We start from the raw sequence: 44,498 nt of genomic DNA on the forward strand, positions 1-44,498 counted from the left end.
GTCGGGTGGGGCGACGAGCGGGCCGCTGCTGGGCATGAAGTCCGCCAGGTAGGGGGCGCCGGCGAACAGGTCCGGCAGTTCGGGAGTTTCGGCGAGCGAGGCGAAGTCCGACTGCAGCGACTGCTGCGCGCTGCCGGTGGCCTCGCGGACGACGCTGGTGATGGTGCGGGCCAGCTGTTCCGGGGTGGTGCGTTCGAAGGCCTTCGGGGACAGCAGCAGCTGCTCCAGGGTGCCGGTCGCGTCCACCCGCGCGGTGATCACGCCGTCCTCGGAGGTGACCTCGTGGGTCTTGGCCGCCGCCTCGGACTGCTTCTCCTGGATCTCGGCCGTGCGGCGGCGCAGGTCCGCGAGCATGCCGTCGATCTGGCCGCGCAACGCGTCGTTGCTCGCCTGCAGCTGCTGCCGCCGCGCCGCATCGGACTGGTCCGGACTGGACACCGTCGCCTCCCAGGTGTTGTTCGCCGCACAACCGTCGAGATCGCCCCAGCGCAGTGCCGTTGTGCGGGTGGTGGGCCGGGGGTTCTCCGGCCGTTGCCGAGCATGACGTCCGCGATCGGCGATCGGTGCCCCTGGGGGCGGAATTGGCTCCGTTCAGCCCAGCGCGGGCGGCCGAACGGACTAGTGGTGGCTGCGCAGGGCGTGCTCGGTGGTGCCGGCCGGGTACGGGGAGTCGCGCAGCACCTCCGCGGTGGTCAGCTCGCCCCGCTCGTGGGCGGCGCAGAGCGCGGCCAGCCGGGCCAGCTCGTCCCGCTGGGCGCGCACGTCCGCCGCGCCCACGGGTTCCCCGTGGCCGGGGACGACGACCTCGGGGCGCAGCGCGAGCAGCGCGTCGAGCGCGTCCGGCCAGGTCCGCGGATGGGCGTCCTCGAAGTCCGGCGGGGCGCCCTGCTCGACGAGGTCGCCGGCGAAGACCACGGCCGCGTCCGGCACTTCGACCACCAGGTCGTGGTCGGTGTGCGCGGGGCCGAAGTGGTGCAGCCGCACCCGCCGGCCGCCGAGGTCGAGTTCGGTCCGGTCGCCGACCGGCCGGTCCGGCGGGACGACCTCGGTGCGCTCCAAGGCCGCCGCGACCTCCGGGCGTCCCTCGTCCCGGTAATGCGCGCTCCACTCGCGGCGCTGCCGCTCGGCGTGCCCGCGCAGGTAGGTGGCGCAGCGCTCGTGGGCGTGGACCGGGGCGGGCCGGAACGCTGCCGTGCCGAAGCAGTGGTCGAAGTGGCCGTGGGTGAGCACGACCTCGCAGGGCAGCGCCGTCTTCGCCCGCACCGCCGCCGCCAGCTCCGCGCCCTGCCGCTGGTCGCCGCGGGTGTCGACGACCAGCGCGCGTTCGGCACCCAGCACCAGCCCGGTGCCGAGGTCCAGCTCCGCGTACCGCCGGACCCACACCGCCTCCCCGACGGTCACCCACCGCCCGATCACGACGGCACCGCCGTCGCGGGCGGGGCCGAGGTGGCGGGACCGTGCTCGCCCTGGTCGGAGCGGATGGTGCTGATCCGGGTCATGGCGGAACCGTAACCAGGGTGCGGGACGGCGGTGGGGCGTTTGGCACACTGCCTGCGTGCGCGTCTACCTAGGATCCGATCACGCAGGCTTCGACCTCAAGAACCACCTGGTCACGTGGCTGACCGAGCGCGGCCACGAGGTGACCGACGTGGGCCCGGCGGCCTACGACGCCCAGGACGACTACCCGCCGTTCTGCGTCGAGGCGGCTCGCCGCGTCGTCGCCGACGAGGGCAGCCTCGGGCTGGTCATCGGTGGCTCCGGCAACGGCGAGCAGATCGCCGCCAACAAGGTCCCCGGCGCCCGCGCGGCCCTGACCTGGAACGTCGACACCGCGAAGTTGGCCCGCCAGCACAACAACGCGCTGCTCGCCGGCATCGGCGCGCGGATGCACTCCGTCGAGGAGGTCGAGGAGATCGTCGAGGCGTTCCTCGGCACCGAGTTCGAAGGCGGCAGGCACCAGCGCCGCATCGACCTGCTCTCCGACTACGAGCGGACCGGCACCCCGCCGGCGCTGCCCGCGGAGTGAACTGACATGACCGGTGCACGCCCGGCGACCGCGCTGCTGACGCCGCTGGTGGCGTTCGGCGGCGCGGTGCTGGGCGTGCTCGTCCTCTTCTTCGCGCAGCGCGCGTTGAGCCCGTACCTCGCGGGTGGCCCGGGCGCGGTGTGCACCGCGCCGGATTGCGTGCTGGGCGTCGGGTTGTGGCTGCTGCTCGGTGGTTTCCTCGCGGTGTGCCTGGCCTTCGTCGCCGGGACCGCGGTGGCGCTGGCCAAGGGCGCGGCGCCGGGAGCGGTGCGGCGCGGGCTGCTCGTCGCGGCCTGCTGCGTGCTGGCCTACCTGGTCGAATCGATCGTGCTGTGGGTGCTGTTCTGAGCGCGGCGCCGACCCGGAAGGCCCGTGATGCCTGAGGGGCACACGCTGCACCGGCTCGCCGGGCTGCACGATTCCCGCTTCGGCGGTCACCTGGTCCGGGTGTCGAGCCCGCAGGGCCGGTTCGCGGGCGGGGCCGCGCGGGTGGACGGGGCGCGGTTCGAACGCGCCGAGGCGCACGGCAAGCACCTGTTCCACTTCTACGGCCCGGAAGTCGTGCACGTGCACCTCGGGTTGTACGGCGGGTTCACCGAATTCCCGCTGCCACCGCAGGAACCGCGCGGGCAGGTGCGGATGCGGATCGTCGGGCCCGGCCGCGGCACCGACCTGCGCGGCCCGACGGCCTGCGAGCTGATCACCCTCGACGAGGTGGCCGCGCTGCGCGACCGGCTCGGACCGGACCCGCTGCGCGCCGACGCCGAACCGGAGCGCGCGTGGGCGCGGATCTCGCGGTCCCGGAGTTCCATCGCGGCCCTGCTGCTGGACCAGGCGGTGCTGGCCGGTGCGGGCAACGTGTACCGCGCGGAAGTGCTGTTCCGGCACGGCATCCCGCCGTACACGCCGGGTCGCGAGCTGGGCGAGCGGGCGTGGAAGTCGATCTGGACCGACCTGGTCGAGCTGATGGCCGACGGGGTGCGCGTCGGCCGCATCGACACGGTGCGCCCGGAGCACGAGCCGGCCGCGATGGGGCGGGAACCGCGCCAGGACCGGCACGGGGGAGAGGTCTACGTGTACCGCCGGGCGGGGGCGCCGTGCCTGGTCTGCGGGACGCCGATCGCCACCGCGGGCCTGTCCGGCCGCAACCTGTACTGGTGCCCGGTCTGCCAGTCGACGCCGGTGGAATCCGCGCGGTGACCGGCCCGGCCGCCTGAGCGCGACGGCCCCGCACCCGTCAGAAGCCGAAGTCGCCCAGGTCGAAGTCGAAGTCCCCGAAGTCCCCGCCGGGATCGTCGCCGCCGAAGTCTCCCGGGTCCCCGCCGTCGCCGAGCGCGCCCGGGTCCCCGAGGTCCCCGCCGCCGACGTCACCGGCCGCGGCGGCCTCCGGCACGCCGGCCATGCCGCTGAACATGGCGCTCATCAGCAGGAACGAACCGGCGCCCCAGGCCCCGGCGACGAGCGCGGGCTTCCACCACGGCTCGCTGTACCAGCCTTCGGGCACCGGGCGGCCCGCGACGCGCCCGCCGGGGTAGTAGTGCGGGGTGGCGTCGCCGGGCGTGGGGGAGGCCACCTGCTGCCTGCCGTCGACCTCGACCTCGCGGTGTTCGGTGACCTTCCCGGCGCCGTGGCTGAGATCGGGCAGCTCGGGACCGGGGTCGAGTTCCATCGCGGTGCGCGCTGCGCGCACGTAGTAGAGGCCTTCCATCGCGGTCTGCGTGGTGAGCCTGCACTGCTCGGCGGAGGACGCCTGGTCGAGCTGGGAGACGGCGGCGTTGTGCCGTTCGGCGGCGTCGGCCATGGCCTGCTTCGAGGCGTCGTCGGTGCCGTCGATGTTGAGGACCTGCCCGCCCAGCCGCTCCACCCAGCGCCGCGCCTCGGCGCGGGAGTCGTCGAGTTCCCGCTGCTGGTGGGCGAGGTTCTGCCTGCGGGACCACCACACCGCACCGATGATCACGATCGCGGCGACGACGATCAGGATGAGTGCGCCCATGGTCCCTCCGAGCCGTTCCAGGGCGGACCTGCCGCCGCGTCCACACTTTCGACGGTACCCGTTCGGAGGAAGTGCCGGAGCGATCGCGCAACCCTGCGCGACCGGCCGTTCGCACCCGGCGCCGGACGCACCCCCGGCGTTCGACCCGCGCAGCAGGCCGTTTCTCGTCAGCGGCGAAGCCGATGAGCCGCCGACCACCAGAGCAAGAGGAGCACCCGCCACCGGAGCACCGAGCAGCAGAAGGGGGAGAAGAAGTCAGCCCAGCGGGACCTGCGCAATGGTCTCCCACTCGGAGCAGGAGTGGTCGCGGTTGAGCCGCACCAGCGACACCGCGGAGCTCTTGGCGGTGGTCGGGTCGACGTCGGTGCCGCCGAGGGTGGCGACCGCGAAGATCGCGGGCCCTTCGGTGGTGGAGAACGCGAGGCTGATGTGCCGGTCGACCTCTTCGGGTTCGGCGGGCAGCTGCTCGGTGCCGAGCACGTCCGCGGTCGCGGCCCGCAGCCGTTCCCGCAGGTCCCACAGCGAGGTCTGCGGTTCCGCTGGCAGCGACAGCGACTCGGGCAGCACCACGGCCCGGTGGAAGGCCAGCGCCAGCGGGTTGAACCCGGCGAGGCGTTCGGCGGCGGCGGCGACGAGCTCGTCGGTCCGCTCCGGCGGGACTTCGTCGGTGAACCCGACCTCCTGCACGAGGATGTGCATCCATTCGAGCGGGACGAGGTCGAACCCGGGCAGGTCGCGCAGCGCGTACTGGTACTGGTTCACCAGGTTGCGCAGTCCGGGCTGGTCGGCGAACGGCAACAGCCAGGCGTAGCTGGTGCGGCCGGAGTGCCATCCGGGTCGCCAGCGGGCGTGGTTGCGGACCTGGTCGGCGTGCGGCAATTCGGTCACCCTTCAAATAGTGCACCGGCGGGGGCCGCTGTGGGGCGACCTTGAGCTATCTCACGGTCGAGGTGTCGGCGTGGTCGCCGCCGTGCTTCCCGGGCCGCGCACGGGGTTTCCGCACGTGGTCGAGGGTGGCGGCGGCGTCGGAGTCGCGGACCCGCAGCGACAGCAGCAGCCCGGCGATGCCGAAGCCGATGGAGGCGAGGAACGCGCCCCGGTAGGCGGCCATCTGCACCTGCTGCGCGGCCCCGGCGACGCCCATGTCCGCGGTGGACGCGTAGGCGGTGCTCAGCGCCACGAAGATGGTCGCGCACACGGCGGTGCCGAGCGCGGTCGCGACCTGCCTGCTGGCGTTGAACAGCGAACTGGCGTGCCCCATCGCGGGCCCGCTGATGCGGGCGAACGCGGCGGTCTGCAACGGCGTCATCAGCAGCCCCATGCCGAGGCCGAGCCACATGAGCAGCACCACCAGGAACCACACCGGCGTGCCGGTGTCGAGCAGCTGCAGCGCGAACCCGACGGAGATGAGCACGCCGAACCCCACCAGCAGCAGCCTGCGCGGGCCGACGCGCCCGTAGACGCGGCTGACGACCTGGGTGGCGACGAGCATGCTCAGCGCCTGCGGCATCAGCACCAGCCCGGATTCGAGCGGGGTGTAGCCGCGCAGGTTCTGCAGGAACAGCGGCAGCAGGAACAGCGTCCCGAAGATCGCCCCGGTGGAGCAGATGAGCAGCGCGTTCCCGGTGCCGAACAGCCGGTCGCCGAGCAGCCGCAGGTCCAGCATCGGCTCGGGCGTGCGCAGTTCGCGCACGACGAGCCCGCCGATGAGCAGCACCGCGGCCAGCAGCACGCCCCACACGGAGGGCCGGCCCCAGCCGAGCTGGGCGCCCTGGTCGAGCGCGACGAGCAGCGTGGCCAGCCCGGCCCCGGCGAGCACGAACCCGGGCAGGTCGAAGCGGCCCGGCCGGTCGCGCTGCTCCTCCTTGAGGAACAGCACGGTGAACAGCAGCGCCACGGCCCCGACGGGCACGTTGATGAAGAAGATCCACCGCCAGCTGGCGTACTGCACGAGCACGCCGCCGAGCAGCGGCCCGAGGGTCGGCGCGATGGTGATCGGGATGGACAGCACCGCGGAGGCCTTGGCGCGCTCGTTGGCGGGGAACGCGCGGAACAGCATGGCCTGCCCGACGGGCACGAGCATGCCGCCGCCGACGCCTTGCAGGATCCGCGCGCCGATGAGCATCCACATCTCGGTGGCCAGCCCGCACAGCACGGACGCGAGGGTGAACAGCACGATGGCGAGCTCGAAGGTGCGCTTGCTGCCGAACCGGTCGGCGATCCAGCCGGAGGAGGGCACGAACACGGCGAGGCTGATCATGTAGCCGGTCAGCACCCACTGCAGGGCCCCTTCGCCCACGTGGAACTCCCGCCCGAGCGTCGCGAGCGCGACGTTGAGGACGGTCATGTCCAGGATCTGCATGATCAGGCCGAGGACGAACGTGATCCCGACCAGCCACTTGTACTCAAGACGTCGCACTGATGTCCCCGGCTCCCCTCTTGCGGTGGCGTGGCGCGCACCCTCCCCAGCATGAGGCACCCCACCGACGGGGGACCACGGGTTTTCGGCCTCACCACGTCCCGGCCGTGCGGGGGATCGAGGTTCCGAGCTGTTCTAATACGGTGTGCTATAAAAGCAATACACCGTATTGGAAAAGTGTCGTCGGGCATCGGGGACCGGAGCGGCCCGCGCCGCGCACCGCGAAAACGACCGCCGGACCGGCCCGTCCCGCGGGCCCGAGCACGGACACCGCACCGATGCGCGACCGTCCCGCGCCCGGCGTCGCCGTTCGCGCGCCGCGGGAGCGCCGACCGAGAGGCCCCAGCATGAGTTCACCCCTGCCCCCGCGGCCCGACCGCGCACCGCGGACCCTCGCGGCAGCCGGACCGCCGCACCCGCCGGCCGAGTTCGACGGCACGCCTCGCCCCTTCGGCACGCACCTGCGGATGAGCTGGTGGAAACCGCTCGTGGTCGTGATCGGGCTCCCGCTCTCGATGTTGCTGTTGCAGATCGCCCTGTTCCGGGGCGTGGCGATGATCGAAGGCGACCAGGCGCCGGACGTCCTGACGCCGCTGCGCCTGCTGGCGGTGAACCTGAGCATGGGGATCACCGGGTTGCTGGCGATCCCCGTCGCCGCCCGGTTCGCCGGGGTGCCCTGGCGCCGCGTGCTCAGCTTCCCGCGGCGCTTCGACCGGGGCCGCCTGCTCCGGTACCTCGGTGGCGCGCTCGTCCTCGTCGCGGGGGCCGACGCCGCTCTCGCGGTCCTGGCGCCGGAGGCGACCACGTGGACCACGTTCGGCATCACCGGTACGACCGTGACGCTGCTCCTGGTGGTGGTGCTGACCATCCCGGTGCAGTCGCTGGCCGAGGAACTCATGTTCCGCGGCGCGATCATGCCCGCGCTCGCGTCCTGGGTCCGCCCGGTCGCGCCCGCGCTGGTGTTCGGCGTGCTGGCGTCCAGCCCCGTGTTCGCCCTGTCCCACTTCGCCTTCGACCCGTGGCAGCTCGCCTACTACACGTTCCTGGGGGTCTGCTTCGCCGCGATGGCGGTGATCAGCCGCGGGCTGGAGGCGTCGATCGCGTTGCACATCGCCAACAACGCGCTCACCTCGATCCTGAACGTCCTGTTCGCCGGGGGCGGAGCCCTGGTCCTCGATCGATCGGCCGTGCCCGGCGGGCCGCACCTGCTGATCCCGGTGCCGTTCTTCCTGGCGGCGCTGGCGTTCGTCTGGTGGCGCGAACGCCGCGGGCCGGTCGCGGGGGCCGCCGCGCGGTGACCGGACGCCTCGCGCGGTGCGGGTGGGGGCCGTGCTCCTCCTGCCCCGGGGGCCGCGCCGTCCGTCACCGACCCGGCGAGACCGGGCGCAGCCGGCCGACCGGTTCGCCGACGGACGTCGACGCGAGGACGTCCGCCGGCGAGCGGTCTCCGGCCACCCGCGGGCTCCGGGGTCAGCGCCCGGTGGGCCGGTGGAGGTAGCGGCCGCCGGGTTCGCCGCGGACCTCGCCCCCGTCGAAGATCCGCCTCCCGCGCAGGAACGTGGTCTCGACGGTCGCGCCGATCTCCATGCCGCGGAACGGCGTGTACTCCTGGGTGGACTCGGAATCGCCGGGGTCGACGACGAACGACCGGTCCGGGTCGACGAGGGCGATGTCGGCGTCGAACCCGGGGGCGATGTCGCCCTTGGTGGGCAGACCGAGGCGCCGGGCCGGATTGGTGGACAGCAGTTCGGCGACCGAGGACATCGGCAGCCCGCGCTTGCGGCCTTCGCCGACGAGGCCGGGCAGCAGGTATTCGGTGCCGCCGAACCCGGACTTCGCGGCGAACACGTCGGCGGGGTCCTCGCCGAACTTCTTCTCCTCCTTGCAGCAGGCGTGGTCGGACACGACCCAGCTGACGTCGCCCGCCAGCAGGTGCTCCCAGAGCGCTTCGACGTCGGCGCGGGGCCGCAGCGGCGGGTTGACCTTGCCGCCGACGCCGTCGGCGGTGCTGACGTCGGCGAGCAGGTGGCCGATGGTGACCTCGCGGCGGAAGTCGACGTGCGGGAAGGCCTTCGCCATCACCATCGCCGCCTCCATCGCCTTCGCCGACGACAGGTGCAGCAGGTTGATGGTGGGCAGGCCCGTCTCGTGCGCGAGGTAGGAGGCGATGGTGACGGCCAGGCCCTCGGAGTGCGGCGGCCGGGACGCGCTGTAGGCCTCCAGCCCGGAGAGCTCGCCTTCCTCCTCCACGAGCCGGGTGTAGGCGGTCATGATCTCCGCGGTCTCGCAGTGCAGGGACAGCGAGATCTGGTCGGCGATGTCCGGGTTCGCCTCGCGGGCGGCCTGGATGCCGCGCATGACGAACTCGAAGTGCGCGATGTCGTAGCGCTCGCCCTCGGGGATCATCAGGAAGTCGCTCTGGTCGGTGGAGCGCCCGTGCAGCCCGTGGCTGCCGTAGAACATGAAGATCTTGAACGAGGTGACGCCGTGCTCCCGGACCAGCGCCGGGATCTCGTCGATGTGCGCGGACTGCATCGGGGCGAGGTGGAAGGCGTAGTCCACGTACGAGCGACCCTCGGCGGCGGCGAGAACCTCGGGGAACACCTCGGAGTACGGGCCACCGCGGTTCAGGTAGTACTGCCCGGTCCGCATGTAGGTGAGCGAGGTGGTCACCCCGCCCTGCGCGCAGGCGCGGCTCTCGGTGGCGGTGTCCGCGGACAGCGGGTTGTAGATGCCCCAGTGCTGGTGGGCGTCGACGACGCCGGGGAAGGCGAGCAGCCCGCGGCCCTCGTGGACCTCGGTGCCCGCCGGCACCGCCAGGTCCGGGCCGACCTCGGCGACGACGCCGTCGGCGATCGCGATGTCGGCGCGGAACGGTTCGCCGCCGCCGGGGCGGACGACTCGGACGTCGCGGACGATCAGGTCGGGTCGGGTCATCGGGCACCTTCCGAGGGGTTGCGGGTGGACCGGGCGAGGTGCCCGGCGGCGAGGTAGGCGAGTCCCAGCGCGGGCAGCAGTCCGTTGCCCGCCAGGTATCCGGCCGCGCCGCGACCGGAGATCCCGGCGGCGGCGCCACCGGAGGCGTACAGCCCGGGGACGGGTTCCCCGGCGGTGTCCAGGACGCGGGCGTGCTCGTCGACGAGCAGCCCGCCCTGGGTGTGGAACAGCGCGGGGACGATCTCGACGGCGTGGTACGGCGGGTGCAGCGCGGTGGTCGCGGCGCGGCCGAACCGGTCGGCGCGGGTCCCGGCGGCCACGTCCGCGAGGTCGGTGAGCTCCCGTTCCAGCGCCGCGGCGGGTACCCCGATCAGCTCGGCGAGCCCCGCCGGATCGTCGGCGCGCCGCACGGCGCCCGCGGCGAGCACGTCCCGGTAGTCGCCGAAGGCGCGGCACAGCCCGTCGATCCGCTCGTCGAAGACCAGCCAGCCGCGGCCGCCGGGCCGCCCGGCGAGCACCGCGGCGTACTCGGAGTAGCCGGTCGTCTCGTCGCCGAACCGGGTGCCGCCGGAGTCGACGACGGCGCCGCCGTGCATCACGGCGGTCCAGGTCACCAGGGTCCGGGCGGCCGCGGACAGCGCGGCGTGGCCCTGGTAGGCGTCGAGGAAACCGGTGGCGGCGCCGAGTTCCCCGCCGATCCGCAGCGCATCGCCGCGGGAGTGCTCGCCGCCGTGGTAGTGCGCGTCCGCGATCTCCGGCAGGTGGGCCGCGACGAGCTCGCGGTCGGCGCCGTAGCCGTTGGTGGCCAGCAGCACCGCGCGGGCGGTGATCTCCTCGCGCTGCCCGGCCGGGTTCTCCAGCACGGCGGTCCGGCCCTCCGCCGCCGGTGCGACGCCGACGAGCCGGGCCGGGGCCAGCAGATCGATCCGCTCGCTGCGATCCACCGCGTCGAGCAGGTGCCCGAGCAGCGCCGAGCCGTGCCGCCCGGGAAGGCTGTGCACTCGCGGGACCGCGTGGCCCGGGTAGTCGAAGTCGGTGGGCAGCTCGATCGGCAGGCCCACTTCGTCGGCCAGCCATTCCACGAGTTCGGCGCCCACCTGCGCCAGCGCCGCCGCGATGCGCCGGTCGGCGGTGCCGCCGGTCTTGCGGTCGACGTCGGCGAGGAACAGCTCGGGGGAGTCGGTGATCCCGGCGGCGGCCTGGAAGCGCGATCCGGGCCCCGGGATCATCGCGGTCGACATCGAGGTGTTGTTGCCGCGGCGGAAGTCCGCGTCGGAGTCGACCACCAGCACGTCGAGCCCCAGCTGCGCCCCGCGGATCGCGGCGACCAGACCACCGCCCGCTCCGGCGACCACGAGATCGACATCGATCGTCATCGCTTTCTCCTCACTACCAGCGCCTTCCGGTTGTTTCGCTGAGCGGAACAGAGCCGAAAGCGGCTGGTGTTTCGATAAGAGCACCCTGCCTGGTTCTATGCAAGAACCTGCACGGATTTCTTGACATTGCGAGGTTCGAGCACGCACTGTCGTTCCGGTAAGCGGTACGACGATCGGGGCAATCGGAGGGGACGACGTGGCGGAGATGACCGGGGGCACCGGAGCCACCGAGCGGGTGGCGGACGTGCTGCTGCTGTTCACCGACGGCCCGCCGACGCTCGGCGTCAGCCGGGTGTCCCGCGAGCTCGGCCTCTCGAAGGCCGTGGTGCACCGCATCCTGCAGTCGCTCACCGCCCGGGACCTGATCGCCTACGACCCCGCGAGCCGCGAGTACCGGCTCGGACCGGCCGCGGCGGCGCTGGGCAGCCGCGCGCTGCGCGAATCCGACCTGCGGGCCACGGCGCTGCCGTTCCTCGCCGAACTGCGCGACCGGCTGCACGAGACCGTCACGATCAGCGCGAAGGTGCACGGCGGGCGCGTCTACCTCGACCAGGTCGTCGGCACCCACGAGATCACCATGTCGGTGGAGCTCGGCCGCCGGTTCCCGCTGCACGCCGGATCGTCCGGCAAGTGCATGCTCGCCCACTCCGCGCCGGATGAGGTGGACCGGCTGCTCGCCGGGGAACTCGCCGCGCTGACCCCCGCCACGCCCACCGATCCGGCCGCGCTGCGCGTCGAGCTGGAGCGGATCCGGCAGCTCGGCTACGCCGCCTCCGAAGGTGAGCGGCAGAGCGACGCCGGTTCCGTCGCGGTCCCCGTGTTCGGCCCCGGCGGGCTCGTCGGCGCGGTCTCGGTGTGCGGGCCCCGCTTCCGGGTCACCGACGAGTTCGTGGCCGCCACCGCACCCGAGCTGATCGAGACCGCGGACCGGGTCACCGCCCGGCTCGGCGGCGTCGCCCCGCAGCGCCCCGTCACCAGTGGAGGAACGCGATGACCCACGACCACCCCGCGGGAGCCGGACTCCCGGCGCTGGACGGCCTGAAGGTCCTCGACGCCTCCACCCTGTTCGCCGGGCCGCTGGCCGCGACGCTGCTGGGCGACCACGGCGCCGACGTCATCAAGATCGAGCACCCGCGCGGCGACCCGGCACGAACGCACGGCGCGCAGAAGGACGGCGTCGGGCTCTGGTGGAAGATGCTGGCCCGCAACAAGCGGGCGATCACCCTGGTGCTGTCCACCCCGCGCGGCCGGGAGCTGTTCCTCGACCTCGCGGCCGACGCCGACGTGGTGATCGAGAACTTCCGGCCCGGCACGCTGGAGCGCTGGGGCCTCGGCTGGGAGGAGCTGTCCGCCCGCAACCCGCGGCTCGTGCTGGCGCGGGTGACCGGGTTCGGGCAGACCGGCCCGTACTCGTCGCGGCCCGGCTTCGGCACCCTCGCCGAGGCGATGAGCGGATTCGCCGCCATGACCGGGGAACCGGACGGCCCGCCGACGCTGCCGCCGTTCGGGCTCGCCGACGGCGTCGCCGCGCTCACCACCGCGTTCGGCATCCTCACCGCGCTGCGGGCGCGGGAGAGCACCGGGCGCGGCCAGGTGCTGGACACCGCGATCATCGAGCCGCTGCTGCACCTGCTCGGGCCGGGCCTGATCGCCTACGACCAGCTCGGGGTGCTGCAGCCGCGCACCGGGAACCGCTCGTCGAACAACGCGCCGCGCAACACCTACCGCTGCTCCGACGGCCGCTGGGTCGCGGTCTCCACCAGCGCCCAGTCGATCGCCGAGCGGGTGGTGCGGCTGGTCGGCGCCCCGGAGCTGATCGACGAGCCGTGGTTCGCCAGCGGAGCGGGCCGCGCCGAGCACGTGGAGGAGCTGGACGCGGCCGTCGGGTCCTGGATCGCCGCCCGCGACCGCGACGAGGTCGTCGCCGTCTTCGAGGAGGCGCAGGCCGCGGTCGCCCCGATCTACACCGCGGCGGACGTGCTCGCCGACCCGCACTTCAACGCGCTCGGCAGCATCGTGACGATCGACGACGAGGAGCTGGGCCCGGTCCGCTTCCAGAACACCCCGTTCCGGCTCTCGGACACGCCCGGTTCGGTCCGCACCACCGGCCCGCGGCTCGGCGCGCACACCGCAGAGGTGCTGGGTTCCCTCGGCGTCGACGCCGGTGAGCTGGACCGGCTGCGCGAGCAGGGGGTCGTGTGAGCGCCCTCGGCCGGGCGCGGAGCTGGCTGTACGTGCCCGCGCACCGGGAGGACCTGGTCGACAAGGCCCTCGGCGGGGCGGCCGATGCCGTGGTCCTGGACCTGGAGGACGCGGTCCCGCCCGCGGCGAAGGACCGGGCCCGCACCTGCGCGGCGGCCCGCGCGGGCGAGCGGACCTGGGTGCGGATCAACGGTTCCGGGACCCCGTGGGCCGAGGCCGACGCCGCAGCGCTGGCCGGGTCCGGCGCCGCCGGGCTGCGGGTGCCGAAGGCCGAGGACCCGGCTGCGATCGCCGCGCTGGCCGAGCTGACCGGGCTGCCGTTGCACCTGCTGGTGGAGAGCGCCCGCGGCCTGGAGCGGGCCTTCGAACTCGCCACCTGCCACCCGCTGGTCGCCGGGATCTCCCCCGGGGAGACGGACCTGGCCGCCGACCTGCGGATCCGGGACCGCGCCGAACTCGGCTGGGCGCGGGCCCGCATCGTCACCGCGAACCGGGCGGCCGGGCTGCCCAGCCCGGTCGCCAGCGTGTGGACCGACCTGGCCGACACCGCCGGACTCGCCGCGGACAGCGCCGCCCTGCGCGACGCCGGGTTCTTCGGCCGCTCCGTGATCCACCCCGGCCAGATCGCCCCCGTCCACCAGGCCTTCACCCCCGGCGAGGCCGAGGTGGCGCGGGCGCGGTCCCTGCTCGCCTCGGTCGGCGCCGCGGGTGCGGCCGCCTGGGTGGACGCCGACGGCCGCTTCGTCGATCCGGCCGTCGTCGCCGGTGCCCGCTGGGTCACCGAACTGGCCGATGAGCTGCTGCAGCACCACGAACCGGGCCGTGCCGCGGCCGGGAAGGAGAACCCGTGACCGACGCCCTGCTCGGCGCCGTGCGCGCCGGGACCCGCATCATCGAGCTCGGCCACCCGCTGTACACGGGGATGGCGGGCTCGCCGAACCACCCCGGTTTCCGGATGACCCTGGAGCGCCGCCACGGCGACGCGGTCCGCCCCGACGGCGGCTCGGCGTCCAACGAGGTGATCGTCACCGGCGGGCACACCGGCACCCACGTCGACGCGCTCGCCCACGTCAGCCACGACGGCAAGCTGCACGGCGGCGCCGACGCCGCCGAAGCGCAGCGCGGCGGGAAGCACACCGTGCACGGCGCCGAGACGATCCCGCCGATGGTGACCCGCGGGGTGTTCCTCGACGTGGCCGCCGTGCACGGCGTGGACGTGCTGGAACCCGGCTACGGCATCACCGCCGACGACCTGGCGCGGGCCGCGGAGCGCGCCGGCGCCGAACCCGGCCCGGGCGACGTCGCCGTGGTGCGCAGCGGGTGGGGCCGCCTGTTCGGCGACCCGGTCGCCTACGTCGGCAAGGAGACCGGGGTGCCCGGGATGACCGTGGACGGCGCCGCATGGCTCGTCGAACGCGGCATCGTCGCCACCGGCGGCGACACCACCGCCTACGAGCAGATCCCGGCGGGCGCGGGACACCGCGTGCTGCCGGTGCACCGGGTGCTGCTGGTGGAGCACGGCATCCACATCGTGGAGCACCTGGCGTTGGAGGACGCGGCCGAAGCCGGGCTGGGCGAGTTCCTCGCCGTGTTCGCCCCGCTGCGCATCGTCGGCGGCACCGGCGCCCCGGTGCGGCCGCTGGCGGTGGTGCAGCCGTGACCACTCCCGCGCAGCGGATCGGCGAGGTCGGCGCCCGGCTGGCCGCCGACGGCATCGACGACGCGCTGGCCGACGACGTGGCCGGCCGGATCGTCGACGTGCTCGGCAACTCCCTCGCCGCGGTCCGCGAGGAACCGGCGCGGATCGCCGGGGCGGTCGTCGCCGAGTGGGGCGGGCAGCCCGCGGCGACCGCGATCGGCCTGCCCGGCCGGGTTCCCGCGCCGTCGGCGGCGCTGGTCAACGGGACCTTGGCGCACAGCCTGGACTTCGACGACACCCACCTGCCGTCGGTGCTGCACCCGTCGGCCTCGGTGGTGCCCGCGGCGCTGGCCACCGCGGAGCGCACCGGCGCGGGCGGCCGCGCCCTGCTGGCCGCGGCGGCGATGGGCATCGAGGTCACCTGCCGCCTCGGCATGGCCGGCTACGACGAGGAGCTCGGCAACTCGGTGTTCTTCGAGCACGGGCAGCACGCCACCGCGATCTGCGGCGCGATCGGCGCTGCCGTCGCCGCCGGGATGCTGCAGGGGCTCGACGCGGAGGCGCTGGCGTCCGCGGTCGGCATCGCCGCGAGCATGGGCGCCGGCGTTATCGAGGCGAACCGCACCGGCGGCACCATCAAGCGGGTGCACTGCGGCTGGGCCGCGCATTCGGGGGTCGCCGCCGCCGACCTGGCGCGGCACGGGCTCACCGGCCCGCCCACCGTGATCGAAGGCCGGTTCGGGTTCCTGCGCGCGTTCTGCGGCGAGCGGGTGCACCCGGAACGCGTCACCGACGGGCTCGGCGAGCACTGGGAGACGCCGGGCGTGTTCTTCAAGCCCTACCCGTGCAACCACTTCACGCACGCCGGCATCGACGCCGCGCTGCGGCTGCGGGAGCGGGGCGTGGCGGCCGAGCAGGTCCGCGAGCTGGTGCTCGGGGTGCCCGCCCCGGTGCTGCGCACCATCGCCGAACCGGCCGCGGAGAAGCGCCACCCGCGCTCCGGGTACCACGCCGCGTTCTCCGGCCCGTACACCGTGGCGGCGGCGCTGCTGGGCGGCGGCGGGCTCGGCGTGTTCCACGAGGACTTCACCGACGCCGCCGCGGCCGACCCGCGCCGCCTCGAACTGGCCGGGCGGGTGCGGGTCGTCGCCGACGAGCAGGCCACCGCCGGATTCCCCCGGCAGTTCCCCGCCGTCCTCACCGCCGAGCTCACCGACGGCAGCGCGGTCACCGAGCGGATCACCGAGAACCGCGGCGGCCCCGGTCGCCCGCTGTCCGCCGACGAGCTGGCGGCGAAGTTCACCGGCAACGCGAGCCGGGCCGTGGGGCCGGGCCGGGCGGCGGACGTCGTCGCCGCGGTGTGGGACCTGCGCGCGAACCGCGCGGTCGCCGAGGTGATGGGCGGCGTCCACGCCGCGCTCGCCGCGTCCGACCTGGACGGCTGATCCGCGCACCGAGCACTGGCAGACAACGACGTCTCGTCCGCTCCGTTCGAACGGAACGAACGATTCCCCTCCCGGAATCGAGGAACACGCCATGAGCACACGGTTTCGCTTCGTGACGCTGGGGCTGGTGATCGGCCTCATCGTCATCAACTACATCGATCGCAGCGCGGTCTCCTACGCGGTGGAACCGCTGGAGCAGGCGTTCGGGATCACCACCGCGCAGTACGGGATCATCAGCTCCGTCTTCTCCATCGGCTACATGGTCGCGGCGTTCCTGTCCGGGCCGCTGGTGGACCGGTTCGGGACCCGGCGGGTGCTGCTGTCGGCGATCGCGCTGTTCTCGGTGACCACCGCGCTCATCCCGATCGCCGGTTCGTTCGCCGGGCTGCTGGTCATCCGGTTGCTGCTGGGCATCGGGGAGGCACCGGCGTTCCCGGCGGCGACCCGCACGGTGAGCCGGTGGCTGCCGATCCGCGAACGCGGGGTGGCGCTGGCGCTGTGCGGCGGGGTCGCGGTTTCCGGGAGCCTGCTGATCTCCGGTCCGCTGCTGACGGGGCTGACCGACCTGGTGGGCTGGCGCGGCATGTTCTGGACGCTGGCCCTGTTCGGCGTGGTGTGGGCGGTGCTCGCCGTGCTGCTGCTGCGCGACCTGCCCTCGGAGTCGGCGCGGGTGAACGACGCGGAGCGGGAGCTGATCGCGGCCGGGCAGGAGTCCGATTCGGCGCCGGGCCGGTCCCGGGTGCGGTGGCGGCCGCTGCTGACGAACCGGAACCTGTGGGTCGTCGCGGGCGGGTACTTCGCGTGGGGCTTCATGTTCTGGGGCTTCATGTACTGGCTGCCGTCGTTCCTCTCGAACGCCTACGGCCTGAGTGTGGAGCAGGCGGGCGCGTTCTCCATCGCGCCGTGGGCGTGCGGCATCGTCGGCGCGCTGGTCGGCGGCTACGTGGTGGACCGGGTGTACCGGCGCAGCCCGCGGATCCGCACCCGGTTCGCGGTGATGGGCGCGGCGCTGCTGCTGGCCGGGTGCTCGTTGATCCCGCTGGCGATCGCGCCGACGCTGACGGTGGCGCTGCTCTCGATCTCGCTGGGCGTCGGCTTCGGGTTCGTCACCGGCGGCATCTGGTGGGTGGCCTCGATCGACGCGGCACCGGACCAGCCGGGCAGCGCCGCCGGGTTCGCCGATGCGGCGTTCGCGTCCTCCGGGATCGTGGCCCCGTCGGTGATGGGCTTCATCGTCGCCGGCACCGGGAGCTTCACCAGCGGATTCGTCGTGATGGCCGGCTTGGCGGTGGCGGGTGCGCTGCTGATGCTGCTGGTGCCCCGCGAGCCGGTCGCCGCGGCGGCACCGGCGGGCCGCGTCGTGCGCGAGCGGGCATGAGCGGGGCGGCGGAGCTTCGGCAGGCCGTCGGCGGGCTCGGCCGGTGGGTCTCGGAGCTGAGCTGGGCTGAGGTGCCCGCCGAGGTGCGGGAACGCCTGCTGGTGGTGCTCACCGATTCGATCGCGGTCACCGCGCTCGGCTCGCGGGACCCGGCGCAGCGGGCGCTGGTCGCCGCGTGGGACGCCCCGGACGGGCCGTCCCCGCTGTTCGGGACGGGCCGTGCGGTCGCGGTGGACGCGGCGGCCTGGTTGAACGCGGTCGCCGCGGTGCGCTTGGAGCTCGACGACGGGCACCGGCTCGCCGCGGGGCATCCGGCGGCGCACGGCTTCCCCGCGGTGCTGGCGCTGGCCGCGCGGCGGGGGGTGCGCGGCGCGGAGCTGTGCTGCGCCCTGCTGGCGGCGTACGAGGTCGCGGCCCGGTTCGGCCGGGCGACGCGGTTGCGGCCGGGCACCCATCCGCACGGCAACTGGGGCGTCCCGGGTGCGGCGGCGGGCTGCGCGCGGCTGCTCGGCCTGGGGCCCGCGGAGACGGCGGCGGCGATCGACGCGGGCGGTGGCCTGCCGGTCGCGGGCCCGTTCTCGGCGGCGCTGGACGGCAACCCGGTGCGGGACGCCTGGGTGGGTGCGGCGAACCAGTCCGGGCTGGCGGCGGCGCGGCTGGCCGCGTCCGGGGCCGGGCAGGTCACCGGGGTCGCGGCGGACGCGCTGGGCGGTCTGCTGGGCGAGCTGGACCCGGCGGTGCTGACCGGCGGGGGCTGGGAGGTCCTCGGCGGCTACTTCAAGCAGCACTCCTCGTGCTCGTTCACCCACGCCGCGATCGACGCGGCGCTGTCGGTGCGGGAGCAGGTGGGTCCGGACCCGGCGGAGGTCCTGGTCGAGATCCACTCGCTCGGCGCCGGGTTGGACCGGACGAGCTGGCCGACGCCGCTGGCGGCGCGGTTCTCGCTGCCGTTCGTGGTGGCGACGGCGCTGCGGCGGGGGCGGGTGGGCCCGGCCGAGTTCTCCGCGGCGGCGCTGGCCGACCCGGGCACCGCCGAGCTGGCCCGCCGGGTCGTGGTGCGCGCGGCGCCGGACCTGGACGCCCGGCTGCCCGCGGAGCGGCCGGTGCGGCTCACCGCGGCCGGGGTCGTGGCGGAGCGCCCGAACCCGGTCGGCGACGCCGCCTTCCACCCGTTCTCCGCCGCGGACCGGGTCCGCGTCCTCGGCGAGCTGCTGGGCGCGCCGGAGGTGGTGGCCGGTGTCCGGGAGCGGTGCGCCGCGCTGCCGGACGCGGTGGACGCCGCGGCGGAGCTGCGCGCGCTCGGCGCTTCGTGCCAGGTCCGATGAGGAGGAACACCATGCTCGTGCACGCCGTCACGCCGATCGTCGTCGGGCCGCGGGAGGTCGCCCGCAGGCAGGCCCGCTACGACGCGCTCTCGCCCGCGGGGGTGCGCGTGGTGCTGTCGGACCTGCCCTCGGGCGGCCCGCGCGCCCTGGAGTCCGCGGCGGACGTGCGCCGGTCGACGGAGCTGGTCGCGGAGTCGCTGGCCGCCGCGCCGGAGTGCGACGCGGTGCTGCCGGACTGCGTGCTGGATCCGGCGGTGCCCGCGGACGGGGGCCTGCTCGGGGGCCGTCCCGCGCTGGGCCTGCTCCGGTTGGCGGTGGGGGCCGCGGTCGCGGCGGGGCATCGGATCGGTGCGGTGACCCGCAACGCGGCGATCGCCGCCGAGCTGCGCCACCGCATCGACGACTACGGCTGGTCGAATTCCTTCGCCGAAGTGGCGGTCCTGGACCTGGCGGTCGAGGACATCACCGACCCGGCCCGCTGGTCGGCGGCGATGCGCGACCCCCTGGCCGCGTTCGCGGCCGCGGGCGTCACCGCCGTCATCAACGGCTGCTCCGCAGTGGACACCGAGCAGCACCCCGACGCGCCCGTGGTCCTGGACCCGATCCGAACGGCCCTGGCGGTCCTGGGAGCGCTCACCCCGCCCCCCTGACACCCCCGCGAAGTCCGAACAGGAGAACCCCCGCCGACCCGTGCAGGAGCCTGCGCTAGGGGAGGACCGCGGGACATCGGCAATTTCGAATCGCCACCCGAGGGACGAGGTGCCGGGAGGTCGACCGGTCGCCCTCGCGGAGTTTCCCGCCGTCCCCTCAGCCCGTCTCAGTGCGAGACCCGCCGCGCCGTCCACAGGTGCCCACCGCACCGTGGGGGCCTACGGGGGCGCGGCCCCCGTACGGAAATGCGAAAGGGAGAGGGGCCAAGATCAAAGATCTCGGCACACCTCTCCCACGACCTGGAGCGGGCGACGGGAATCGAACCCGCGTAGCCAGTTTGGAAGACTGGGGCTCTACCATTGAGCTACGCCCGCGTGCTCGGTCGACGTGTCCCGGCGGTGTTCCGCCGAGGTCTTCCCGACCTTGCGTGCCCCAGCTTAACGCGTCGCGATAGGCTCTCCGCAACGCACCCGGGCAGTGGGGGTGCGGTGCAGGTAGGACGGGGTGTGGCGCAGTTTGGTAGCGCACTCGCTTTGGGTGCGAGGGGTCGTGGGTTCAAATCCCGCCACCCCGACGGTCCTCCGGGAGGCGTGGTCGTGCGGCCGCGCCTCCTTCTTCACGTCCGGGTGGTCTCACGGAACGTGATCTTCCCGGGTGATTCGTTCGACTTCCGGTAACGGTGAGCAGCCGCCGCCCGATTTCGCGGTCGTGCACGTTCACGTTGCTGTGTCGAGGGCCGCGCGCCGGGTCCGGCTCCCCGCCTTGGTGGTGGGGGTGCTGCTGGCGCTCGCGGTGCTGCTGCTGGTCGGGGTGTCGTTGTTCGTGGACGTTCCCGGCGGGCACGTCGCGCCGCCGACGGTGGGGATCGGGACGGCGGTGATCCCGACGCCGCTGGGTTCGGTGGGCGGTGCCGGTGAGGTGGCCGGTGACGCGGTGTTCTCGGCGCCGAGGTGACGGCTCGCCCGGCGCGCCGCGGCGGGAATTCGCGCTCCTGGCGTGGAATCGGCCGCGGGGCCCGGTTCGCGCGGGCCCGCGCGCTCGCGGCCGGTGGGTAGCGGGTGGCGCCCTGAGGCAACCCCCGGGGGCTCCGGTCTCGCCTGGGCAATAGACTCGGAGGTCAGCCCGGCGTCGCCGGCGCGCCCCCGACGTGGGGTGGCGCTCCCGCCGGCACCGCCGGGGTCCGAAGCACGTTCGCACTAGGAGACCACGTGAAGAGCACCGTCGAGCACCTGAGCCCGACGCGCGTACGGATCAACGTCGAGGTGCCGTTCGACGAGCTCAAGCCGAACTTCGACCGCGCGTACAAGGCACTGGCCAACCAGGTCCGCATCCCGGGCTTCCGGCCGGGCAAGGTTCCCGCCCGGGTGCTGGAGAGCCGCATCGGCCGGGGTCCTGTGCTCGACGAGGTCGTCAACGAGGCGGTTCCGGCCAAGTACATGGAGGCCATCAACGGCACCGAGGTGCGCACCCTCGGGCGTCCGGAGATCGAGGTCACCAAGATCGAGGACGGGGACCAGATCGAGTTCACCGCCGAGGTCGATGTGCGTCCGGAGATCACCGTTCCGGCGTTCGGCGAGCTGTCGGTGTCGGTGGACGACGTCGAGACGACCGAGGACGAGGTGCAGGAGCAGCTGGACGAGCTGCGCGCCCGCTTCGGCACGTTGACCGGCGTGGACCGTCCGGCGCAGCAGGGCGACTTCGTCAGCATCGACCTGTCGGCCACGGTCGACGGCGAGGACGTCGAGGAGGCGCGCACCAGCGGCCTGTCGTACGAGATCGGCTCCGGCCAGCTCATCGAGGGCATCGACGACGCGCTGATCGGCGCGTCGGCGGGTGACACGAACACCTTCAACACCGATCTGGTGGCCGGCGAGTACGCGGGCCGCGAGGCCGAGGTCACGGTGACCTTGGCGTCGGTGAAGGAGCGGCACCTGCCGGAGGCGGACGACGAGTTCGCCCAGATGGCCAGCGAGTTCGACACGGCCGAGGAGCTGCTCGCCGACCTGCGGGAGCGGCTGGGCCGCGTCAAGCGGATGCAGCAGGGCATGCAGGCCCGGGACAAGGTCCTGGAGGCGCTGCTGGAGACCGTCGAGGTCCCGCTGCCGGAGAACGTGGTGAAGTCCGAGGTGGAGGTTCGCGAGCACGACGCGATCCACCCGTTCGACCACGACGAGGCGAAGTTCGCGGAGTGGCTGGAGCAGCAGGACCAGACCCGCGAGCAGTTCGACGCGGAGACCCGCGAGGAGGCGGAGAAGGCGGTCCGCACCCAGCTGGTGCTGGACACGATCGCCGACGCCGAGAACGTCTCCGTCTCGGACAACGAGCTGACCGAGCGGATCATCTACCAGGCGCAGCGCTTCGGCGTGAGCCCGGACCAGTACGTCCAGCAGGCGCAGCAGTCCGGCCAGCTCGGGGCGATCTACGCGGACGTGCGGCGCAGCAAGGCGCTGTTCTCCGTTGTGCGCCAGGCCACCGTGGTGGACGCGTCCGGCGCGGAGCTGGACCTGGACGAGCTGTTCGGTTCGCAGGACGACGCCGGCGAGCAGCCGGAGGTCGTGCAGGGCGAGGTCGAGCAGGCCGAGGACGCGAAGTCCGATGCGAAGGACGAGTCCGCCGCGACGAAGTCCGAGTGACGGTTCTTTCGCGGTGATTTCGCCGTGAGCGGAAGGATTCTGCGAACGGCGGGAGCAATGCACAAGCTCTGAGCGAACGTGGGCGGTACCGGGAAGCTGGTGCCGCCCACGTTCGTTAGGGTCGGTTGCAAGCGGATCACCGGATACGGAAAAGCAAGGCGTTCCCAGCGGGTCGGCGGCCGACGGCCGGTGTGACCGGTCCATTGTGGAAGCCCTCATCGTGGAAGAAGGCAGGGGAGACGTGACGCAGCACCTGACTGTTCCGGCGTCGGACTCGACGCCGCACATGCGGTCGACGAACGGGCTCTCGCTCAACGACTCGGTTTACGAGCGCTTGCTGCGGGAGCGGATCATCGTCCTGGGCTCCCAGGTCGAGGACACCATGGCCAACCAGATCTGCTCGCAGCTGCTCCTGCTCGCGGCCGAGGACCCGGAGCGGGACATCTCGCTCTACATCAACTCGCCGGGCGGTTCGGTGACCGCGGGCATGGCGATCTACGACACGATGCAGCTGATCAAGCCGGACGTGGCGACCGTCGCGATGGGCTTCGCGGCGTCGATGGGCCAGTTCCTGCTGTCCGCCGGTGCTCGCGGCAAACGGTTCACGCTGCCGCACGCGCGGATCATGATGCACCAGCCGTCGGCGGGTCTCGGCGGCACGGCCTCGGACATCGCGATCCAGGCCGAGGTGTTCACCAAGCACAAGCGGGAGATGGCGGAGCTGATCGCCGCTCAGACCGGGCAGACGGTGGAGAAGATCACGGCCGATTCCGACCGCGACCGCTGGTTCACGGCGGAGGAGGCCCGCGACTACGGCTTCGTGGACCACATCGCCTCCGCGGCGAACCTGCCCAGCTGACCGCGCGCCCGGAACCACTAACGAGGAGTCACCTGTCGTGAGCTCATTCCAGCTTCCGCAGTCCCGGTACGTGCTGCCCTCCTTCGTCGAGCGCACCGCGTACGGGGTGAAGGAGTCCAACCCGTACAACAAGCTGTTCGAGGAGCGCATCGTCTTCCTCGGCGTCCAGGTGGACGACGCCTCGGCGAACGACGTGATGGCGCAGCTGCTGTTCCTGGAGTCCGACGACCCGGACCGCGAGATCCAGATCTACATCAACTCGCCGGGTGGTTCGTTCACGGCCCTGATGGCCATCTACGACACCATCCAGTACGTCCGCCCGGACGTGCGCACGATCTGCCTGGGCCAGGCGGCGTCGGCGGCGGCGGTCATCCTGGCCGCGGGCACGAAGGGCAAGCGGCTCGCGCTGCCGAACTCCCGGATCCTGATCCACCAGCCGTCCACCGAGGGCATCTACGGCCAGGTCTCCGACTTGGAGATCCAGGCCAACGAGGTGCAGCGGATGCGCGACCTGATGGAGACGACGCTGGCCACGCACACCGGCAACGACAAGGACCAGGTCCGCCGGGACGTGGAGCGGGACAAGATCCTGACGGCGGAGCAGGCGCGGGAGTACGGGATCGTCGACGAGGTCCTGCCCTACCGCAAGCTGTCCGCGCAGTCCTGATCCGGTCGGCCCGCGTGGCGACCGGAGGTGGTGCTCCGGCGGCCTCCTCGCGCCCGGCCCGGCGGTTCGGCCGGCCGGTCCGAGGTGAGGGGGTCGCCGCGCACCCGGGGCGGTCGCGGCACGGAGTGCCGCCGCTGAGAAGATGTTGATCTCCGGCGGGGCCGCTCCGCTGATCAGCGCGGTGCGGTGCGGAAAGCCGGTCGCGGGAGCGTTCCGGGAAGTGGGATGCTGTGGTGCGCTCGGCGCACCGGCGTCCGCGACACGCCGGGAGCGCGGCCACCGGCCGTCGCACCCGGTGCATGCCGGAGACTGGCGAGCAGCGGAGTCTGCGAGTCTCCCCGAACCGGGGGAGCGGCAGGTACCGTCGGAACGAGCACATACGGTCAGGCACGTCACCGGACGGCGTGCCGGAGGGGACGGGGTCAGCGGTCATGGCACGTATCGGTGACGGCGGCGACCTGCTGAAGTGCTCCTTCTGCGGGAAGAGCCAGAAGCAGGTGAAAAAACTCATCGCCGGCCCCGGCGTGTACATCTGCGATGAGTGCATCGATCTCTGCAACGAGATCATCGAGGAGGAACTGGCGGAGGCCGGTGAGGTCAAGCTCGACGAGCTGCCCAAGCCGACCGAGATCCACGAGTTCCTCGACCAGTACGTCATCGGACAGGACCCGGCGAAGCGCAACCTGTCGGTCGCGGTCTACAACCACTACAAGCGCATCCAGATGGGTGAGCGCGCCCGGGACAGCCGCGAGGAGAACGTCGAGCTCGCGAAGTCGAACATCCTGATGCTCGGTCCCACGGGCTGCGGGAAGACCTACCTGGCGCAGACGTTGGCGAAGATGCTCAACGTGCCGTTCGCGATCGCCGACGCCACCGCGCTCACCGAGGCGGGCTACGTCGGCGAGGACGTCGAGAACATCCTGCTCAAGCTCATCCAGGCCGCCGACTACGACGTGAAGCGGGCCGAGACGGGCATCATCTACATCGACGAGGTCGACAAGATCGCCCGCAAGAGCGAGAACCCGTCGATCACCAGGGACGTCTCGGGCGAGGGAGTGCAGCAGGCGCTGCTGAAGATCCTGGAGGGAACCACGGCGAGCGTGCCCCCGCAGGGCGGCCGCAAGCACCCGCACCAGGAGTTCATCCAGATCGACACGACGAACGTGCTGTTCATCGTGGCCGGTGCCTTCGCCGGGCTGGAGAAGATCGTCGAGGACCGGGTGGGCAAGGCCAGCGTCGGTTTCGGCGCCCAGCTGCGGTCGAAGGAGGAGGCGAACTCCGCGGACCGGTTCGCCGAGGTGCTCCCCGAGGACCTGATCAAGTTCGGGTTGATCCCCGAGTTCATCGGCCGGCTGCCCACGGTGGCCAGCGTGACGAACCTGGACAAGCCCTCGCTGGTGCAGATCCTCACCGAGCCGCGCAACGCCCTGATCAAGCAGTACAAGCGGTTGTTCGAGATGGACAACGTGGAGCTGGAGTTCACCCGCACCGCGCTGGAGGCGGTCGCCGACCAGGCGATCCTGCGCGGCACGGGGGCTCGTGGCCTGCGCGCCATCTTGGAAGAGGTGCTGCTGCCGGTGATGTACGACATCCCGAGCCGCACCGACGTGGCGAAGGTCGTCATCACCGAGCAGACCGTCCGGGAGAACGTCAACCCCACGATCGTGGCCAGGCAGGCGACGCGGCGGGAGCGCCGCGAGAAGTCCGCCTGAGACCCGAGCACCGCACGCAGCACCACCCACCGCCGCCGTCCCGTTCCGGGGTGGCGGCGGTGTGCGTCGTGCGCCCGCGCGGGTGGTTTCCCGCTCCTGTTCCCCGGATCGCCCAGCGGCGTCCCGCGCGATGCATGATCATGCGGAGCGGAGGTTGCATCGTCCGGCTGGGGAGGGCCCGATGAGCGAGCTGCACGTGCTGCTGGTGCCGGACGGGTCCGGCTCCGGGCCCTGGCACTGGCAGCAGTGGCTGGCGGCACGCTTGCGGGAAGCGGGCGCCGTCGTCACCCGGTGCCCGGGCCCGGTGGAGTCGACGGCGGCGCTGCGGGCCGAGCTGGCGCGCGTACTGCCGGAGGCGGAGCTGGCCGTGGTGGCGCACCGCGGCGGGGCCCGCACCTGGTTGCGGCACGCGGCCGCGCCGGGCGGACCGGAGACGCGCCGGGCGGACCGGGTGCTGCTGGTCGCCCCGGCCGAGCCGGACGTGTCCCCGGGCCGACCGGGTCCGCGCGCGGTGGAACGGGGGCTGCAGGCGGCGGAAGCCGACGGGCGGGGAGCACGCGCGGCGGAGCCCGATGCGCCGGCGCTGCGCGCGGCGGGCGGCCCGACGCGGATGGTGGTGGGCACCGACGACCCGGAGCTGTCGGTGTGCGCGGCGCACGCGCTCGCGCACCGGCTGCGGGTGGAGCTGGACGTGCTCGCCGACGGTCGCGCGCTGGACCTGGCCGCGGGCTACGGCCCGTGGCCCGCGCTGCTGCGCTGGGCGTTGTACGGCTCGGTGCCGGTGGCCGACCGCTTCGACACCGCGCCGCACGTCGCCGGCTGGTCCGCGGTGCCGGAAGCGGTCCGCTGACCGGAGGTCACGACCGGTGCGACGTGGGTGAGCTCTCGGTGGTGGCGGGGCCCGTCCGGTAGCGCAGACGGTCGTTGGCACGATGGACGGCTCGGAGGGAACGAGGCCCGGAGGTGCCATGCAGCGCGGGAAGCCGCGGAACGTCCCGATGCCGAACCGGCGCACCCTGCTCACTTCCGGCCTGGTCGGAGCGGGCGCGCTCGGCTTGGGGCTGAGCAGCGATTCCGGTGGCGCGCTGGTCCCCGCCGAACCGCTCCCACTGGCCAAGCAGAGCAACGTCTCGGTGGAACGGGTGCACTCGCAGGCCCGCAACCGCGAGGTCGAGATCGTCACCATGTACCCGAGCGGGGTGTCCCGCGATCGGATCCCGGTGTGCCTGATGCTGCACGGCCGGTTCGGCGACGCCCGCAAGTCCGCGGGGGGCCTGCCGAGCTGGTTGACCACCGCGGTCGCCACCGGCAAGGTGCCGCCGTTCGCGTTCCTCGCCGTCGACGGCGGCGGCAACAGCTACTGGCACCAGCGGTTCGGCGACGACCCGATGTGGATGTTGCTGGACGAGGTGCCGCGCTGGCTAGCGGAGCGCGGCATCGGTGGTGACGACGGCCAGCCGTTCGCGGTCTCCGGGATCTCGATGGGCGGGTTCGGCGCGCTGCTCTACACGCGGCGCCGCAACGAGCTGGAGATCCCGGTGGAGGCCACCGCCGTCGTCTCCCCGGCGCTGATCACGAACTGGCCGGAGATGGCGCGGCGCCGCGCGTTCGCCGACGAGGCCGACTGGCGGGCCATCGACCCGATGCGGCACATCCCCGAGCTCGGCGACGTGCCGCTGGGCGTGTGGTGCGGCACCCGGGACCGGTTCATCACCGGCACCCGCAAGTTCGTCCGCAAGGCTCGCCCGGAGGTGGCCTCGGTGTCCACCCCGGGCGGTCACAACAGCCGGTACTACCGGCTCGCGCTGCCGGAGGTCGTCGATTTCGTGGGGGGCTACGCCCCGGACAAGTCCGACCACGGCTGAGACCGGCGGCCCGGCACCGGTCAGGGCACCGGGGCGGCATCGGGTTCGAGGATGCGGTGCGTGCCGGTGTAGACGTTCATCGAGCTGCCCCGGAGGAAGCCGACCAGCGTCATGCCCTGCTCGGCGGCCAGCTCCACCGCCAGCGAGGACGGCGCCGACACCGCGGACAGCAGCGGCACCCCGGCCATCGCCGCCTTCTGCACCAGTTCGAACGAGGCCCGGCCGGACACCATGAGCACGCACCCGCGCAGCGGCACCCGGCGTTCCAGCACCGCCCAGCCGAGCACCTTGTCGACCGCGTTGTGCCGCCCCACGTCCTCCCGGCACACCAGCAGGTTCCCGTCGCCGTCGAACAGCGCGGCCCCGTGCAGTCCGCCGGTCGAGTCGAAGACCTTCTGCGCGGCCCGCAGCCGGTCGGGCAGCGCGGCGAGCGTCTCCGGGGTGATCTCCAGCGGGTCGTGCTCGGGCGAGTGCCGGGTGCTCAGCCGCACCGAGTCGAGCGCGGCCTTCCCGCACACCCCGCAGGAGGAGGTGGTGTAGAAGTTGCGCTCCACGGACGTGTCGGGCGGCGTGACGCCCGGCGCGAGCAGGATGTCCAGCACGTTGTAGGTGTTGCGCCCGTCCGGCCCGGGGCTGTCGCAGTAGCGGGCGCTGTGCAGGTCGTCCTTATCCGCGATGACGCGTTCGGTGAGCAGGAAGCCGTGGGCGAGCTCCACGTCGTGGCCGGGGGTCCGCATGGTCACCGACAGGGCGCGGCCGTTGACCCGGATCTCCAGCGGTTCTTCGGCGGCGAGGGTGTCCGGCCGGGTTCGGGAACCGCTCTCGGTCACTCGCAGCACGGGGCGCCGCACGGTGACTCGTCCCATCGTCAGCCTCCTGGGTCGGCTCTGCTCGGATGCCGGGACCAGTATGCGCCGCGTGCTCGGCCCGCCGGTGGGGCCGTCGTGGGCTGCTCCGTTCGGGTGTGACATCGGCACCGCCCACCCGGAGGAGGATGGTTCCGCCGGGTGAGATCGCTAGGGTCTCGCCGGACGCCCGACACGCCCCGGGGAACCCCGCTACAGCAAGGATTCCGATGCCCGACCTCGCCGCCCAGCCCCGCCAGAGCCTCCGCTTCGTCGAATCGGAGGAGCCCATCACCGAACCGGTCACGAAGTTCGGTGGCCAGCCGGTGTGGCTGTCGACTCCGGCGTGGCCGATGTCGGAGGCGCTGGGCAGGCCGATGCGGTTCCTCGGGCAGATCCGGCTGCCCGGCGAGCAGGTGCGGCTCGCCTACCTGTTCCTCACCGAGGACTACCCGGAGGAGGCCGACGAGGTGGTGGACACGTTCGCGCCCGACTCGGGGGAGAACGCGTTCTTCGCCCAGCCCGGGGAGCCGGCCGACTTCTACCAGGTGGCGACGATCGCCAAGGGGCCGACGTTCGGGCCGGACCACCGGGTGGAGCTGGCGCCGTTCGACGGCGAGGTGGACGTGGACGACTTCGCGACGAGGCTCGGCGGGGCGCCGCAGTGGTTGCAGGGCGACGAGTCGCCAGGGGAGCCGTTCCGGTTCGTGGGGCAGTTCGACAGCTCGGTCGATTTCCCGTTCGAGGTGGACTTCGGCGACGCGGGGGTCGGGTACGCGTTCCTCGACGAGGCCAGCGGGCAGGGGCGCTTCCTCTGGCAGTGCAGCTGAGCAGCGGCGGCTGACGCGGGTGTGCCGCGCGCCCGCGCCGGGTAGGGCTGCGGCATGGCACGGGACGGGCTCGGCGAATACCGGAGCAAGCGGGACCTGGCGCGGTCCGGCGAACCGGGCGGTGGCGCGCCGGGGGAGCTGCCGCGGTTCGTGGTGCAGCGCCACGACGCCTCCACGGTGCACTTCGACTTCCGGCTGGAGGTCGGGGACGTGCTCAAGTCGTGGGCGGTGCCGAAGGGGCCGTCCACCGACCCGCGGCAGAAGCGGCTGGCCACGCCCACCGAGGACCACCCGCTGGACTACGCGTCCTTCGAGGGCACCATCCCGGAGGGCTACGGGGCGGGCACCGTCGTCGTGTGGGACACCGGGTCGTACCGGAACCTCACCGAGCACCGCGGGAAACCGGTGGAGATGGCCGACGCGCTCGAACGCGGCCACGTGCTGCTGGAGGGCAGCAAGCTGACCGGCGCGTTCGCCCTCACCCGCACCCCGATGCGCGGCCGGGAGGAGTGGCTGCTGGTGAAGGTCGACGACGAGGGCGCCGACCGGCGCCGCAACCCGGCGCGCACCCAGCCCGAGTCGGTGCTCTCCGGCCGCACCAACGCCGACCTCGCCGCCGAGCGGGAGAACGGCCGATGAGCGGGGCGGAGGTGCTGTCCGCCGGTGCCGAACGCGTCGAGCTGACCCACCCGGACAAGGTGCTGTACCCGGCGGACGGCTACCGGAAGCGGGACGTCGCCGAGTACTTCCGCGCGGTCGGCGACCGGATGGTGCCGCACCTGCGCGGGAAACCGCTGACGATGCGCCGCTTCCCGGACGGGGTGGGTGCGGCGGGCTTCTTCCAGAAGGAGGCGTCCGGCCACTTCCCGGACTGGGTGCGGGTGGTGCCGGTGCCGCAGCGCGGCGCGGGCGGGCCGGTCCACCACGTGGTGTGCGACGACGTGGCGACGCTGGTCTACCTGGCGACCCAGGCGTGCCTGGAGTTCCACGTGGGCCTGGCCGCGGCGGCGGAGCCGGACCGGCCGGTGCTGGCGGTGGTGGACCTCGACCCGCCGCCGGGGACCGGGATCGCGGAGCTGCGGGCGGTGGTGCGCGAGTTCCGGGACCGGTTCGCCGATGCGGGCCTCGCCCCGCACCTGCAGACCACCGGCGGCAAGGGCTTCCACGTGGTGGCCCCGCTGGCGGGCCGCCGCGGCTTCGACGAGGTGCGCGCGGCGGTGCGGGACATGGCGCAGGACGCGGTGCGCGCCGCCCCGGACCGGCTCACCACCGAGCAGCGCAAGGACGAGCGCGGCGACCGGATCTTCTTGGACGTGGGGCGCAACGCCTACGGGCAGACGATGATCGCGCCCTGCTCGCTGCGAGCCCGCGACGGCGCCCCGGCGGCGACGCCGCTGGACTTCGCCGAGCTGTCGAAGGCGACCCCGCGGTCCTACGGACTCCGGAACCTGCCGCGCCGCCTGGCCCGCAAGGCCGACCCGTGGTCCGACCTCCCGGACACCGCCGCCGACTTCCCGCGCTCCTGAGCGTCATTCGGCGTAGGAGGTGGTGCCCGTGCGCAGCGCGTGCTGGGCGCGGCGGAGCCTGCGGTACATGTCGGGGCGCAGCAGCGCGCGGGCCTGGGCGGTCGTGGCGAACCGGAAGCGGGTGATCTCCGGGTCGGTGATTCGCAGCGCGGCGATGTGCTCGCAGGGCAACCTGCCGCCGTCGAAGACGAACAGCAGGTGGTCGTCCCACGGTCCGCGCGGGCGCACCCAGTCGACCAGCAGCGGCCGCCCGACGGGTGCGCCGACGCCGAGCTCTTCGCGGACTTCGCGGGCGGCGGCGAGCCGGGGTGGTTCGTTGGCCTCGGCCATCCCGCCGGGCAGGTCCCAGTGCTCCTTGTAGCTGGGGTCGACCAGCAGCACCCGGTCCTGCCGGTCGCGCAGCAGCACGTCGGCGGTGACCCGCTTGCGGGGTTGCCGCGCGTTGCCCTCGGCGAGGTGCGCGTGCGTCCCCTCCGGCCGCGCGGTCCGGGTCCCGTTCAAGCGGAGTCGCGCAGCGGGTGGGTGGCGCGGGCGGCGAGGAAGTCGGCCACGGCCGGGTCGCGGTGGTGCGGCAGCAGCGCGTTCGCCAGGCCGGTGAGCCGCTCGTGCACGCGGGCCGAGGACAGCGCGGGGGCTTCGGCTAGCACGGTGCTGCCCGCCGCGGCCGCCTCGTCGTAGCGCCCGGCGTCGAAGAGCACCTGCGCGAGGGACGTCAGGCTCAACGCCTTGCTGCGCACGCGCTCCGGGGGGCGCAACCCGACCGCTTCGCGGGCGTGCCGTTCGCCGCGGCGCAGGTCGCCGAGGCTGCGCCAGCACTCGGTGGTCTCGCTGGCCAGCGAGGCCCGGTCGAACGGGGCGATCCAGCCGCAGGCCTCGTCGCGGACGGCGAGTACTTCCCCGGCCAGAGCCAGGTGCCGTTCGGTGCCGTACCGGTCGCCCTGCGCGGCGAGCGCCCGCGCGTGCAGCGCGTGCAGCCGGGCGACGAGGCGGGCCGTGCCTCCGGTGCCGATGGTGTGGGTGAGCCCGTTCAGCGCGTAGTCCGCTGCGGACCGCGGCTGGCCGAGCTCGGTGGACAGGTGGGACAGCGAGGCGCACACCTCGGCTTGCAGCGCGTGGTCGTCGGCGGCCGCCGCGAGCCGGTAGGCGGTGTGGAAGTGCTCGCGCGCGGGAACGTCGCCGCCGCTGTCGTGCGCCATCCACCCGGCGAGCTCGACGACGGAGGCCGCCGCGGACAGCACCTCCGCCTGCCGCGGTTCCTCCCGGACCAGGGGCAGCACCGCGGTGGTGAAGTAGTGCCGGACCGTCTCGTAGAGCGTGCCGCCGCCCACCCTGCGGTCGGCGGACTGGAAGGACGCGGACACCACCCGGATCGAGTCCACTGTGGATGCTGGCACTCTGCTCCGCGCCGCCCCGGTCGAGCCGCGGGGCCGGAAGCCGAGCGCCGCGTCGTCGACGGCGCCCAGCACGGCGCGCAGCGCGGCCCGGTAGGCGGCGGTGGGCCAGCGGACCGCGCCGCGCTCCCACTTGGCGATGTGGTGCGCGTCGAGCGCCCAGCGCTTGCCGGTGGTCTCCAGCAGGTAGTCGTTGACCGCCTCGGCGAGTTCGGCGCGGGACAGCGGTTCGCCGGGCGCCAGCCGCGAGGGCAGGGCCTCCCGGGTGCGGCGCAGCCGCTCGTTGCGCTCCGGTCGGGGCCGGGCGGAGGAATCGCCGGTCATGATGATCAGCCTCCCAACGAGTACGGAGTGTATACACCTTGCTTCGCAGCGTCGCCGATCTTGCCCCGAGTTGCCCCGATCGGTCGGTACCGCTGCGCCGAAAGCCGAGGTGGCCGCGCATTCGCCGACGTTCCCCGAGTTGCCCCGGCGCGTTCCCTGGTGCGCCGCGGTGCGGGCGCCGATGCTGGCTGCATGGGGCGACGAGGGGATCGGCTGATCCGCATGACCAGCGCGCACGACGGTCGCGACCACCTCGTGGGCGAAGCGGAGATGGCCGAGGGGCTCGCCGGTCGGCAGGGGCGGTACCGCGCCCGCTGCGGCCTCCTGGTGCTGGCGGCGGAGCTGTCCCGGCCGCCGGCGCTCCCGTGCCCGTGGTGCCGGGAAGCCGACCGGCGCCCCGGCCGCCGCGATCCCGTCGCTCCCGGCGAACCGGCCGAACGCCGGTCCCCGGCCCGGTGGGGGTGCTGCGGCCCGGTGTCCCCGCGCGGCACGCAGGCCGGGCCCGACCGGCACGGGCGGTGACCTCCGACGCGCGCCCCGCCCGTGCCGGTCCCGCCCGCGCGATGCCCACGTTCGGCCGAGCGGGACCGCTGGATGGGCGGTACGCGGGCTCGCGGGGCCTGCCGATCCCGGGGGGATGGGGATCAAACGAGGGCGCTCCCACCTGTGCGGCAGCGCTCGGACGCTGTCCGGGCGGCCCTGCCGGAACAAGGTGAGGTCGAGCTACCCGTCGCGGTACTGCAAGGAGCACCGGTTCTGCGGACGCCGGGGGGCGTTCCGGGTGCACGCGGACGACGTCCGGGACCGGCGGCGCCGGGAGCGCGAGGCGGTCGCCGTGCTCGTCGCCGACCCGTGGCCGCGCACCGTCCAGCAGCGCTGCCTGGCGGTCGTGGACGGTGCGACGTGGGAGGAGTTCCTGGCGCAGCGCGCGAACCGCGCCTGTCGCGTGCTCGCCGACGTCGCCGCCCGGGTCGAGCGGGCCGACCGGCTCTCGGCGGCGCGGCTGCACGACCTGGTGCTCGGCGGCGCGGAGCGGGACGACGCGGTGCGGCGGGTCGCGGCGGCGGTGGCGGTCGCCGTGTCCCGGCGGGTCGGTGATCCGGCGGAGGTGGCGTTCGCGGTTCGCGTGCTGGGCGTGTTCTGCTGCGCGTCCGCGGCCGAGGTCGAGCGGTGCCCGTGCCGCCGCGCGGTGGTGGAGCGCTTCGGTCCGCGCGTCGCGGCGGACAAGCTGGCCAGGGGACTGCCGGAACGCCTCGCCGCCTGACGGGCCGGCCCCGCCCCGACGCGCGGCCGCGGGCGGGCCGTGAACGCGGAACCGGGCCGCCCGCGCGGTGCGGGGCGGCCCGGTCCTCGGGTGCGGGGGATCAGCCCGCGGAGCGCTCCAGGCGGATCAGCACGGCCTTCGAGACCGGCGTGTTCGACTTCTCCGCCACCGCGCCGAGCGGCACCAGCGGGTTCGCCTCCGGGTAGTAGGCGGCGGCGCAGTCCCGCGCGGTCGGGTAGGCGACGATGCGGAACGCCTCCGCCCGCCGTTCCTCCACAGTGGACTCGCCGTCGGGCCCGGGCTTGCCCGGCCATTCGGAGACCATGTCCACCAGGTCGCCTTCGGCGAAGCCGAGCGCGGCGATGTCCTTCTCGTTGACCATGACCACCCGGCGCGCGTCCTCGATGCCGCGGTAGCGGTCCGAGAGCCCGTAGATGGTGGTGTTGTACTGGTCGTGGCTGCGCAGCGTCTGCAGCAGCAGCCGGCCCTCCGGCACCTCCAGCGGCTCCGCCTCGTTCACCGTGAAGTTGGCCTTGCCGGTGGTGGTGGTGAAGGTGCGGCTGTCCCGCGGCGGGTGCGGCAGCACGAAGCCGTCCGGGCGGCGCACCTTCTCGTTGTAGTCGGCGCAGCCGGGCACGACGGCGGCGATGTGCCTGCGCACCGCGTCGTAGTCCTTCTCGAACTCCTCCCACCGCACCGGGTGCCCGTCGCCGAGCAGCTTGCGGCCCAGCCGGGACACGATCGCCACCTCGGACAGCAGGGTGTCGGAGGCGGGGGAGAGCCTGCCGCGCGAGGCGTGCACCACCGACATCGAGTCCTCGACGGTGACGAACTGCGGCCCGGACTCCTGCACGTCCTTCTCGGTGCGGCCCAGCGTCGGCAGGATCAGCGCGGTGTCCCCGGCGACCGCGTGCGAGCGGTTCAGCTTCGTCGACACCTGCACGGTCAGGTCGCAGCCGCGCAGCGCCCGCTCGGTGCCCGCGGTGTCGGGCGTGGCGGACACGAAGTTGCCGCCGACGGCGAAGAACGCCTTCACCTCGCCCGCCTGCATCGCGTGCAGCGCGTCGACGGTGTCGTAGCCGTGCTTGCGGGGCATGGGGATGCCGAACTCGGCCTCCATGGCGTCCATGAACTTCTCGGGCATCTTCTCCCAGATGCCCATCGTCCGGTCGCCTTGCACGTTGGAGTGGCCGCGGACCGGGCAGACGCCCGCGCCCGGCTTGCCGATCATGCCGCGCATCAGCAGCAGGTTGACCGCTTCGCGGATCGTCGGCACGGCCTTCTTCTGCTGGGTCAGGCCCATCGCCCAGCAGATCACGGTCCGCTCGGACTCGATGAGCATCCGCGCGATCTTCTCGATCTGCTCGCGGGACAGCGCGGTCGCCTTGAGCGTCGCGTCCCAGTCGATGTCGGTGGCCTGCGCGTAGAACTCGTCGAAGCCGTGGGTGTGCTGCTCGATGAACTCGCGGTCCAGCACGGTGCCGGGCGCGGCCAGCTCGGCCTTCGCCAGCAGCGCGGTGAGCGCCTTGAACAGCGCGAGGTCGCCGCCGATGCGGATCTGCGCGAACTCGTCGCACAGCGCGGTGCCCTTGCCGACGACGCCGCGCACGTTCTGCGGGTTCTTGAACCGCATCAGCCCGGCCTCGGGCAGCGGGTTCACCGCGATGATCTTGCCGCCGTGGCCCTTGACCTTCTCCAGGGTGGAGAGCATCCGCGGGTGGTTGGTGCCCGGGTTCTGCCCCACCACCATGACCAGGTCGGCGTGCTCGACGTCGGCCAGCGACACCGAGCCCTTGCCGATGCCGATCGTCTCGGTCAGCGCCGAGCCGGAGGACTCGTGGCACATGTTCGAGCAGTCCGGCAGGTTGTTGGTGCCGAAGCTGCGCACCAGCAGCTGGTACAGGAACGCGGCCTCGTTGCTGGTGCGGCCCGAGGTGTAGAACGCCGCCTCGTCGGGCGAGTCCAGCGCGCGCAGCCCCTCGGCGACGACGTCGAGCGCGGCGTCCCAGTCGATCGGCCGGTAGTGCGTGTCACCGCTGCGCTTGATCATCGGCTGGGTGAGCCGCCCCTGCTGCCCCAGCCAGTAGTCGCTCTTGTCCGCGAGCTCCGCGACGGAGTGCTTCGCGAAGAACTCGGCGTCGACGCGCCGGGTGGTGGCCTCCTCGGCCACGGCCTTGGCGCCGTTCTCGCAGAACTCGGCGACGCTGCGCTTGTCCCCGTCCGCCTCCTGCGGGTCGGGCCACGCGCAACCCGGGCAGTCGAACCCGGAACGCTGGTTGAGCAGCGGCAACGTGAGCATGGTGCGGCCGGCGCCCATCTGCTCCCAGCCGCGGCGCAACGACACCATCACCGCCTTCACGCCTGCTGCGTGGTCCTTCGGGTGGTGCGTGGACAGCGCCGACTCGTCGATGTCCTGTTCGGGGGCTTTGCGCGACATGCTTCCCAGGGTCCCCCGTCGAGGTCGACTCGGCACAGTCCGCGTGATGTGGTTCACACGCCTGGCTCAACGCGGGAGGTGAGGCCCGGTGAGGCCGCTGCGGGCGGTTCGTAGAATCGGCGTGTGACACAGACCAGCGCACCCGCACAGCCCCGTGAACTTCCGTCGAGCTGGAACCCGGCCGACGTCGAGGCCGAGCTGTACCAGCGCTGGGTAGCCGCCGAGTACTTCACCGCCGACGCGCACAGCGACAAGCCGCCGTTCTCGATCGTGATCCCGCCGCCGAACGTCACCGGCAGCCTGCACATCGGCCACGCTTTCGAGCACACCCTGATGGACGTGCTCACCCGTCGTCGCCGGATGCAGGGCTACGAGGCGTTGTGGCTGCCCGGCATGGACCACGCCAGCATCGCCGTCCAGGCCCTGGTGGAGCGGCAGCTCCGCGAGGAGGGCGTCGACCACCGCGAGCTCGGCCGGGAGAAGTTCCTGGAGCGGGTGTGGGAGTGGAAGGAGCAGCACGGCGGCTCGATCCTGTCCCAGATGCGCCGCCTCGGGGACAGCGTCGACTGGAGCCGCGAGCGCTTCACGATGGACTCGGGGCTGTCCCGCGCGGTGCAGACCATCTTCAAGAAGCTGTTCGACGACGGCCTGATCTACCGGGCGGAGCGCCTGGTGAACTGGTCGCCCGCGATGCGCTCGGCGATCTCCGACATCGAGGTGGAACACCGCGAGGTCGAGGGCGAGCTCGTCTCGATGCGCTACGGCTCCGGGGACGCGGAGATCGTGGTGGCCACCACCCGGATGGAGACGATGCTCGGCGACACCGCGATCGCGGTGCACCCCGACGACGAGCGCTACCGGCATGTCGTGGGCACCGAGGTGGAGCTGCCGCTGACCGGCCGCAGCATCCCGGTCGTCGCCGACGAGCACGTCGACCCCGAGTTCGGCACCGGCGCGGTGAAGGTGACGCCCGCGCACGACCCGAACGACTTCGAGATCGGCCGGCGCCACGACCTGCCGATGCTCACGATCATGGACGAGCAGGGCCGCATCGCCCGCACCGGCACCGAGTTCGACGGCATGGACCGCTTCGAGGCCCGCGTCGCCGTCCGCGAGGCGCTGCGCGCCGAGGGCCGCATCGTCGCCGAGAAGCGCCCGTACCTGCACAGCGTCGGGCACAGCTCCCGGTCGAAGGAGCCGATCGAGCCGCGGTTGTCGCTGCAGTGGTTCGTCAAGGTCGGCCCGCTCGCGCAGGCCGCCGGGGACGCGGTGCGCGACGGCCGGGTCGCGGTGCACCCGCCGGAGATGGCGAAGCGCTACTTCGACTGGGTCGACAACCTGCACGACTGGGCCATCTCGCGGCAGCTGTGGTGGGGCCACCGGATCCCGATCTGGTACGGCCCGAACGGCGAGGTCGTGTGCGTCGGCCCGGACGAGGAGCCGCCGTCCGGCGAGGGCTGGCACCAGGACGAGGACGTGCTCGACACCTGGTTCTCCTCGGGCCTGTGGCCGTTCTCCACGATGGGCTGGCCGGACGAGACGCCGGACCTGGCGAAGTTCTACCCGACCAGCGTGCTGGTCACCGGCTACGACATCCTCTTCTTCTGGGTCGCCCGGATGATGATGTTCGGCCTGTACGCGATGGACGGCGTGCCGCCGTTCGACGTGATCGCGCTGCACGGCATGGTCCGCGACGCGCACGGCAAGAAGATGTCCAAGTCCGCGGGCAACACGGTCGACCCGCTGGAGTGGATGGACACCTACGGCACCGACGCGCTCCGGTTCACCTTGGCGCGCGGCGCCAACCCGGGTGCGGACGCGCCGATCAGCGAGGAGTGGGTCGCCGGGTCGCGCAGCTTCTGCACGAAGCTGTTCAACGCCACCAAGTTCGCGCTGATGAACGGGGCGCGGGTGCCGTCCGAGCTGCCGGACCGCGCGGAGCTGACCGACGCGGACCGCTGGATCCTGGACCGCACCGACCAGCTGACGTCCGATGTGGACGAACTGCTGGAGGACTTCCAGTTCGCCAAGTCCACCGAGGCGCTCTACCACTTCACCTGGGACGAGTTCTGCGACTGGTACCTGGAGCTGTCCAAGGTCCAGATCGACGCGGGCGGTGACCGCGCGGAACGCACCCGCGAGGTGCTGGGGCACGTGCTGGACGTGCTGCTGCGGCTGCTGCACCCGACGATCCCGTTCGTCACCGAGACGCTGTGGACCACGCTGACCGGCCGCGAGTCCGTGGTCATCGCCGACTGGCCGAAGGCGGCGGGCACGCCCGCCGACGAGGACGCGGCGCGGCGGGTGGAGGCCACCCAGAAACTCATCACCGAGATCCGCCGGTTCCGCTCGGACCAGGGGTTGAAGCCCGGCCAGCGGGTCGCGGCCCGGCTGAGCGGCCTGGACGCGCTCGGACTGGTCGAGCACCTGCCCGCGGTGCGGTCGCTGGCGAAGCTGAATGAGCCCGGCGCGGACTTCACCTCCTCGGCGTCGCTGGAGATCGGCCTGGTCGGCGGCACCGTCGAGGTGGAGCTGGACCTCTCCGGCGCCGTGGACGTGGCCGCTGAGCGCAAGCGACTGGAGAAGGACCTGGCGGCGGCCCGCAAGGAGCTGGAGGGCACCGAGAAGAAGCTCGGCAACCCCTCCTTCACCGACAAGGCACCCGCCGAGGTCGTCGAGAAGATCAAGGTCCGCCGCGAGACGGCGCAGACCGACATCACCCGCATCGAATCCCGCCTGGCGGCCCTGCCGACGGCGTGACCGCTCCCGTCCGCACCTGAGGTGAACGGCCCGTTCGACCAGCCGCATCGGTCGGGCGGGCCGTTCGCCTCTCCGGGCTCAGCGCTCGGCCGCCGGGGCGGCGAGGTTGACCGACCGTCCGGAGGAGGAGATGAGCCGGTGACAGGTGCAGCGAACGACGGATGGTTCACGAGCAGTCGCAGCGCGGCCGCCAGCGACAACTGCGTGGAGGTTCGGTTCGGCTCCGACGAGGTCGGCGTCCGCGACACGAAGGAGCGGTCGGGTCCGGTGTTCGCGTTCTCGGCGGGGGCGTGGGGCGCCTTCGTGGCGGGTGCGAAGGCGGGCCGCTTCGACTTCTCGGCTCCCACTCGTGCAGGCGCCTGTTGATCAGAGTGATAACGCGACGCGCAGAGCTTGGTCCACCCGTTGCATGTCCTTGGGGTGCAACGCGCCCGCGTCCCGGCTGATCTCTTCGTGGAAGATCGGTTCGATGTCGTCGCAGAGCACCGACCCCACCCAGTCGGAGTCCTTGTCGTCGAGCACCACGATGCTGGGGTAATTCGGCTTGCGGGTCGTGGTCAACCGCACCGCGAGGAAGTCGCCGAGCCGTGCGTTCCGGCTGTTGTTGGACACCGCGAGGTAGAACTTCTCCCCGCGATCGCCGATCGTCGCGCCGTAGATGCGCCCGCGAACGATGGTGCGATGGCGCTGAGCGTTCACTCGTCATTCCTCGCTGCGAGGCGTTCGCGCCGCGCGGAGGTGTGCGCGCGACGTTCCGCGTGTTCGGTGTCGGTCATCTCGGCGGCCATTCGCCGGTAGGACTCGTCCAGCGCCTGTGCGCGGACGTTGTCGATGCCGGCGTGAAAGGCCGCACGCAGCACCGCCGCTTTGCTGGTGCCGACTTCTGGCACCAGGTTCTCCAGCGCGATGCGCTCCGGGCTCTCCGGGGTCATCAGGCGCTCGACGAGGTCAACCTCATCGGGAAGCAGGGGCAGGTTCTCCCGCTTGGAGACGGTGTGCGCTCCTGGTATCGACATGACTCCCATGTTGTACGCCCGAAACGACCCGTGCAATGACTCATGATTTGAATCATCCATCTGGGTCATGAGTGGGATCTTGGTGTGCTCGCTGCGGGTGGTGCGCGGCTGCCCTGGGGGCGCAGGCCGGGTGCGTGCACCTACCGACGTAGACTTGAGCTGGACGTTTGTCGTCGGGGTAGGGGAGTGTGCCAGTTGTCCGGCACCGAGTCCGGTGCGCTGCACGAGCTGCGCGTGGTGGAGGCCGAGCTCAACGAGCGCTGGCCGGAAACGAAGATCGAGCCGTCGCTGGACCGGATCCGGGCGCTCACCGACCTGCTGGCCGAGCCGCAGCGCAGCTACCAGGTGGTGCACATCGGCGGGACCAACGGGAAGTCCTCGGTCTCGCGGATGGTGGACTCGCTGCTGACCCGAATCGGTTTGCGCACGGGCCGCTACACCAGCCCGCACCTGCAACTGGCCACCGAGCGCATCAGCATCGACAACAAGCCGATCACCCCGGAGGCCTACGTCGAGGCCTACCGCGACATCGCGCCGTACGTGTCCATCGTGGACTCGAACCACGACGTGAAGATGTCGAAGTTCGAGGTGCTGACCGGCATGGCCTTCGCCGCCTTCGCCGACGCGCCCGTCGAGGCCGCCGTGCTGGAAGTGGGCCTCGGGGGCGGCTGGGACGCCACCAACGTCGCCGACGCGCACATCGCGGTGCTCTGCCCGATCGCGCTGGACCACGCCGACTACCTCGGCACCGACCTCGCGGGCATCGCCCGGGAGAAGTCCGGGATCATCAAGCCGGACTCGATCGTGGTGCTCGCCGCGCAGACCGCCGAGGTGCAGACCCCGATCCTGGAGCGGGTCGCCGAGGTCGGCGCCACCGTCGCCCGCGAGGGCAACGAGTTCGGCGTGCTGTCCCGGACCGTGGCCGTCGGCGGCCAGATGCTGAAGCTGCAGGGCCTCGGCGGCACCTACGACGAGATCTTCCTGCCGCTGCACGGCGAGCACCAGGCGCGCAACGCCGCCCTCGCGCTCGCGGCGGTCGAAGCCTTCTTCGGCGCCGGGGCCGAGCAGAAGCTCGACCCGGAAGCCGTGCAGGAGGCCTTCGCCGCGGTCATCACCCCCGGCCGCCTGGAGCGGGTCCGCGCCGCCCCGGCCGTGCTCGTCGACGCCGCGCACAACCCGCACGGCGCCCGCGCGCTCGCCGACGCGCTCAGCTCCGAGTTCTCCTTCCGCCGCCTCGTCGCCGTGATCGGCGTGCTGTCCGACAAGGACGTGCGCGGGCTGCTGCGGGAACTCGAACCCGTCGTGGAAGAGGTCGTGCTCACCAAGAACTCCTCGCCGCGGGCGATGGACCCCGACGAGCTCGCCGCCCTGGCCAAGGACATCTTCGGCGCGGAACGCATCGTCGTGGAGCCCCGCCTGGACGACGCCGTGGAGACCGCCATCCAGATGGCGGAGGAGACCACCGGGGACTCCGACACCGTCTCCGGCGGCGGCGTGGTGATCACCGGGTCCGTGGTGACCGCCGGTGAGGGGCGCGCCCTGTTCGGCAAGGAGCCGTTGTGACCGAATCCGGATCGTTCCTGTCCCTGCCCACCGCGCCGGACGGCGTGCGCGACCCGTGGAAGGGCCTGCGCGGCGTCATGGCGGGCACGCTGGTGATGGAGTTCCTCACCTTCGGGCTCGCGCTGCCCGTCGTGTGGCAGTTCGGCGGCGGCGTCACCGGCGTCGGGTTCTCCGCCGTCGCGGTGCTCACCGTGCTCATGCTCATCGCCGGGTTCACCCAGCGGAAGCCGTGGGGGCTGCCGTTCGCGCTGGTGCTGCAGGTCGCGATGGTCGCCTGCTACCTGGTGCACCCGGCCGTCGGGATCATGGGGCTGCTGTTCGCGGCCGTGTGGGGCTACATGCTGTACCTGCGCCACGACGTGGCGAAGCGGATGCGCGAAGGTCGGCTGTACGACCAGCTCGGACACCCAGAGGGCTACCCGCCGGAGCAGTGAACACCGGAGCGCGTAGTGCTGCATCATGATGCAGTGCTCGTACACTTCGGTGTATGGCGCACAGTACGAGAACCACGATCACCGTTGATGCCGACCTGTTGAACGAGGTCAAGCGTCAATCGCTCCAGAACCGCATGACCGTGAGCGAGTTCATCCAGGACAGCGTCCGGGAGCGCCTCGCCAAGATGCGCCAGCGATCGGCGCCGTTCACGGTGCGGGCCGTGCGCACGGGCGGTTACCAGCCGGGGGTCGACATCACCGACAGCGCGGCGCTGCACGACCTCATGGAACGCGAATGATCGCGTGCGATGTCAACATCCTGGTGTCGGCGTACAACCTGGATGATCCACGGCAGCCCGAGTACGCGGACTGGCTGGGCGAGGCGCTCTCAGGTCCCCAGCTCGTCGGTCTCCCCACGCTCGTCCTGAGCGGGTTCATGCGCATCATGACCAACCGGAAGATCCTCCGGGAACCCCTGCTCACGCACACGGCCGCCGACCTCGCCGACGAACTCGCGCACGCGGGGAACGTGGCCAAGATCGAACCGGGAGAGGCCCACTGGGGGATCTTCGCCGAGCTGTGCCGGAAGACCGAGGCGAAGGCGAACCACATCCCCGACGCCTACCTCGCCGCTATCGCGATCGAGCACGGCGCGGAGTGGGTCACGGCCGATCGGGGCTTCGCGCGGTACCCGGGCCTGCGGTGGCGGCACCCGCTGGACTAGGAGCTGCTGCGGAACGCGGGGCCGCGCCGTTCGGCGACGGCACCTGATCGTGGCCTCGACGCCGGTGTTGATCATCGGTATCCATGGCACATGGAGATCAACAAAGACCGCGCGCAGGACCGGCAGCCGCCGCTGCGCACCCGCAGCTTCCCGTTCCCGCCCGGCGAACTCGCCGAACCCCGGCCCGGCATCGTCGTCAACGACGACGCCGCGCTGGTGGAATGCCTGGACACCGACCGGCGGCGCTGAGCGCCCGGGTGCTCAGGGCGTCCGGGTGTTCAGGGGCGTCCGGGGACTCAGGCGATGTCGATGACCGCGCGGCCGCGGATCTCGTGGCGGTTCAGCGCGTCGTAGGCGTCCTGCACCTCGTCGAAGGCGAACCGGCGGCTCACGGTGTCCTGCGGCCGCAGCCGTCCGCGCGCCACCAGGTCCAGCAGCACCGGCATGTCCCGCTGGGGTTTCGCACCGTACGAGCCCTTGATCTGCAACTTCCGCCGCGCGATGGTCGCCAGGTCGAACTCGCCGACGCTGCCCTTCGGGGCGATGCCGACCACCACGACCTGACCGCCCTCCACCACGGAGTCGCGGGCCACGCCGAACGTCGCCGGGCTGCCCAGCGCCTCGAAGGCCACGTCCACGCCGCGACCGCCGGTGAGTTCCCGGATCGCCTCCGGCGCGTCCACCTCCGCCGAGTTCACCACGTGCGTGGCGCCCAGCGCGCTCGCCGCGTCCAGCTTGTCCGCGGAGATGTCCACCGCCACGATCGTCGACGCCCCGAACAGCGCGGCCAGCTGGATCAGCGAACTGCCCACCCCGCCCGCGGCGACCACCGCCACCGCATCGCCGACCCGCACGTCCGCGGCGTGCCGCAGCGCCCCGTAGGCGGTCATCGTCGAGCAGCCCACCGAGGCCACGTCCGCCAGCTCCACCTCGTCCGGCACCTGGTAGACCGAGGTCACCGGCGTCACCGACCGCTCGGCCAGCCCGCCCATCGAGTACATCCACACCGGCTCGCCACCGGGCCGGAACAGCCGGGTCTGGCCGTCGTAGAGCAGGCCCTTCGCCCGGTTGTGCGCGAAGAACTCCAGGCAGATCTCGGAGTTCCCGCGCGTGCACTGCGCGCACCGGCCGCACGGCATGATGAAGCTGGTGACCACTCGGTCGCCCACCCGCACCCCGGTCACGCCCGGTCCGACCTCGGAGACGACGCCGGCGACCTCGTGGCCCAGCACGGCCGGCGTCGGGAACGGCAGCTCCCCCTTGAGCACGTGCAGGTCCGAGTGGCAGGCGCCGCAGGAGAGCACGTCGATCGCGACCTCCCCGGCCTTCGGGTGCGGGTCGGCGATCTCCTCGATGGTCATCGGCTCGTTCACGGCGGTGTGCACGGCTGCTCGCATCCGGACCTCCTCGTCGGACCGGCCGGTCGGTACGGCCGGGGGCGAATCTAGCCCGCGATCTCCGGGGACACCAGGGACCGGAGGTCCGGCCGCTCGTCGTCCGCAGGTCACCGGGCCGACGCCGGACCCGGGTGCACCGGCGAGCGCGGGCCCCTCGACCCCGATGATCACCGGGGTCGAGGTCAGCGGTGCCCGGTCGCCCCGGGGGAGGCCGCGTCACCTGCGCCGATACCCTTTTCCGCAAAACGGGCGCGGAGAACCCGCGCCGCCCACCCGAAGGAGAGCAACGTGAGCGAGCGCACCCTGGTCCTGGTCAAGCCCGACGGGGTCGAGCGCGGCCTGGTCGGTGAGGTCATCGGCCGGATCGAGCGCAAGGGCCTCAAGCTGGTCGCGCTGGAACTGCGCCAGGTCGACGAGGACCTCGCCAAGCAGCACTACGCCGAGCACGACGGCAAGCCGTTCTTCGGCTCCCTGCTGGAGTTCATCACCTCCGGCCAGGTGCTGGCCGCCGTCGTCGAGGGCCCCCGCGCCATCTCGGCGTTCCGCCAGCTCGCCGGTGGCACCGACCCGGTCGAGAAGGCCGCCCCGGGCAGCATCCGCGGCGACTTCGGCCTGGAGGTGCAGTACAACCTGGTGCACGGCTCCGACTCGCCGGAGTCCGCCGAGCGCGAGATCAAGCTCTGGTTCCCCAGCCTCTGAGCCGGGGACGCCGCTGAACCGGGACGGTCTCCGGCCCGGGGGGGGCCCCCCGCCCGCCCCCCCCCCCCCCCCGGGCCCCGGGGGGCCCCCCCCGCCCCCCGGGGGCGTAAAAAGAACGGCGCCCCCCCGGCCCCCAGAGCGCGAGGCCGAGGCGGGCGGGG

46 protein-coding genes and 2 tRNA genes (1 of these 48 only partly in view) are annotated in these 44,498 nt (G+C 72.8%); 33 read left to right on the top strand and 15 right to left on the bottom strand.

Annotation, left to right across the window (positions count from 1 at the left end):
* A protein-coding gene (locus tag LCD35_RS10915) for a YbaB/EbfC family nucleoid-associated protein (protein ID WP_224960884.1) crosses the window boundary here: on the bottom strand, positions 1-438 show its 5' portion. It extends 117 nt beyond the left edge of the window; only the first 438 of its 555 coding nucleotides appear in the window; the start codon lies at positions 436-438; the stop codon falls past the left edge of the window.
* 180 nt (positions 439-618) lie between these two features.
* The gene (locus LCD35_RS10920) at positions 619-1,416 is read right to left on the bottom strand and encodes an MBL fold metallo-hydrolase (protein ID WP_308012518.1); all 798 of its coding nucleotides are present in this window, start codon (positions 1,414-1,416) and stop codon (positions 619-621) included.
* A gap of 139 nt (positions 1,417-1,555) precedes the next feature.
* On the opposite strand from LCD35_RS10920, the gene LCD35_RS10925 reads away from it, so the two are divergent.
* From LCD35_RS10925 to LCD35_RS10935, 3 genes are read left to right on the top strand one after another with little or no spacing between them, the layout of a single operon-like run.
* Complete coding sequence (locus tag LCD35_RS10925) at positions 1,556-2,026, top strand: ribose-5-phosphate isomerase (protein WP_224960886.1); 471 nt, start codon at positions 1,556-1,558, stop codon at positions 2,024-2,026.
* A 6-nt stretch (positions 2,027-2,032) separates the two neighbouring features.
* Positions 2,033-2,374: a hypothetical protein gene (locus tag LCD35_RS10930; protein ID WP_224960887.1), complete on the top strand. Its 342-nt coding sequence runs from the start codon at positions 2,033-2,035 to the stop codon at positions 2,372-2,374.
* A 27-nt stretch (positions 2,375-2,401) separates the two neighbouring features.
* Positions 2,402-3,226 carry an Fpg/Nei family DNA glycosylase gene (locus LCD35_RS10935; RefSeq protein WP_224960889.1) on the top strand — a complete coding sequence of 275 codons (825 nt, stop codon included), beginning with the start codon at positions 2,402-2,404 and terminating at the stop codon, positions 3,224-3,226.
* A gap of 37 nt (positions 3,227-3,263) precedes the next feature.
* Here the strand turns inward: LCD35_RS10935 and LCD35_RS10940 are convergent, their stop codons facing one another.
* From LCD35_RS10940 to LCD35_RS10950, 3 genes are all read right to left on the bottom strand, one after another.
* Entirely contained in the window at positions 3,264-4,019 is a 756-nt protein-coding gene (locus LCD35_RS10940) for a hypothetical protein (protein ID WP_224977858.1), read from the bottom strand.
* A gap of 255 nt (positions 4,020-4,274) precedes the next feature.
* Positions 4,275-4,907, bottom strand: a complete 633-nt coding sequence (locus LCD35_RS10945; protein ID WP_224960893.1) for a 2'-5' RNA ligase family protein — start codon at positions 4,905-4,907, stop codon at positions 4,275-4,277.
* A gap of 46 nt (positions 4,908-4,953) precedes the next feature.
* Positions 4,954-6,438: an MDR family MFS transporter gene (locus LCD35_RS10950; protein WP_224960895.1), complete on the bottom strand. Its 1,485-nt coding sequence runs from the start codon at positions 6,436-6,438 to the stop codon at positions 4,954-4,956.
* 347 nt (positions 6,439-6,785) lie between these two features.
* Between LCD35_RS10950 and LCD35_RS10955 the strand changes: the two genes are divergently transcribed.
* A complete protein-coding gene (locus LCD35_RS10955) occupies positions 6,786-7,736 on the top strand; it encodes a CPBP family intramembrane glutamic endopeptidase (RefSeq protein WP_225044125.1) in 951 nt (316 codons plus the stop codon).
* A gap of 172 nt (positions 7,737-7,908) precedes the next feature.
* Here LCD35_RS10955 and LCD35_RS10960 read toward each other — a convergent pair whose 3' ends face one another.
* Positions 7,909-9,375, bottom strand: coding sequence for a dihydroorotase family protein (locus tag LCD35_RS10960; RefSeq protein WP_225044126.1), 1,467 nt, complete (start codon positions 9,373-9,375; stop codon positions 7,909-7,911).
* Entirely contained in the window at positions 9,372-10,751 is a 1,380-nt protein-coding gene (locus tag LCD35_RS10965) for an FAD-binding protein (RefSeq protein ID WP_255614691.1), read from the bottom strand. Before LCD35_RS10965 ends, LCD35_RS10960 begins: the two co-directional genes overlap by 4 nt.
* A gap of 205 nt (positions 10,752-10,956) precedes the next feature.
* On the opposite strand from LCD35_RS10965, the gene LCD35_RS10970 reads away from it, so the two are divergent.
* The 8 genes from LCD35_RS10970 to LCD35_RS11005 all read left to right on the top strand — a co-directional run bounded on the left by LCD35_RS10970 (position 10,957) and on the right by LCD35_RS11005 (position 19,390).
* The gene (locus LCD35_RS10970) at positions 10,957-11,745 is read left to right on the top strand and encodes an IclR family transcriptional regulator (protein ID WP_224960916.1); all 789 of its coding nucleotides are present in this window, start codon (positions 10,957-10,959) and stop codon (positions 11,743-11,745) included.
* Positions 11,742-12,953: a CaiB/BaiF CoA-transferase family protein gene (locus LCD35_RS10975; protein WP_224960900.1), complete on the top strand. Its 1,212-nt coding sequence runs from the start codon at positions 11,742-11,744 to the stop codon at positions 12,951-12,953. The genes LCD35_RS10970 and LCD35_RS10975 overlap by 4 nt, the downstream gene beginning before the upstream one ends.
* Positions 12,950-13,804 carry a CoA ester lyase gene (locus tag LCD35_RS10980; RefSeq protein ID WP_225044127.1) on the top strand — a complete coding sequence of 285 codons (855 nt, stop codon included), beginning with the start codon at positions 12,950-12,952 and terminating at the stop codon, positions 13,802-13,804. The genes LCD35_RS10975 and LCD35_RS10980 overlap by 4 nt, the downstream gene beginning before the upstream one ends.
* Complete coding sequence (locus tag LCD35_RS10985; RefSeq protein ID WP_224960905.1) at positions 13,801-14,613, top strand: cyclase family protein; 813 nt, start codon at positions 13,801-13,803, stop codon at positions 14,611-14,613. Before LCD35_RS10980 ends, LCD35_RS10985 begins: the two co-directional genes overlap by 4 nt.
* Positions 14,610-16,037: an MmgE/PrpD family protein gene (locus tag LCD35_RS30445; RefSeq protein WP_225044128.1), complete on the top strand. Its 1,428-nt coding sequence runs from the start codon at positions 14,610-14,612 to the stop codon at positions 16,035-16,037. The genes LCD35_RS10985 and LCD35_RS30445 overlap by 4 nt, the downstream gene beginning before the upstream one ends.
* Before the next feature lie 91 nt (positions 16,038-16,128).
* Complete coding sequence (locus LCD35_RS10995; RefSeq protein ID WP_224966786.1) at positions 16,129-17,415, top strand: MFS transporter; 1,287 nt, start codon at positions 16,129-16,131, stop codon at positions 17,413-17,415.
* Positions 17,412-18,740, top strand: coding sequence for an MmgE/PrpD family protein (locus LCD35_RS11000; protein ID WP_224966785.1), 1,329 nt, complete (start codon positions 17,412-17,414; stop codon positions 18,738-18,740). Before LCD35_RS10995 ends, LCD35_RS11000 begins: the two co-directional genes overlap by 4 nt.
* Positions 18,741-18,751: 11 nt before the next feature.
* The gene (locus LCD35_RS11005) at positions 18,752-19,390 is read left to right on the top strand and encodes an aspartate/glutamate racemase family protein (protein ID WP_224960913.1); all 639 of its coding nucleotides are present in this window, start codon (positions 18,752-18,754) and stop codon (positions 19,388-19,390) included.
* Between the two features lie 301 nt (positions 19,391-19,691).
* On the opposite strand, the gene LCD35_RS11010 is transcribed toward LCD35_RS11005, so the two are convergent.
* Positions 19,692-19,765 (bottom strand) — tRNA-Gly (locus tag LCD35_RS11010).
* A 126-nt stretch (positions 19,766-19,891) separates the two neighbouring features.
* On the opposite strand from LCD35_RS11010, the gene LCD35_RS11015 reads away from it, so the two are divergent.
* From LCD35_RS11015 to LCD35_RS11050, 8 genes are all read left to right on the top strand, one after another.
* Positions 19,892-19,965: transfer RNA gene (locus LCD35_RS11015), tRNA-Pro, on the top strand.
* Between the two features lie 152 nt (positions 19,966-20,117).
* A complete protein-coding gene (locus LCD35_RS11020) occupies positions 20,118-20,345 on the top strand; it encodes a hypothetical protein (protein WP_224959622.1) in 228 nt (75 codons plus the stop codon).
* 254 nt (positions 20,346-20,599) lie between these two features.
* On the top strand, positions 20,600-22,024 hold the full coding sequence (tig, locus tag LCD35_RS11025; protein ID WP_224959625.1) for a trigger factor: 1,425 nt from the start codon (positions 20,600-20,602) through the stop codon (positions 22,022-22,024).
* A gap of 286 nt (positions 22,025-22,310) precedes the next feature.
* On the top strand, positions 22,311-22,883 hold the full coding sequence (locus tag LCD35_RS11030) for an ATP-dependent Clp protease proteolytic subunit (protein ID WP_224959666.1): 573 nt from the start codon (positions 22,311-22,313) through the stop codon (positions 22,881-22,883).
* 37 nt (positions 22,884-22,920) lie between these two features.
* Positions 22,921-23,550 (top strand): ATP-dependent Clp protease proteolytic subunit, encoded by a 630-nt coding sequence (locus tag LCD35_RS11035; RefSeq protein ID WP_224959627.1) that lies wholly within the window; start codon positions 22,921-22,923, stop codon positions 23,548-23,550.
* 431 nt (positions 23,551-23,981) lie between these two features.
* The gene (gene clpX / locus LCD35_RS11040) at positions 23,982-25,262 is read left to right on the top strand and encodes an ATP-dependent Clp protease ATP-binding subunit ClpX (protein ID WP_224959630.1); all 1,281 of its coding nucleotides are present in this window, start codon (positions 23,982-23,984) and stop codon (positions 25,260-25,262) included.
* A gap of 181 nt (positions 25,263-25,443) precedes the next feature.
* Positions 25,444-26,112 carry an alpha/beta hydrolase gene (locus LCD35_RS11045; protein ID WP_224967272.1) on the top strand — a complete coding sequence of 223 codons (669 nt, stop codon included), beginning with the start codon at positions 25,444-25,446 and terminating at the stop codon, positions 26,110-26,112.
* A 118-nt stretch (positions 26,113-26,230) separates the two neighbouring features.
* On the top strand, positions 26,231-27,127 hold the full coding sequence (locus LCD35_RS11050) for an alpha/beta hydrolase family protein (RefSeq protein WP_224959634.1): 897 nt from the start codon (positions 26,231-26,233) through the stop codon (positions 27,125-27,127).
* Positions 27,128-27,147: 20 nt separating this feature from the next.
* Here LCD35_RS11050 and fdhD read toward each other — a convergent pair whose 3' ends face one another.
* Positions 27,148-27,993: a formate dehydrogenase accessory sulfurtransferase FdhD gene (gene fdhD / locus LCD35_RS11055; RefSeq protein WP_224959636.1), complete on the bottom strand. Its 846-nt coding sequence runs from the start codon at positions 27,991-27,993 to the stop codon at positions 27,148-27,150.
* A 209-nt stretch (positions 27,994-28,202) separates the two neighbouring features.
* Here fdhD and LCD35_RS11060 point away from each other — a divergent pair, with 209 nt between their 5' ends.
* From LCD35_RS11060 to ligD, 3 genes are read left to right on the top strand one after another with little or no spacing between them, the layout of a single operon-like run.
* Positions 28,203-28,802, top strand: coding sequence for a DUF1963 domain-containing protein (locus LCD35_RS11060; RefSeq protein ID WP_224959638.1), 600 nt, complete (start codon positions 28,203-28,205; stop codon positions 28,800-28,802).
* Positions 28,803-28,856: 54 nt separating this feature from the next.
* Positions 28,857-29,441, top strand: a complete 585-nt coding sequence (locus LCD35_RS11065) for a DNA polymerase ligase N-terminal domain-containing protein (RefSeq protein ID WP_225044129.1) — start codon at positions 28,857-28,859, stop codon at positions 29,439-29,441.
* Entirely contained in the window at positions 29,438-30,328 is an 891-nt protein-coding gene (gene ligD / locus LCD35_RS11070; protein ID WP_225044130.1) for a non-homologous end-joining DNA ligase, read from the top strand. Before LCD35_RS11065 ends, ligD begins: the two co-directional genes overlap by 4 nt.
* Positions 30,329-30,331: 3 nt before the next feature.
* Here ligD and LCD35_RS11075 read toward each other — a convergent pair whose 3' ends face one another.
* Positions 30,332-30,829, bottom strand: coding sequence for an NUDIX hydrolase (locus LCD35_RS11075; RefSeq protein WP_225044131.1), 498 nt, complete (start codon positions 30,827-30,829; stop codon positions 30,332-30,334).
* On the bottom strand, positions 30,826-32,043 hold the full coding sequence (locus LCD35_RS11080) for a hypothetical protein (protein ID WP_225044132.1): 1,218 nt from the start codon (positions 32,041-32,043) through the stop codon (positions 30,826-30,828). Before LCD35_RS11080 ends, LCD35_RS11075 begins: the two co-directional genes overlap by 4 nt.
* A gap of 222 nt (positions 32,044-32,265) precedes the next feature.
* Here LCD35_RS11080 and LCD35_RS11085 point away from each other — a divergent pair, with 222 nt between their 5' ends.
* Positions 32,266-32,565 (top strand): hypothetical protein, encoded by a 300-nt coding sequence (locus tag LCD35_RS11085; RefSeq protein WP_225044133.1) that lies wholly within the window; start codon positions 32,266-32,268, stop codon positions 32,563-32,565.
* A gap of 190 nt (positions 32,566-32,755) precedes the next feature.
* Positions 32,756-33,307 carry a hypothetical protein gene (locus LCD35_RS11090; RefSeq protein ID WP_225044134.1) on the top strand — a complete coding sequence of 184 codons (552 nt, stop codon included), beginning with the start codon at positions 32,756-32,758 and terminating at the stop codon, positions 33,305-33,307.
* A 100-nt stretch (positions 33,308-33,407) separates the two neighbouring features.
* Here LCD35_RS11090 and LCD35_RS11095 read toward each other — a convergent pair whose 3' ends face one another.
* A complete protein-coding gene (locus LCD35_RS11095) occupies positions 33,408-35,744 on the bottom strand; it encodes an FdhF/YdeP family oxidoreductase (protein ID WP_225044135.1) in 2,337 nt (778 codons plus the stop codon).
* 123 nt (positions 35,745-35,867) lie between these two features.
* Between LCD35_RS11095 and LCD35_RS11100 the strand changes: the two genes are divergently transcribed.
* Complete coding sequence (locus LCD35_RS11100) at positions 35,868-38,504, top strand: valine--tRNA ligase (RefSeq protein WP_225044136.1); 2,637 nt, start codon at positions 35,868-35,870, stop codon at positions 38,502-38,504.
* A gap of 138 nt (positions 38,505-38,642) precedes the next feature.
* Complete coding sequence (locus tag LCD35_RS11105) at positions 38,643-38,870, top strand: DUF397 domain-containing protein (RefSeq protein ID WP_224959652.1); 228 nt, start codon at positions 38,643-38,645, stop codon at positions 38,868-38,870.
* Here LCD35_RS11105 and LCD35_RS11110 read toward each other — a convergent pair whose 3' ends face one another.
* Both LCD35_RS11110 and LCD35_RS11115 read right to left on the bottom strand, forming a co-directional pair.
* On the bottom strand, positions 38,871-39,203 hold the full coding sequence (locus tag LCD35_RS11110; protein WP_224959653.1) for a type II toxin-antitoxin system PemK/MazF family toxin: 333 nt from the start codon (positions 39,201-39,203) through the stop codon (positions 38,871-38,873). It abuts the gene before it with no gap.
* The gene (locus LCD35_RS11115) at positions 39,200-39,589 is read right to left on the bottom strand and encodes a hypothetical protein (protein ID WP_224959654.1); all 390 of its coding nucleotides are present in this window, start codon (positions 39,587-39,589) and stop codon (positions 39,200-39,202) included. The genes LCD35_RS11110 and LCD35_RS11115 overlap by 4 nt, the downstream gene beginning before the upstream one ends.
* 126 nt (positions 39,590-39,715) lie before the next feature.
* Here LCD35_RS11115 and LCD35_RS11120 point away from each other — a divergent pair, with 126 nt between their 5' ends.
* From LCD35_RS11120 to LCD35_RS11140, 5 genes are all read left to right on the top strand, one after another.
* Entirely contained in the window at positions 39,716-41,083 is a 1,368-nt protein-coding gene (locus tag LCD35_RS11120; RefSeq protein ID WP_224959655.1) for a folylpolyglutamate synthase/dihydrofolate synthase family protein, read from the top strand.
* A complete protein-coding gene (locus LCD35_RS11125) occupies positions 41,080-41,517 on the top strand; it encodes a DUF4233 domain-containing protein (protein WP_224959656.1) in 438 nt (145 codons plus the stop codon). Before LCD35_RS11120 ends, LCD35_RS11125 begins: the two co-directional genes overlap by 4 nt.
* A gap of 53 nt (positions 41,518-41,570) precedes the next feature.
* The gene (locus tag LCD35_RS11130; RefSeq protein WP_224959657.1) at positions 41,571-41,816 is read left to right on the top strand and encodes a ribbon-helix-helix domain-containing protein; all 246 of its coding nucleotides are present in this window, start codon (positions 41,571-41,573) and stop codon (positions 41,814-41,816) included.
* The gene (locus LCD35_RS11135; RefSeq protein ID WP_224959658.1) at positions 41,813-42,241 is read left to right on the top strand and encodes a TA system VapC family ribonuclease toxin; all 429 of its coding nucleotides are present in this window, start codon (positions 41,813-41,815) and stop codon (positions 42,239-42,241) included. Before LCD35_RS11130 ends, LCD35_RS11135 begins: the two co-directional genes overlap by 4 nt.
* Before the next feature lie 90 nt (positions 42,242-42,331).
* A complete protein-coding gene (locus LCD35_RS11140; RefSeq protein ID WP_224959660.1) occupies positions 42,332-42,490 on the top strand; it encodes a hypothetical protein in 159 nt (52 codons plus the stop codon).
* A 47-nt stretch (positions 42,491-42,537) separates the two neighbouring features.
* Here LCD35_RS11140 and LCD35_RS11145 read toward each other — a convergent pair whose 3' ends face one another.
* Positions 42,538-43,638 carry a zinc-binding dehydrogenase gene (locus LCD35_RS11145; protein WP_224959662.1) on the bottom strand — a complete coding sequence of 367 codons (1,101 nt, stop codon included), beginning with the start codon at positions 43,636-43,638 and terminating at the stop codon, positions 42,538-42,540.
* 288 nt (positions 43,639-43,926) lie between these two features.
* Between LCD35_RS11145 and ndk the strand changes: the two genes are divergently transcribed.
* Entirely contained in the window at positions 43,927-44,337 is a 411-nt protein-coding gene (gene ndk / locus LCD35_RS11150; protein WP_224959664.1) for a nucleoside-diphosphate kinase, read from the top strand.
* Positions 44,338-44,498 lie beyond the last annotated feature (161 nt).

The organism is Saccharopolyspora sp. 6V (assembly GCF_020176785.1).
GTDB classification, from domain to species: Bacteria; Actinomycetota; Actinomycetes; order Mycobacteriales; family Pseudonocardiaceae; genus Saccharopolyspora_C; species Saccharopolyspora_C gregorii.

What these genes read in the sequence shown, in the direction of transcription:
- LCD35_RS10930 (WP_224960887.1), top strand. Translation starts at nt 2,033, where the DNA reads ATGACCGGTGCACGCCCGGCGACCGCGCTGCTGACGCCGCTGGTGGCG.
- LCD35_RS10935 (WP_224960889.1), top strand. Translation starts at nt 2,402, where the DNA reads ATGCCTGAGGGGCACACGCTGCACCGGCTCGCCGGGCTGCACGATTCC.
- LCD35_RS10940 (WP_224977858.1), bottom strand. Translation starts at nt 4,019, where the DNA reads ATGGGCGCACTCATCCTGATCGTCGTCGCCGCGATCGTGATCATCGGT.
- LCD35_RS10955 (WP_225044125.1), top strand. Translation starts at nt 6,786, where the DNA reads ATGAGTTCACCCCTGCCCCCGCGGCCCGACCGCGCACCGCGGACCCTC.
- LCD35_RS10960 (WP_225044126.1), bottom strand. Translation starts at nt 9,375, where the DNA reads ATGACCCGACCCGACCTGATCGTCCGCGACGTCCGAGTCGTCCGCCCC.
- LCD35_RS10965 (WP_255614691.1), bottom strand. Translation starts at nt 10,751, where the DNA reads ATGACGATCGATGTCGATCTCGTGGTCGCCGGAGCGGGCGGTGGTCTG.
- LCD35_RS10970 (WP_224960916.1), top strand. Translation starts at nt 10,957, where the DNA reads ATGACCGGGGGCACCGGAGCCACCGAGCGGGTGGCGGACGTGCTGCTG.
- LCD35_RS10975 (WP_224960900.1), top strand. Translation starts at nt 11,742, where the DNA reads ATGACCCACGACCACCCCGCGGGAGCCGGACTCCCGGCGCTGGACGGC.
- LCD35_RS10995 (WP_224966786.1), top strand. Translation starts at nt 16,129, where the DNA reads ATGAGCACACGGTTTCGCTTCGTGACGCTGGGGCTGGTGATCGGCCTC.
- LCD35_RS11000 (WP_224966785.1), top strand. Translation starts at nt 17,412, where the DNA reads ATGAGCGGGGCGGCGGAGCTTCGGCAGGCCGTCGGCGGGCTCGGCCGG.
- LCD35_RS11005 (WP_224960913.1), top strand. Translation starts at nt 18,752, where the DNA reads ATGCTCGTGCACGCCGTCACGCCGATCGTCGTCGGGCCGCGGGAGGTC.
- LCD35_RS11030 (WP_224959666.1), top strand. Translation starts at nt 22,311, where the DNA reads ATGCGGTCGACGAACGGGCTCTCGCTCAACGACTCGGTTTACGAGCGC.
- clpX (WP_224959630.1), top strand. Translation starts at nt 23,982, where the DNA reads ATGGCACGTATCGGTGACGGCGGCGACCTGCTGAAGTGCTCCTTCTGC.
- LCD35_RS11045 (WP_224967272.1), top strand. Translation starts at nt 25,444, where the DNA reads ATGAGCGAGCTGCACGTGCTGCTGGTGCCGGACGGGTCCGGCTCCGGG.
- LCD35_RS11050 (WP_224959634.1), top strand. Translation starts at nt 26,231, where the DNA reads ATGCAGCGCGGGAAGCCGCGGAACGTCCCGATGCCGAACCGGCGCACC.
- fdhD (WP_224959636.1), bottom strand. Translation starts at nt 27,993, where the DNA reads ATGGGACGAGTCACCGTGCGGCGCCCCGTGCTGCGAGTGACCGAGAGC.
- LCD35_RS11060 (WP_224959638.1), top strand. Translation starts at nt 28,203, where the DNA reads ATGCCCGACCTCGCCGCCCAGCCCCGCCAGAGCCTCCGCTTCGTCGAA.
- LCD35_RS11065 (WP_225044129.1), top strand. Translation starts at nt 28,857, where the DNA reads ATGGCACGGGACGGGCTCGGCGAATACCGGAGCAAGCGGGACCTGGCG.
- ligD (WP_225044130.1), top strand. Translation starts at nt 29,438, where the DNA reads ATGAGCGGGGCGGAGGTGCTGTCCGCCGGTGCCGAACGCGTCGAGCTG.
- LCD35_RS11080 (WP_225044132.1), bottom strand. Translation starts at nt 32,043, where the DNA reads ATGACCGGCGATTCCTCCGCCCGGCCCCGACCGGAGCGCAACGAGCGG.
- LCD35_RS11085 (WP_225044133.1), top strand. Translation starts at nt 32,266, where the DNA reads ATGACCAGCGCGCACGACGGTCGCGACCACCTCGTGGGCGAAGCGGAG.
- LCD35_RS11095 (WP_225044135.1), bottom strand. Translation starts at nt 35,744, where the DNA reads ATGTCGCGCAAAGCCCCCGAACAGGACATCGACGAGTCGGCGCTGTCC.
- LCD35_RS11115 (WP_224959654.1), bottom strand. Translation starts at nt 39,589, where the DNA reads ATGACCCAGATGGATGATTCAAATCATGAGTCATTGCACGGGTCGTTT.
- LCD35_RS11130 (WP_224959657.1), top strand. Translation starts at nt 41,571, where the DNA reads ATGGCGCACAGTACGAGAACCACGATCACCGTTGATGCCGACCTGTTG.
- LCD35_RS11135 (WP_224959658.1), top strand. Translation starts at nt 41,813, where the DNA reads ATGATCGCGTGCGATGTCAACATCCTGGTGTCGGCGTACAACCTGGAT.
- LCD35_RS11140 (WP_224959660.1), top strand. Translation starts at nt 42,332, where the DNA reads ATGGAGATCAACAAAGACCGCGCGCAGGACCGGCAGCCGCCGCTGCGC.
- LCD35_RS11145 (WP_224959662.1), bottom strand. Translation starts at nt 43,638, where the DNA reads ATGCGAGCAGCCGTGCACACCGCCGTGAACGAGCCGATGACCATCGAG.